Annotated in this window: 50 protein-coding genes and 2 tRNA genes (2 of these 52 only partly in view); 30 read left to right on the top strand and 22 right to left on the bottom strand. The window is 42.7% G+C overall.

What is annotated here, in order from left to right; genetic code table 11:
- The 3 genes from IPM71_06385 to IPM71_06375 form a co-directional block, all read right to left on the bottom strand.
- Positions 1-169: the beginning of a hypothetical protein gene (locus IPM71_06385; protein ID QQS52359.1), read on the bottom strand. Its footprint begins 392 nt before the window's first position; only the first 169 of its 561 coding nucleotides appear in the window; it begins with the start codon at positions 167-169; its stop codon lies off the left edge, out of view.
- Between the two features lie 87 nt (positions 170-256).
- On the bottom strand, positions 257-1,621 hold the full coding sequence (locus IPM71_06380) for a peptidoglycan synthetase (GenBank protein QQS52358.1): 1,365 nt from the start codon (positions 1,619-1,621) through the stop codon (positions 257-259).
- 210 nt (positions 1,622-1,831) lie between these two features.
- Positions 1,832-1,918, bottom strand: a tRNA-Leu gene (locus IPM71_06375).
- Positions 1,919-2,566: 648 nt separating this feature from the next.
- Between IPM71_06375 and IPM71_06370 the strand changes: the two genes are divergently transcribed.
- The 4 genes from IPM71_06370 (at position 2,567) to IPM71_06355 (ending at position 8,863) form a co-directional block, all read left to right on the top strand.
- The gene (locus IPM71_06370) at positions 2,567-5,125 is read left to right on the top strand and encodes an adenosylcobalamin-dependent ribonucleoside-diphosphate reductase (protein QQS52789.1); all 2,559 of its coding nucleotides are present in this window, start codon (positions 2,567-2,569) and stop codon (positions 5,123-5,125) included.
- 165 nt (positions 5,126-5,290) lie between these two features.
- Positions 5,291-6,370: a hypothetical protein gene (locus IPM71_06365; protein QQS52357.1), complete on the top strand. Its 1,080-nt coding sequence runs from the start codon at positions 5,291-5,293 to the stop codon at positions 6,368-6,370.
- Positions 6,371-6,440: 70 nt separating this feature from the next.
- Positions 6,441-7,019: a TIGR00730 family Rossman fold protein gene (locus IPM71_06360; GenBank protein QQS52356.1), complete on the top strand. Its 579-nt coding sequence runs from the start codon at positions 6,441-6,443 to the stop codon at positions 7,017-7,019.
- Between the two features lie 209 nt (positions 7,020-7,228).
- The gene (locus tag IPM71_06355; protein QQS52355.1) at positions 7,229-8,863 is read left to right on the top strand and encodes a hypothetical protein; all 1,635 of its coding nucleotides are present in this window, start codon (positions 7,229-7,231) and stop codon (positions 8,861-8,863) included.
- 129 nt (positions 8,864-8,992) lie between these two features.
- Here the strand turns inward: IPM71_06355 and IPM71_06350 are convergent, their stop codons facing one another.
- From IPM71_06350 to IPM71_06340, 3 genes are all read right to left on the bottom strand, one after another.
- On the bottom strand, positions 8,993-9,778 hold the full coding sequence (locus IPM71_06350; protein ID QQS52354.1) for an alpha/beta hydrolase: 786 nt from the start codon (positions 9,776-9,778) through the stop codon (positions 8,993-8,995).
- An 8-nt stretch (positions 9,779-9,786) separates the two neighbouring features.
- Positions 9,787-11,088: an aminopeptidase P N-terminal domain-containing protein gene (locus IPM71_06345; protein ID QQS52353.1), complete on the bottom strand. Its 1,302-nt coding sequence runs from the start codon at positions 11,086-11,088 to the stop codon at positions 9,787-9,789.
- A 160-nt stretch (positions 11,089-11,248) separates the two neighbouring features.
- Positions 11,249-13,258, bottom strand: a complete 2,010-nt coding sequence (locus tag IPM71_06340) for a response regulator (protein QQS52352.1) — start codon at positions 13,256-13,258, stop codon at positions 11,249-11,251.
- Positions 13,259-13,521: 263 nt separating this feature from the next.
- On the opposite strand from IPM71_06340, the gene IPM71_06335 reads away from it, so the two are divergent.
- Positions 13,522-13,704: a transcriptional regulator gene (locus IPM71_06335; GenBank protein QQS52351.1), complete on the top strand. Its 183-nt coding sequence runs from the start codon at positions 13,522-13,524 to the stop codon at positions 13,702-13,704.
- Between the two features lie 14 nt (positions 13,705-13,718).
- Here IPM71_06335 and nadB read toward each other — a convergent pair whose 3' ends face one another.
- The 4 genes from nadB to IPM71_06315 form a co-directional block, all read right to left on the bottom strand.
- Positions 13,719-15,305: an L-aspartate oxidase gene (nadB, locus tag IPM71_06330; GenBank protein QQS52350.1), complete on the bottom strand. Its 1,587-nt coding sequence runs from the start codon at positions 15,303-15,305 to the stop codon at positions 13,719-13,721.
- A 39-nt stretch (positions 15,306-15,344) separates the two neighbouring features.
- Positions 15,345-16,625 carry a phosphoribosylamine--glycine ligase gene (purD, locus tag IPM71_06325; protein QQS52349.1) on the bottom strand — a complete coding sequence of 427 codons (1,281 nt, stop codon included), beginning with the start codon at positions 16,623-16,625 and terminating at the stop codon, positions 15,345-15,347.
- A 108-nt stretch (positions 16,626-16,733) separates the two neighbouring features.
- The gene (locus tag IPM71_06320; protein ID QQS52348.1) at positions 16,734-20,558 is read right to left on the bottom strand and encodes a T9SS type A sorting domain-containing protein; all 3,825 of its coding nucleotides are present in this window, start codon (positions 20,556-20,558) and stop codon (positions 16,734-16,736) included.
- Positions 20,559-20,756: 198 nt separating this feature from the next.
- Complete coding sequence (locus IPM71_06315; protein ID QQS52347.1) at positions 20,757-21,596, bottom strand: hypothetical protein; 840 nt, start codon at positions 21,594-21,596, stop codon at positions 20,757-20,759.
- 14 nt (positions 21,597-21,610) lie between these two features.
- Between IPM71_06315 and IPM71_06310 the strand changes: the two genes are divergently transcribed.
- Genes IPM71_06310 through IPM71_06300 form a run of 3 tightly spaced genes read left to right on the top strand, consistent with a single transcriptional unit; the run spans position 21,611 to position 24,319 of the window.
- Complete coding sequence (locus tag IPM71_06310) at positions 21,611-22,501, top strand: hypothetical protein (GenBank protein QQS52346.1); 891 nt, start codon at positions 21,611-21,613, stop codon at positions 22,499-22,501.
- Complete coding sequence (locus IPM71_06305) at positions 22,498-23,430, top strand: hypothetical protein (GenBank protein ID QQS52345.1); 933 nt, start codon at positions 22,498-22,500, stop codon at positions 23,428-23,430. The genes IPM71_06310 and IPM71_06305 overlap by 4 nt, the downstream gene beginning before the upstream one ends.
- Position 23,431: 1 nt before the next feature.
- Positions 23,432-24,319 carry a hypothetical protein gene (locus IPM71_06300; protein ID QQS52344.1) on the top strand — a complete coding sequence of 296 codons (888 nt, stop codon included), beginning with the start codon at positions 23,432-23,434 and terminating at the stop codon, positions 24,317-24,319.
- On the opposite strand, the gene IPM71_06295 is transcribed toward IPM71_06300, so the two are convergent.
- Genes IPM71_06295 through IPM71_06265 form a run of 7 tightly spaced genes read right to left on the bottom strand, consistent with a single transcriptional unit; the run spans position 24,316 to position 31,126 of the window.
- On the bottom strand, positions 24,316-25,182 hold the full coding sequence (locus tag IPM71_06295) for a sulfotransferase domain-containing protein (protein QQS52343.1): 867 nt from the start codon (positions 25,180-25,182) through the stop codon (positions 24,316-24,318). The genes IPM71_06300 and IPM71_06295 overlap by 4 nt on opposite strands.
- The gene (locus IPM71_06290; GenBank protein ID QQS52342.1) at positions 25,172-26,098 is read right to left on the bottom strand and encodes a sulfotransferase; all 927 of its coding nucleotides are present in this window, start codon (positions 26,096-26,098) and stop codon (positions 25,172-25,174) included. Before IPM71_06290 ends, IPM71_06295 begins: the two co-directional genes overlap by 11 nt.
- Positions 26,095-27,216: a glycosyltransferase gene (locus IPM71_06285; GenBank protein ID QQS52341.1), complete on the bottom strand. Its 1,122-nt coding sequence runs from the start codon at positions 27,214-27,216 to the stop codon at positions 26,095-26,097. Before IPM71_06285 ends, IPM71_06290 begins: the two co-directional genes overlap by 4 nt.
- Entirely contained in the window at positions 27,192-28,376 is a 1,185-nt protein-coding gene (locus IPM71_06280) for a glycosyltransferase family 4 protein (GenBank protein QQS52340.1), read from the bottom strand. The genes IPM71_06285 and IPM71_06280 overlap by 25 nt, the downstream gene beginning before the upstream one ends.
- The gene (locus IPM71_06275) at positions 28,376-28,987 is read right to left on the bottom strand and encodes a polysaccharide deacetylase family protein (protein QQS52339.1); all 612 of its coding nucleotides are present in this window, start codon (positions 28,985-28,987) and stop codon (positions 28,376-28,378) included. Before IPM71_06275 ends, IPM71_06280 begins: the two co-directional genes overlap by 1 nt.
- 23 nt (positions 28,988-29,010) lie before the next feature.
- Positions 29,011-29,532, bottom strand: coding sequence for a DNA-3-methyladenine glycosylase (locus tag IPM71_06270; protein ID QQS52338.1), 522 nt, complete (start codon positions 29,530-29,532; stop codon positions 29,011-29,013).
- On the bottom strand, positions 29,513-31,126 hold the full coding sequence (locus IPM71_06265; protein QQS52337.1) for an O-antigen ligase family protein: 1,614 nt from the start codon (positions 31,124-31,126) through the stop codon (positions 29,513-29,515). Before IPM71_06265 ends, IPM71_06270 begins: the two co-directional genes overlap by 20 nt.
- 202 nt (positions 31,127-31,328) lie before the next feature.
- Between IPM71_06265 and rplM the strand changes: the two genes are divergently transcribed.
- The 6 genes from rplM to frr all read left to right on the top strand — a co-directional run bounded on the left by rplM (position 31,329) and on the right by frr (position 35,514).
- Positions 31,329-31,784 carry a 50S ribosomal protein L13 gene (gene rplM / locus IPM71_06260; GenBank protein QQS52336.1) on the top strand — a complete coding sequence of 152 codons (456 nt, stop codon included), beginning with the start codon at positions 31,329-31,331 and terminating at the stop codon, positions 31,782-31,784.
- A gap of 5 nt (positions 31,785-31,789) precedes the next feature.
- Positions 31,790-32,179 carry a 30S ribosomal protein S9 gene (rpsI, locus tag IPM71_06255; protein QQS52335.1) on the top strand — a complete coding sequence of 130 codons (390 nt, stop codon included), beginning with the start codon at positions 31,790-31,792 and terminating at the stop codon, positions 32,177-32,179.
- Positions 32,180-32,278: 99 nt separating this feature from the next.
- Positions 32,279-33,178: a 30S ribosomal protein S2 gene (gene rpsB / locus IPM71_06250; protein QQS52334.1), complete on the top strand. Its 900-nt coding sequence runs from the start codon at positions 32,279-32,281 to the stop codon at positions 33,176-33,178.
- A 23-nt stretch (positions 33,179-33,201) separates the two neighbouring features.
- The gene (locus IPM71_06245) at positions 33,202-34,029 is read left to right on the top strand and encodes an elongation factor Ts (GenBank protein ID QQS52333.1); all 828 of its coding nucleotides are present in this window, start codon (positions 33,202-33,204) and stop codon (positions 34,027-34,029) included.
- Positions 34,030-34,136: 107 nt separating this feature from the next.
- Positions 34,137-34,847: a UMP kinase gene (locus tag IPM71_06240; protein ID QQS52332.1), complete on the top strand. Its 711-nt coding sequence runs from the start codon at positions 34,137-34,139 to the stop codon at positions 34,845-34,847.
- Positions 34,848-34,950: 103 nt separating this feature from the next.
- Positions 34,951-35,514: a ribosome recycling factor gene (frr, locus tag IPM71_06235; GenBank protein QQS52331.1), complete on the top strand. Its 564-nt coding sequence runs from the start codon at positions 34,951-34,953 to the stop codon at positions 35,512-35,514.
- 213 nt (positions 35,515-35,727) lie between these two features.
- Here frr and IPM71_06230 read toward each other — a convergent pair whose 3' ends face one another.
- From IPM71_06230 to IPM71_06215, 4 genes are all read right to left on the bottom strand, one after another.
- Positions 35,728-37,179: an IS1182 family transposase gene (locus tag IPM71_06230; GenBank protein QQS52330.1), complete on the bottom strand. Its 1,452-nt coding sequence runs from the start codon at positions 37,177-37,179 to the stop codon at positions 35,728-35,730.
- Positions 37,180-37,359: 180 nt separating this feature from the next.
- Entirely contained in the window at positions 37,360-38,562 is a 1,203-nt protein-coding gene (gene hflX / locus IPM71_06225; GenBank protein QQS52329.1) for a GTPase HflX, read from the bottom strand.
- Between the two features lie 104 nt (positions 38,563-38,666).
- Positions 38,667-39,842 carry a hypothetical protein gene (locus tag IPM71_06220; GenBank protein ID QQS52328.1) on the bottom strand — a complete coding sequence of 392 codons (1,176 nt, stop codon included), beginning with the start codon at positions 39,840-39,842 and terminating at the stop codon, positions 38,667-38,669.
- A gap of 85 nt (positions 39,843-39,927) precedes the next feature.
- A complete protein-coding gene (locus IPM71_06215; protein QQS52327.1) occupies positions 39,928-40,605 on the bottom strand; it encodes a TonB family protein in 678 nt (225 codons plus the stop codon).
- A gap of 176 nt (positions 40,606-40,781) precedes the next feature.
- On the opposite strand from IPM71_06215, the gene IPM71_06210 reads away from it, so the two are divergent.
- From IPM71_06210 to IPM71_06150, 13 genes are all read left to right on the top strand, one after another.
- Positions 40,782-40,858 (top strand) — tRNA-Ala (locus IPM71_06210).
- Between the two features lie 194 nt (positions 40,859-41,052).
- On the top strand, positions 41,053-41,697 hold the full coding sequence (locus tag IPM71_06205; protein ID QQS52326.1) for an ATP-binding protein: 645 nt from the start codon (positions 41,053-41,055) through the stop codon (positions 41,695-41,697).
- Between the two features lie 350 nt (positions 41,698-42,047).
- Positions 42,048-42,887 carry a protein-glutamate O-methyltransferase CheR gene (locus IPM71_06200; GenBank protein QQS52325.1) on the top strand — a complete coding sequence of 280 codons (840 nt, stop codon included), beginning with the start codon at positions 42,048-42,050 and terminating at the stop codon, positions 42,885-42,887.
- Between the two features lie 101 nt (positions 42,888-42,988).
- Positions 42,989-45,079: a GAF domain-containing protein gene (locus tag IPM71_06195; protein ID QQS52324.1), complete on the top strand. Its 2,091-nt coding sequence runs from the start codon at positions 42,989-42,991 to the stop codon at positions 45,077-45,079.
- A 21-nt stretch (positions 45,080-45,100) separates the two neighbouring features.
- The gene (locus IPM71_06190) at positions 45,101-45,928 is read left to right on the top strand and encodes a hypothetical protein (GenBank protein ID QQS52323.1); all 828 of its coding nucleotides are present in this window, start codon (positions 45,101-45,103) and stop codon (positions 45,926-45,928) included.
- 52 nt (positions 45,929-45,980) lie between these two features.
- Complete coding sequence (locus tag IPM71_06185; GenBank protein ID QQS52322.1) at positions 45,981-46,544, top strand: chemotaxis protein CheB; 564 nt, start codon at positions 45,981-45,983, stop codon at positions 46,542-46,544.
- A gap of 1 nt (position 46,545) precedes the next feature.
- Positions 46,546-47,328: a GAF domain-containing protein gene (locus IPM71_06180; protein ID QQS52321.1), complete on the top strand. Its 783-nt coding sequence runs from the start codon at positions 46,546-46,548 to the stop codon at positions 47,326-47,328.
- 5 nt (positions 47,329-47,333) lie between these two features.
- Positions 47,334-49,958 (top strand): PAS domain S-box protein, encoded by a 2,625-nt coding sequence (locus tag IPM71_06175; protein ID QQS52320.1) that lies wholly within the window; start codon positions 47,334-47,336, stop codon positions 49,956-49,958.
- Positions 49,959-49,983: 25 nt separating this feature from the next.
- Complete coding sequence (locus IPM71_06170) at positions 49,984-50,562, top strand: hypothetical protein (GenBank protein ID QQS52319.1); 579 nt, start codon at positions 49,984-49,986, stop codon at positions 50,560-50,562.
- Positions 50,563-50,619: 57 nt separating this feature from the next.
- Positions 50,620-51,000, top strand: coding sequence for a DUF1987 domain-containing protein (locus IPM71_06165; protein ID QQS52318.1), 381 nt, complete (start codon positions 50,620-50,622; stop codon positions 50,998-51,000).
- A 23-nt stretch (positions 51,001-51,023) separates the two neighbouring features.
- On the top strand, positions 51,024-54,128 hold the full coding sequence (locus IPM71_06160) for an ATP-binding cassette domain-containing protein (protein ID QQS52317.1): 3,105 nt from the start codon (positions 51,024-51,026) through the stop codon (positions 54,126-54,128).
- A 70-nt stretch (positions 54,129-54,198) separates the two neighbouring features.
- A complete protein-coding gene (locus IPM71_06155; protein QQS52316.1) occupies positions 54,199-55,104 on the top strand; it encodes a hypothetical protein in 906 nt (301 codons plus the stop codon).
- Positions 55,105-55,106: 2 nt separating this feature from the next.
- A complete protein-coding gene (locus tag IPM71_06150) occupies positions 55,107-55,553 on the top strand; it encodes a hypothetical protein (protein ID QQS52315.1) in 447 nt (148 codons plus the stop codon).
- 187 nt (positions 55,554-55,740) lie between these two features.
- On the opposite strand, the gene IPM71_06145 is transcribed toward IPM71_06150, so the two are convergent.
- Complete coding sequence (locus IPM71_06145; protein QQS52314.1) at positions 55,741-56,028, bottom strand: hypothetical protein; 288 nt, start codon at positions 56,026-56,028, stop codon at positions 55,741-55,743.
- 104 nt (positions 56,029-56,132) lie between these two features.
- On the opposite strand from IPM71_06145, the gene IPM71_06140 reads away from it, so the two are divergent.
- From IPM71_06140 to IPM71_06130, 3 genes are all read left to right on the top strand, one after another.
- Positions 56,133-56,687, top strand: coding sequence for a DUF4136 domain-containing protein (locus IPM71_06140; GenBank protein ID QQS52313.1), 555 nt, complete (start codon positions 56,133-56,135; stop codon positions 56,685-56,687).
- Positions 56,688-56,817: 130 nt separating this feature from the next.
- On the top strand, positions 56,818-57,279 hold the full coding sequence (locus IPM71_06135) for a 6-carboxytetrahydropterin synthase (protein QQS52312.1): 462 nt from the start codon (positions 56,818-56,820) through the stop codon (positions 57,277-57,279).
- Positions 57,279-57,671: the 5' portion of a radical SAM protein gene (locus tag IPM71_06130; GenBank protein QQS52311.1), read on the top strand. The gene runs 354 nt beyond the window's last position; 393 of the gene's 747 nt are visible here — the first part of the coding sequence; it begins with the start codon at positions 57,279-57,281; the stop codon falls past the right edge of the window. Before IPM71_06135 ends, IPM71_06130 begins: the two co-directional genes overlap by 1 nt.

Here is a 57,671-nt window from a genome sequence, read left to right as displayed (position 1 = left end):
GATCTTTTGCACCTGATTCCACCGGATACCATTTTGTAGAGTCGATAGTGGACATGTAGATTGCTTTTGATGCAGGCTCAAGGGAATTCAGCCACTTTTCAAAATCGTTTGGGTAATTGCGCTTTACAAAATCTCTGATTGCAATAACAGCGGTACCTTTTACTTCCATAATGTTTATAGGATTGTATGATGTGTTTCAGTTTTCTTTCTCAATATAAAAAAAAAAGGTGAATTTGCTCTTAAATTGAAATGAAAATCAATTAAAAAGTGAAACAAATTCAACCGAATCAATTCCCCCGAAGTTTCCGGAGCTCATTAACAACACTATTTGCCGGTTTTTGGAGCGGTTTGTTTGAAGCCACGATTTTAAGTTTTTTGTATCCGTGATAACTTCTATTTCTTCATTGCCAAAGGCTTCCACAACTTCCTGAGGGCTGATGGGCGGGAGTTTTTTATGCTCAATTACCTGTGGGTTAAAAAACACAGCAGCTTTAGTAACCCCATCGAGGCTTCCATGGTATTCTGCTAAAAACTCCTTATTTAAACTGCTAAAGGTATGAAGTTCGTACACCGCTACAATTTCTGCTATTGGGTATTGATTTTTTACCGCTTCAATGGTGCCTGCTACTTTCGAGGGCGAATGGGCAAAGTCGAGGAAAATGGTATTTTGCTTGTCATCGAAAATCTTCTGCAAACGTTTGGCCGAGCCTTTAAAGCTACCGATGGAATCGTAAAAAGCCTCTTCGCCAATGCCCAGCGAAAGACACACCTCGCGTGCACCGGCAAGGTTTTGCAGGTTATGGGCACCAAAAACTTCCAGTGCCACAGATTTTTTATTTTCAAGATGCAGGTGTGTGATACCTTCTTCGATTTTGCTGGCCGGAGCTGAAAAGGGAATCATCTTGATGTCGGTACGGGGGCGGTTTTTTACCAATTGCTGCAAATGCGTATCGTGTTCAAAATAGAACAGTATACCCTGAGGCATAATTTTATCGATGAAAATCTTAAACTGTTCGAGGTAAACCTCAAAAGTCGGAAACACATTGATATGGTCCCATCCAATGCCGTTAATCAGGGCAATGTGGGGATAGTACAGGTGAAATTTAGGCCGTCGGTCGATGGGGGATGACAAATACTCATCACCTTCAAATACTGCGATGGTGGCTTCATCGGAAAGCGATACCATGGTTTCAAATCCTTCAATCTGGGCTCCTACCATGTAGTCAAATGCCATGCCTTGCTTTTTCAATACGTGCATAATCATGGAGGTAACGGTCGTTTTACCATGGCTTCCTCCTATCACCACTCTTTTCTTGTATTGGGTTTGCTGGTACAGAAATTCAGGGTAGGAATAGATCTTCAGGTTTAGTTCGCGGGCACGAATCAATTCGGGATTATCTTCACGGGCGTGCATGCCCAGAATAACTGCATCGAGTTGTTTGTGAATGCGTTCCGGAAACCACCCATAAGCATCAGGGAGCAGGCCGGCTTTCTCGAGGCGTGTGCGCGAGGGTTCAAATATCTCATCGTCGGACCCAGTGATGGTGTAATTTTTTTTCAGAAGGGCAAGTGCCAGGTTGTGCATGGCCGCTCCGCCAATAGCTATAAAGTGTATTTTCATCCGAGAGTAATTTTTAAATAGGGCCGGATGGAACTCGCATGATGAATTTTCTTCTGAATTTGTGATTAAGATAGCATGCTCGTTTCATACCCGTAATTTGGGGGTGAAAATAGGAAAGCTATTCAATCTTTTGCTCAAGGAAGTTGTAAAGTAATTAACAAGCGATGACATAAAATAAAAACCCCCAACGAGATTCATTGGGGGTTTGCCTGGTACCCAGAGCCGGGGTCGAACCGGCACTCCGGTGAAGGAACTGGTGTTTGAGACCAGCGCGTCTACCGATTCCGCCATCTGGGCATTCTTGAACTATAAAAACAGGCAGTAGTTTTGAACTAGCACCTTTTATTATTGTTTCAATGGGCGGTGGCTCATTCCAGTTACCTGGAATTCGTTATCGCCAATTGGTTATTTTTTGGCAAAAACCTCGAAATCCCTTAACCTATAAGGCTATTCCGATGTTTTTTTCGGTGTGCGAAGATAGGGAATAGTTTGCTTTCAAACAAAAATATTTAATTTGATTCAATAATGTTTAGAATATCAATAGCATAGTGGGTCGAATACACAAAAAACCTGTTCACGTTAGCCTTGTATATTATATTTTTCTCTTGTTTTCGCCTTTCACGATGTTAATAAGTCACTCATAAAAATTCTCTCGAAAAAGTTGCGTTTGACAATTCTATTTCTTATCATAATGAAGGCTGTAAAATCCTACTAATCAGCATTTCAGGCGGTTATAACCGAAAGTTAATAACTATCGGCAAATGTTAAAAACTACAACTCGTTTCCAATTGTTCAGGAATAATTCTGTCCATATATTGCAAGTCCAACCTCGGGGAATTTTCTCACGATTTATTATACAACAACAGAGCACCTTAAATATTTTTGCCCATGCAAGCCGAAGAGATTAAAACCAATCAGCTGTCTGTCGACAGGGAAGTGAAAGAGATGAAAAAAAATGATGACAATAGCGGACCTAAGGTGTATACCTACGACGAAGCATTGAAAAGTTCTATTGAGTATTTTAAGGGTGATGAGCTTGCTGCTACAGTATGGATAAGCAAGTATGCGCTGAAAGATTCGTATGGCAAGTTGTACGAAAAAAATCCTGACGACATGCACCGTCGTCTGGCGAGCGAGATTGCCCGTATAGAGAAAAAATATCCCAATCCGCTTACGGAGGATGAAATTTTTGATGTACTGAAAGATTTTAAATATATCGTGCCTCAAGGTGGGCCCATGACTGGCATTGGCAATAATTTTCAGATTGCGTCATTGTCGAATTGCTTTGTGATCGGAAACGATGGCCCCTCAGATTCCTACGGTGCCATTATGAAAATAGATCAGGAGCAGGTTCAGCTGATGAAGCGTCGTGGAGGTGTTGGTCACGATTTGTCGCATATTCGCCCCAAAGGAAGCCCCGTATTAAACAGTGCACTTACCTCTACAGGTGTAGTGCCTTTTATGGAACGCTATTCCAACTCAACCCGCGAAGTGGCCCAGGATGGACGGCGTGGAGCGCTAATGCTTAGTATCAGCATCAAACACCCCGATTCAGAGTCTTTTATCGATGCAAAAATGTCTGCCGGAAAAGTTACCGGAGCCAACGTATCGGTGCGTATCGACAACGAATTTATGCAGGCTGTTGTGGACGGGAAACCATACCGTCAGCAATACCCTGTCGATTCGCCCAATCCTACCTTTGTGAAAGAAATTGATGCCCGCAAGTTTTGGGAAAAAATTGTGCACAATGCCTGGAAATCTGCCGAACCCGGCATACTTTTCTGGGACACAATCGCATCAGAGGCTATACCCGATTGCTATGCCGATTTTGGCTACAAAACGGTATCGACCAACCCTTGCGGCGAAATTCCGCTATGTCCCTACGATTCTTGCAGGCTATTGGCTATCAACCTATACAGCTATGTCGAAAACCCCTTTACTGCCGAAGCCCGTTTTAATTTCGACCTGTATAAAAAGCATGTGCATGTCGCGCAGCGCATGATGGACGATATCATTGACCTGGAACTGGAAAAAATTGATGCCATTCTGGGCAAGATATCCAACGACCCTGAGGAATTGGAAGTGAAACGCGTCGAGAAGAAGCTTTGGGAAAACATTCGCTTAAAAGCTGAAGAAGGCCGTCGCACAGGTATTGGCATCACCGCCGAAGGTGACATGCTGGCCGCTCTTGGTTTGCGTTACGGCAGCGACGATGCAACCGACTTCTCGGTTGAAGTGCACAAAACCACTGCCATCGAAGCCTACCGCTCGTCGGTATACACTGCCCGCGACCGTGGAGCCTTTGCTATTTACGATACAACCCTGGAACGCAACAATCCTTTCATTCAGCGTTTGCGCAAAGAAGACGAGAGTCTTTACCACGACATGGTAAAATATGGCCGCAGGAACATTGCTCTGCTTACCATTGCCCCCACAGGCACCACCAGCTTAATGACGCAGACTACTTCCGGCATCGAACCAGTGTTTCTGCCCGTTTATAAGCGTCGCCGCAAAGTTAATCCCAACGACACCAGTGCACGCGTTGCCTTTATCGACGAAGTGGGTGATTCGTGGGAAGAATACTATGTTTTTCATCATAAGTTTTTAACCTGGCTTGAAATAAACGGCTATAACACCGACGAAGTAAAGGCTTATGACGAAGAGCAATTAAAAGAAGTAGTAGCGAAATCGCCCTATTACAAAGCTACTTCGAATGATGTCGACTGGTTGAGCAAAGTACACATGCAGGGCGAAGTACAAAAGTGGGTCGACCATTCCATCAGTGTGACCATTAACTTACCCGAAGAAGCCAAAGAAGAATTGGTGAGTGAGCTTTATGTCAGTGCCTGGAAAAGCGGTTGCAAGGGAGTTACCGTATACCGCGATGGTTCGCGCACCGGTGTACTCGTGAGTAACGACAGTAAAAAGAACGATGCCTCTGCGGACGAAGAAAGCCATTCACTGGTTCGCCCAAAAGTACTCGATGCCGAGATAATACGTTTTAACAACGACGACGAAAAGTGGATTGCTTTCGTGGGCATCAAGGATGATCGTCCGTACGAAATCTTTACCGGTTTGGCCGACGAGGAGATGTTTCCGATACCAAAGTCAATTAAAAAAGGAAAGATTATCAAGGCACAGGACGAGAATGGTGTATCGCGTTATGACTTTCAGTATACCGATAAATTTGGATATAAAAACACACTGGGCGGACTTTCGCATATGTTCGACAAAGAATACTGGAACTATGCCAAACTGATTTCAAGCGTGTTGCGCCACGGAATGCCTATACCCGACGTGGTGCGACTTGTAAGTTCGCTGCACCTCGACAGCGACAACATCAATACCTGGAAAAATGGAGTGGAACGTGCCCTGAAAAAATACATTCCGAATGGTACCAAAGTGAAAAAGGGAGTGAAATGCCAGGAATGCGGATCGGATAGCCTAATTTATCAGGAAGGCTGCTTGATTTGCACCGATTGTGGATCTTCGAAATGCGGTTAACGAAACCGCTGCTTTTCATACAATAAGGGAGCTATAAGAGAAAGCCATACAGCGGGCTTTCTCTTTTTTTTTGCCGATGGAGATAGGTTTACAAACGAAGATGAGGTATTCGTACCTGGAAAAGATTAACTTATGTGGAATCTAACCAACTTAATCTTATCAACCATGAAAAAGTATTTTGTTCTTTTTGCATTGCCCTTTCTTCTCTATACCTGCAACGAGGAAGAGGATGACAACAACGACAATGGCCAGCCGCTTTCGAATATAGTGGAGGTGGCAAACGACATTGAAACTCCTACAACCTGGTATGCCGATTCGGTTTATTTAATTACGGCTTACGATTTATGGGTAGTCAGTTCTCTAACCATACAGCCCGGTACAGTCGTAAAGTTTTCTTCGAATGTAGGACTCGTTGTAAGTGACGAAGGAGCCATTCTTGCCAATGGCACCAGTTCGAAGCCCATTGTGTTTACTTCGGTAAAAGACGATAGCCATGGAGGCGACGTCAACGGCGATGGTTCAGCTACCTCGCCATCTGTAGCCGACTGGGAGAACATCCTGGTCGAAACCAATGGTTCTGTTTTTAGCTATTGCGAATTTTATTATGGAGGTAGTGGCTCCTATCTTTCGGTTCTCGAAATCTATGGTAGTTCAGCCAGTATTACACATTGTTTGTTTGTGCATAACAAAGGAGGAAAAGATGGCGACTTTTACTACGGTGCTTTGGATGTAAGCAATGCAAGTTTAAATACAGTGGTTGCCAACAATACCTTTTACCTAAACACCCTTCCTTTGTCGATCGACTGCGCCATGAGTATTGGCAATACCAACACCTTTTTCAATCCGCAGAATCCATCCGAAGGAAATACCATGAACGGTATATTTACCTACAATTACGATGATATACCTGCAGCGACAAGCTATACTGAAACGGAGGTACCTTTTGTACTGAGCGACAATGACCTTTGGATTGAAGCCTCAGGTTCCCTAACCCTGGCCAGCAATGTCGTCATCAAGTTTACCTCCGAAAGTGCGCTTGTTGTAGGCATGGGCGGAGTGCTTAACCAGAATGCTACAAATGCATTCACCTCATTTAAAGACGACAGCCGCGGTGGCGATACCAATGGCGACGGCTCGGCAACTTCACCTTCCGATGGCGATTGGATTGGAATTTATGACGATTCGGGTGTAGTACCCTATCCGCATTATTATTTGTGGTCGAATATACATTACGATTCTTATTAAACTATTTTTTGGCTGGCAGTGTCTTTAACTATGAACTGCCAGCCATTTTTCATTTTATCCCAGAAATATTATGCCTCATCTTATCACAGTTTATTGTGCTTCGAGCCGAAAAATCCATTCAAAATATACCGATGCCACCATTGCCCTGGCCGATGAATTGCTGAAACGCAAGGCGCAAGTGCTTTACGGAGGGGGTGCAGTGGGGCTGATGGGAACCCTGGCCAACCGCTATCTGGAGAAGGGAGGCCTCATTAAAGGAATAATTCCGGAATTTATGGTGAAGGTGGAATGGGCCCACCCTGGCGTAAAAGATATGGTTGTGGTACATGATATGCACCAGCGAAAAAAAATGCTGATTGAAAACACCGATGCCGTAATTGCCCTTCCGGGTGGTACCGGCACCCTCGAAGAGCTCATTGAAGTAATAACACTTAAGCGTTTAGGTAAATTCTCGAAACCAACACTTCTGCTTAATGTCGATGGATTTTATAAGCCTTTGCATGATTTTCTTCAAAAAATGGCCGACGAGCACTTTCTAAATCCCGAGCACCTTGGCATGTGGAAACTCATTGACAAACCTGCAGATTTCTGGCCAGCCATAGACAATAGCGCCGAATGGCACAGCGATATCAGTTTGGCGCAGGTCTAGGGTAGAAGATTCATATCAGCTCAAATTATTCTTAACAGCATTTAGAATTCCTCTGTTTAAAAATATGTTCGATTAATGCTTTTTGAGTAAAATTAAGAGGCGCCAAATAATTACCTGATGTATTGTTGATGTAGCTTATTATTTGAGCAATTTTAAAACAAGCCATAACATTGCATTTGTGTAACTCACTAAAACAGGTAATGGGAATAATGAGAATTTTAGTCTTTTTGGCGCTTATCTTCTTGGCTGCTTGCCAAAATAACCAGCAAGTAATTACTAAAACCAATCATCTCGAAATCAAAGACAGGTGGTATTATATCAATGGAGAGAAAACATTTATAAGCTCCATTGGTTACGAAATTGGAGCCCGTCCCGGAGAGCACCCTTACAAGGATAAAAGGGAACTGCAATTGGCACGTATGCGAAATGACCTGAAGCTTATTAAAGAGGCAGGTTTTAATTCTATCAGAACCTGGAGCGATCTTACCGAAGAGGAAGTAAAAGTGGTTCAGGAATCGGGGCTGTACCTCATTTTTGGATTGTGGATTGAACCCCATGGCGAGTTTAAAGATCCGCAGTTTGTGGAAGATGCCAAGCAACATGTGAAGGAGACGATGGCATACACTAAAAATTACGACTGTATAATTACCTATCTCATAATGAATGAGCCTATGCCAGGCCATATCTACAATCAGGGTGCTGAAGCTACCGTTAATCTCTGGCTTGACTTGCGCGATATTATTCACAGCGAGCACCCGGATGTTCCTGTCACTTTCTCAATTAACTCGAGGGTGGGAGAGTATGTCGACCAGAATATTTTTGATGTCTACGCCTGTAATACCTACGATCATAACGAAGACCATATTTATACCCAGGGATTTGGGCCCCATTTCGAGTATTTGCGTGATTTGTATGGACAAGAGAAACCATTTCTGCTGACCGAGTTTGGCATGTCCGTTTCGCAAATTGGTTATGGTTTATATGGTGGAAATACCTATAAAAAGCAAGCCGAATGGCTTATCCGCAATTACTCTGACGCACTCGATGGTGGAATTAACGGAGCCTGCCCTTTTTACTATGCCGATGGATGGTGGAAAGCCGGTGCTCCCGATACCCACGATCCATATCCCGAGGCCTGGTTTGGCTTCTGGGGCTATAGCGATCTTAACGACACCATCGGTCATCCGCGTCCTGTGTGGTACGATATCTCCGAATATATTCAGGCAATACTTACATCGCCACGTAATCAACAGATATATACAAACAAAGTACCGGTCGAATTATTTTTAACCTCTGCCGTATCACAGGTAAGGGTTTTGTTTCACGATAAAATTGTTTTCGAGCAAAAAGATATCCAATCGAAACATTTCGAGGCTACCATTGACTTTGGCAGCGAGGCCATACGCGACCGCGAACTGGTTTTTGAGTTTTTAAATTCTGAAGGCAAGCTTATTAAACACGAAACCATTATGATTTTAACTTCCCCCGAACATGTTTCGCTGCCTGTTGTGGAAGTAGAGCTTGCTGAAAGCGATATGGCAAAATCGGATATTTGCCGGGCTAAATTTACAGTAAAAAACAATGGTGTGCTGGTGCTCGACAGCGAATTAAAATATGTGTTTACCAAGCATGTCGACTGGCAGGCTGGCGAGAATAAAAAAGCTATAATCGACCCTTTGAAACCGGTTAATGTGGTGAATGCAAGTTATGAAATACCAGCTGAAAGTAATATTTTAAATATTACAGCCGGAGTAGATGCCAGATTTGGAAAATTTGTGAAACGAATTCACGGAGGAGAAATTATTTACCGTGGCAATTGGGCCGATGCCATTGGCGTAAAATAATAATAGTTATGCAGTAGGTTGCAAGCAAGTAGTTTCATCTTAGTTTGGGTGTTATCGAGAGAGGTTTATTCCTGAAAAGCGAATTTAACCTCTCTATTTTTTGCCTAATGAGCATTGATTTTTATAGAATTAAAAACTATTTTCCAAGATTATTCGGGCTACTTCCTCAGGTTTCTCCAGCATGCTCATATGCCCGCAATCGTTTATCCAGCTGATTTTCAAACTGTTTTTATCGAGTGTATCAAACAGGTTTATTGGAATTCGCTTATCATCTCTACCCAGAATAAAGGCTGCATGGATTCGCTTTTTCAATAACACCGCAACTTTGTTGGTGCGGGCCATCATTCCGGCCAAATCGGCAAGCATTCCATTTTCTGGCTGACTCAGAGCTATGTGGGTGGCCAGGTCGATTTCATTTTTAAGGCTTAAAATGTTTTTAGGACAAAAGTTATTCTGAACAAATGAGCGCAGCAGTATCTCTTTTTTGCCCGATTGAATAATTTCCGATTCCCGGTTTCGAGCCAGAATTTTAGTGATGCTGTCTTCGAAGGGATGAGAGTTCAACAGCACCAAACGGTCGGTTAGCGTGGGGTATTTTTCTGCAAAAGACAAGGCTACATAACCTCCCATGGAATGGCCTGCAAGAGTTACACCCCTCGACCCCGACGACATAACTAGGCTAAATACTATTTCGGCCAGGAATTCCATGCTGTTGGTACTTTGAATAAGCGGTGACTCCCCATGACCTGGTAAATCGGGTATCAGCAGTGAATAATGATCCTGAAGCAAAGGGATTAGAAGTTCCCAGATGCGCGAATCGGCCTGGTAACCATGTAGCAACACTAGCGTTTCTCCCTTACCGCAGGTATAATATTTTATCCTGTGACTTTGGTAAAATTGAAAATGAGGTTCCATACGCAAATTCAAAGTGTAGCCTTCGAAAGCATGAGACTTTCAATTTCTTCTACCTCAATAGGTATACCGGCCATTAGATCCAAAGGACCTGTTTCGGTAATCAGAATATCGTTTTCTATGCGAATACCAATGCCCTCTTCTGCCACGTACAAACCGGGTTCGCAGGTGAGTACCATACCTGCCTTTATCACCGTGTCGCGGGTGCCCACATCGTGCACATCGAGCCCCAGAAAGTGTCCTGTGCCATGCATAAAGTAGTTATGCCACAAGGGGTTTTCACCTTGATGGTTTTTTGCCTGCTCGGCGGTATATAAACCCAGACCGATATGTTCTTCCTCCCACTTTTTGCATACCTCTTTGTGGTATTGGTTGATGGTAGTACCAGGCACCATCAGGTTGCGGGCAAATTTGAATACCCTCAATGTAGCTTCATACATGGCTTTTTGCCGGGCAGTAAAACGGCCGTTTACCGGAATGGTGCGCGATAGGTCAGCGGAATAGTTGCCATATTCAGCCCCAAAGTCGAGCAGGAGTAATTGGCCGTCGGCCAGGGCTTTATCGTTTTCGACATAGTGCAGGCAACAAGCGTTGCTGCCACCAGCTACAATGGGGGCATAGGCATGACCGCTTGCGCCTTGCTTCAGAAAGGAATAGCTTATTTCGGCCTCCACTTCATACTCCATCATGCCGGGCTGGGTAGAGCTTAATACCCGCAGAAAGGCTTCGCGGGTAATGGCACAGGCTTTCTTGATAAGGTCAATTTCTTGTGATGATTTCACCAGACGGAGCTCCTGGATAATTGGAGCTAATCGCTTATAGCTGTGCAAGGGGTATTCTTCCTGCATTTTCTTTAAAAAGTCGGCATCGCGCCCCAAAACATCGGACTTAAACTTTTGCCATTCCGGCAGGTTCATATATACATGCTCGCAGCTGCAGAGAGCCATGTGCAAAAACATATCAAAATCATCGATATATTTAATGGAATTAATTCCCGATTGGCTACGGGCTTCTTCGATGGTTAATTTATGCCCTTCCCAAATTTCAAGGTCCTTATTAGGTTTTAGAATAAAGAGCACTTCGTTGAATTCCTTATTCTGATTGCCGGGGTATAGCAGCAAGATGGATTTCTCCTGCTCAATACCGGTTAGATAAAAGAAATCGGAATTTTGCCGGTAGGGAAAAAATTGGTCGCCGGTGCGTGGCATTTGGTGTGCCCCAAAAATAAGTGCGATCGAATTTGGAGCCAAACGTTCAGAAAGTCGAATCCTGTTGTTGGAGAACATCAGGTTTGGAATAGGCGAATATTTCATGCGGGTAAGTTTGGCTTAAAAATAGCTTTTTTACCGACATGCACCAAAAAATCAGGTGTTTAAAGGCTCAACGTCAAATAGAAAGACTGGGATATAAAAGGCTTTTCACAGCTCTTCAGGCATAATTAAATATACTTACCGGTTACAAGTGAATTGGATGTTAGTGCGCTTTTAAATGCAATTCAATCATACGAAAAAGAACTTGTTTGTCTACTGGCTTGGTAATGTAATCGTTGCAGCCTGCCTCAAGAGCTTTCTCCTTTTCGTCGGCCATGCCATAAGCCGATTGCCCGATAATGATCAGGTCCTTGTTTTGTTGGCGTATTAGTCGGGTGGTTTCATATCCGTTTAATTCAGGCATCCGCATATCCATCAATATCACATTGGTATCCGGATTTTGTTGAAATAGTTCCAACACCTCGCGTCCATTGTTTGCTTTTAACAGGGTATGACAAATATCTTTCACGGCTATCTCTAATAAAAGTTGCGAGATAGGATCGTCTTCTGCGATAAGTACTTCTAGCTTATTATTCTTTGAAGCTGAAGAAGTGTCTGGAATCGATTCTTGATAAGGTAGGGGATTAGAGTTAACGGCTTTGAAGGGTATTGTGAAATAAAAGGTCGACCCACCTGGTGCATGGTCAGAGGCTTCGAGACTTTCTACCCAGATTGTTCCGCCAAGCATTTCTACATAGGCTTTGGATATCGATAGGCCCAGGCCGGCACCCTGAATGGCATGGCGGTCTTCGATATCGGCCTGGATAAAACGTTCGAAAATAGCTTCAATCCGGGAAGGGGCAATGCCAATGCCTGTATCTTTCACAAAAAATTCAAGAAAGTGAGCCTTTTTCTCATAGCCAAATTGTACAGATCCTTTTCGGGTGTATTTAAGGGCATTTTTTACCAGGTTAGTAAGTATGGCAAAGAGTTTCTCACGGTCGGTAAGCAACAAAGCATCTTTTTCAGTAAGACCAGATTTATATTCGAATGTTAAACCCATTTCTCTGGCTTCAGGGGCAAAAAAATCATGAATAAAGCGCAATTGATCGTTCACATTCGATTCCTTAAAATGCAACTCTACCAGTCCGGCTTCGATTTTCGAAATATCAATAATGTCGTTGATGATGTTGAGCATGCGCCTGCCGCTTCGCTCGATGATAGTAATGTAATTCTTTTGCTCCTCGCCAGACAATCCGGGTGTTTTAAGCAGGTCGGCAAACCCAAGAATACCATTCATGGGGGTACGTATCTCGTGGCTCATGTTGGCCAGAAAAGCTGTTTTAAGCCGGTCGCTTTCTTCTGCTTTTTCCTTGGCCTTTATCAATTCATGCTCTACCCTTTTCCACTCGGTAATGTCGGTATGCACCCCTACCAGCACCTTAATTTCGTTATCCTCATTCTTGGCTGCATAAGCTCTCAGGTATATATCGAGGATTCGACGGTCGGCACCGTACATTCTTACCTCTCCATTCCAGGATGCTCCTGTCATTATAGTGGTAAACACTTCATCGCCCACTTCTTTATCAACATAAAGTGTATCGGGCGGGTATTCTCCGATTTTGCCAAAAAGGGTGTCGAAGGCTTTGTTTTGATAATAGTGCCTGCCCTCGGGCGTGGACATTCCAATGGCATCGGACGAAGCATCGATCGACTCCATAAATATCTTTATCTGCTGCTGGGCACGTTTGCTTTCAGTGATGTCGAAAAACATAGCTACCATCTTTTCCGGTTCGGTCTGAAAGGCTGTGACGGAGAATGCCCCTTCTATTTTTCCTTCGTTGTATTCGATCTGTTCAGTCGACCATAATTCTCCTATGGAAGCAGCTCTTCGGTAACGATCGGGTATCTCAGTAAATTCAAGGGGAGGAAAGGCTTCTTCGATGCTTTTGCCAATAAATATGGAATTATCAACTCCCAGCAATTTGCTTGCCGCCTGGTTGGCTCCCGTAAAGATTAGCCGGCCATCTGGCATCAGTTGATAAAAGTGCATTCCTACAGGTGCCGATTCAATGGTAGAACGATACTTTTGTTCACTCAGGTTAAGTGTTTCTTTGATCTGGGTAAGGTCTGAAAGCTCTTTCTCACAATGCTGTTTCAAAAGATTATACCTCAATTCTGCTTCGTAAAGCTTCTTAATCAGTTCCTCTTTCGATTTATTTTCGTGTTCCATAAAATCGTTCTATGCAGTCATGCTCTAAACGGAAAATTTTTGCAGAAAGATCTGTTTTTTCCCAAAGTCATTAATACTAAATATAAAGAAATAAACTGAAATGTACATAAGAGTAAAAATTATCTTTTTAAAAAGATGCTTACATCCGATTTGGAGCTTGTTGTTGGAAAAGACAATAGGGGTTTGTATTTTAGAGTTTGCAAAACGTTACCAACCTAAAAATTAGGATCAATTACTATTGTTAACCCATTAAACAGTATTCAATGGACAAAAAAGAAAAAGTTTTAAAAGTTTTGAAGTCAGCAGGCAAGCCCATGAAGGCAGGTGAAATTGCTGAGCTCGCCGGAATGGACAAAAAAGAAACCGATAAAGCAATGAATCTTCTTAAGTCAGAAGGTCTGATCGAATCACCTATTCGCTGCTATTGGCAACCGTGCAGAGCCTAGATCAACCGGTTAGATTAACGGTGGCCTCCTTTTAGTCTTTTTGCAGGCGGGTAGTCGATGTTGTAGTGCAGTCCCCTGCTTTCTTCCCTGCGAGTGGCCATTTTAATGACCAGGTAGCCTACGTGAATAAGGTTACGCAATTCGCAAAGCTCTACCGAAAGGGTAGTTTTTCGAAAGAGCTCATCAGTTTCGCGATAAATAATTTCAAGCCTGTCGAGTGCTCTGCGCAAACGCAGGTTTGAACGCACTATTCCCACATAAGCACTGAGAATGTATTGCAGTTCGCGGTAATTTTGTGTGATCAGAACCATCTCTTCGGGGGCACTCACTCCGGAATCGTCCCAATCTTTTATTTGTTGGCAATAATCATACTTATCGATATTTTCGAGTGCATGCCTGGCAGCACGGTCGGCAAAAACAATGGCTTCGATCAGTGAATTGGAGGCTAAGCGGTTAGCCCCGTGCAAGCCGGTAGAGGCCGTTTCACCGGCTGCATACAATCGGTTTATCCAGCTACAACCATTTTTATCGACTTTGATGCCTCCGCAACAGTAATGTGCAGCGGGTACAACCGGAATGTAATCTTTGGTCATATCGATGCCAAGGCTCAGGCATTTTTCATGTATGGTCGGGAAATGCTCTATCAGCTTTTGGGCATCGAGGTGGGTGCAATCGAGGTACACAAAATCATCGCCACGCACCTTCATCTCGTTGTCGATGGCACGGGCCACAATGTCGCGGGGAGCCAGCGCACCACGTGCATCGTAATGCGACATAAAATCTTCGCCATCGAGGGTGCGCAATATTCCACCAAACCCACGCATGGCCTCAGTGATAAGGAAGGAGGGTGTTTCGCCAGGGTTGTAAAGCGAAGTAGGGTGAAACTGAAAGAACTCCATATTTTCGATGGTACCCTTGGCACGGTAAACCATCGCTACCCCATCGCCGGTAGCCACCGGAGGATTGGTAGTGGCAGTGTAGAGGTTTCCACATCCACCCGTTGCCATCATGGTTACTTTTGACAGGAATGTAAATACTTTCCCAGTTTTTACCTCGGTGCAATACACACCATAGCATTCAATGTCGGAATGGATGCGTTTGACCACTTTACCCAGGTGGTGCTGGGTAATGATGTCGACAGCAAAATGGTCTTCGAAAATATCGATATTAGGGTGGTTGCGCACTTGCTCCGAAAGCGCCCTTTGAATTTCGGCACCGGTATTGTCTTTATGATGTAAAATACGATGTTCGCTGTGTCCGCCCTCTTTGGCCAGATCGAACAGTCCATTTTGTGCGCGGTCGAATTCTGTTCCCCAGCGAATAAGTTCTTCAATTTGTTTGGGGGCTTCGCTAACCACCATGCGCACTATCTCTTCGTTGCATAGACCATCGCCGGCTATCAGTGTATCCTTGATGTGTTTTTCGGTATCGTCGGGAGCATACATTACGGCCGCAATGCCTCCCTGGGCATAGGAAGTATTAGTTACGCTCAGTCTGTTTTTTGTGACAATGGCCACTTTTCCCTTGCCGGCTACTTTCAGGGCAAAACTAAGACCAGCAAGCCCCGAACCTATTACCAGAAAATCGTAGTATTTTTTCATTGCCATGAAGTTAGTTACTAAATCCGGAAAAGCAGGTGATTAAATATAGGCTTTCAGGTCGAGACCAATATCCCGACGAAAGTATTTTCCCTCGAAATCGATAATATTGGCATTGTCATATGCTTTTTGCAGGGCTTCGTCGAGATTTTTTCCCAGACCACTTATGGCCAGTACTCGACCTCCATGGGTAAACACTTTTTGGTTTTCGCGACGAGTGCCGGCATGAAATACAAGGCAGTCAGAAGTTTTTTCGAAATGGCTTATTTCTTTGCCTTTCTGGTATTCGCCCGGATAGCCTCCCGAAACCAGCATTACTGTGGCACACGTTTCTGGTATTATTTCGACCCGAACATCGTTCAGTCGTTTATGTGCCACCGCTTCGAATACCTCTACAAGGTCGGTTTTCAGGCGGGGCATTATCACTTCGGTTTCCGGATCGCCCATGCGCACGTTGTATTCTATTACAAAGGGTTCACCTTTTATGTTCATAAGTCCAAAAAAGAGAAATCCGTTATAGGCAATGCCGTCTCGTTTCAAACCTTCGATGGTGGGGCGTATCACACGATCTTCCACTTTTTTCATAAATTCTTCCCCTGCAAAAGGAACTGGAGACACGCAGCCCATACCGCCGGTATTCAAGCCTGTATCGCCTTCGCCAATTCGTTTGTAGTCTTTTGCCTCGGGCAGTATTTTATAACTGATGCCATCGGTAATGGCAAAGGCCGACATTTCGATGCCATCGAGAAATTCTTCGATGACTACTTTCTCGCTTGCCATACCAAACATCCCTCCGAGCATGGCCGTTAATTCGCGTTTGGCCTCGTCTCTGTCTGAGAGTATAAGCACACCTTTTCCGGCAGCCAGACCATCGGCTTTAAGCACAAATGGCGGCTGGAGCTTATCGAGAAAAGCCAGTCCTTTTTCAATATTTTGCTTAGTTACTGATAAATAGCCGGCTGTGGGAATACGATGGCGAACCATAAATTCTTTTGCAAACTCTTTGCTTCCTTCAAGCCTGGCACCTTCTGCAGATGGACCGATTACGGGAATGAATTTCAGTGACGGACTTTCTTCGAAATAATTCCGGATACCTTTTACCAAAGGATCTTCGGGACCTACAATTACAAGGTCAACCTGATTGCTCAGCACAAATTGACCGATGGCCTCGAATTGGTTTGTCTCGAGCGCTACGTTGGTGCCAATTTCGGAGGTGCCGGCATTACCAGGAGCGATGTATAGCTTATTTAGCCTGGGGCTTTGGGCCATTTTCCAGGCCAGGGCATGTTCGCGGCCACCCGATCCGATAAGTAGGATATTCATGTACACAAAATTTTTGCAAACATATAAAATACTGCCAAGAAGCCGAAATTTTAGCAAAGAGGAAAAAAGAAAGGCAGCCATTTGTCGTGACTGCCTCTTGCGGTTTTTTTATTCCATCACCAGCTTGTTGCTGAGTGTAATATGGTTTACCTTCAACATGTAAACTCCGGGGGGTATGCCTTTTAGATTCAATTCTATTAATTTCTCTGTGCCAGATAGGCCTTCATAATTTCTTGCCCATACCCTTTTGCCGTTGACGTTGAACAATTCCACTACATACTGATTTTCGGAAAGGTTCGAAAGATTAAGGTACACCAACCCTTTTGAAGGATTGGGATAAGCATTCACATTTTCCAGGGTATGATTGTCGATACTAATGGCATTGACCACCAGGTCTGAAGAGCGCACCGGGCCGCAATTATGGGTATCGTTCACTTCTACAAAATAGGTGCCGTTGGGCAAGTCGGTGAAAGTACCTATACTCTGGGGCGCACCAGTTCCGTCAAGCCAATACTCGAGTGGTGGTGTACCCCCCGTTGCCAGCACTTCAATGGTTCGACCATCGACACTTTCGTTGCTAATAATCAATTCAGGAGCCTCGGTAATTTCGATGCCTATTTCTTCTGTGCAGCCTTGGGCATCGCGCACAAAAGCACGATAGTTAGTGGCTATGAGGTTTTCAAAAAGGGCAGCGCTTTGCCAACTGACGGAATCGATGGAGTATTCATAGGCCGACCAACCACCCGTTGCCAGCAGTTCTAAAATTCCTTCGGCATCGCCAAAACAAAGGTTGTCGGTATGGCTGGTTATCTGTTCACTTAAAGCAAGGGCAGTTGCCGGTTGATGAATGATAGCCTGCAACGAATCGTTCGTGCAACCCAGGGCATCGGTTACTACCAGGTTGTAAGTTTGGGCGGAAAGGTTTTCAATAAAGTTGGTATCGGGCAGCGAGGGTCCCCAGTTGTAGGAATAGGGTTCTGTACCACCTGACATGATTACAGACAGACTACCATCTTCACTGTCGTAGCAGCTTACATTGCTTGAGTCGGCAGAAAGAATAAATAGTACCGAAGGTTGCCCAAGTGTATAATTCCCTGTTTGAATACACCCCAGATTGTCGGTGATGCTTACAGAATAATCGCCGGCAGGAATGTAAAGAATTTGTGGTTGGTCTTGCAATCCGGGGTTCCAATCATAGGCATAGGGAGCCACCCCACCGCTTACATCGGCCTGCAGAATGCCAGTGGCGCTGCCATAGCAACTAACAGGTTCTACCTCGCTGATTGCAATAGCAATGCTGTCGCGTTGGATGATTTCTATCGAATCGATGGCCTGACAACCATTCTGGTCGGTAACCAATACCTGATGCCAGCCGGCTTTCAAATCGATGGCTGATTGAGTAATCTGTCCGTCAGACCAAAGAAATTGATAGGGCATGGTTCCACCATCGACCATAAGGTTGATAAAACCGGTGCTGTCGCCAAAACAGGCTATTGTATCGCTGCTCATGCTAAGCTCCAGGCTATCGGGTTGGGTAATGAGCAGGCTGTCGGTGGCAGTGCGCAAATCTCCTTCGGTTTCGGTGGCTGTGACATAGTACCAGCCAATAGCCAGATTGGTGATTGTGCTGTCATTGACCGGAACCAGCGGATTAAGCTGGCTGTCGGTAAAACTATAAGTTACAGCAGCGCCTTTGTTGCCACTTACAATGGTTGCCAGGGCTGAAGCATTACTTAGCCCATAGCACGAAACATTATTAATTGTTTGTAAATCGACCCTAAAAGTTTCACCAGGAAGAAGGATAGTGGTATCGGCCACACACAAGCTGGCATCGGTGAGGGTAAGGGTGTAGTACCCTTCGGAACGATTCACGAGCGAATCGGAAGTTTCGCCCGGCAACATTACTCCAAGCGAATCCCACTGGAAGGTGTAAGCCGGCGTTCCGCCTTGCGGACTTGTGAATATTTTGCCATTAAATGCCAGATAGGGCGATTCAATCACGGTGGTTACCGGACCGAAGGTGATGGCCTCGGGCTGGGTTAAGATCACAGAGTCGACAGCCACACAACTGTTTGCATCGGTAACGGTGACGAAATATTTTGCAGGCTCGAGTCCTGTTTGGCTGGGCAGGTTGCCTGCTTGAGAATTGCCCCCTGTCCAGGCATAAGTCAAAGTACCGGTTCCACCTGTAGCACTTGCACTGAGGGTGCCGGTAAGGCTGTCGTGGCAAGCGATGTTGGTGGAGTCGGTGGTGATGACAATGGCCGCAGGTTGGGTGAGGGAGGTACTGATTTGTACCGAATCGCCCAGGGCATCTTTAACTTTTACCCAATAACTGCCGGCACCCAGGTTGGTTGCCAGCGAGTCGGTATAACTGCTCACATTGGGGCTCCATTCATACTGGTAGGGTGCGGTGCCAAAATAGGTGGTAGCCACCAGCGAGCCGGTAGGTATACCATTGCAAATTGGGTTGTTGCGCTGCGAAAAGGTAGCCGAGAAAGGATTCTCGTATTTAGCCAGAAAAGCGTTGGATACAGAGTCTAATATAATGGTTCCTTTTATAAGGGTATCGGCCCCAAGGTAAAGGTTGTTCGAGCGAAACCAGCCTGCTATGTAAGTGTTGCCTGCAGGGTCAAATTCAATGTATTCGCCCCGGTCTTCAAGGGAAGTGCTTGCTGGTACATCCTGCGCAGTAATGGGGTTTCCATCCAGGTCGTATACAAAAAAACCTGCATTTCGGTTAGCTATGGACTCTGTAGTTAACGTCTTGTTGTTAAATGTAACGGTGCCCGCAAAATTGCCAGTGGTTTGCAACAGGTTTTCGCGGATTTTAGCACCATAGGCAATATCGGTACCTGCTGCACCATTGCGGGAGACCCATTGCAGGCTGCCGGAATTGTTATATTTGGCTAAAAAGATATCTGAGAAGCCAAGGGATATAATTTCTGTGCCAGAGAAATCTGCTGTATCATTAAAATAGCCTGTAATGTAAACCGATCCTTCCGCATCGGTAGTCAGTCCATTGGCCCTGTCGGCCAAACCATTGGTGCCGGCACGGCGCGCCCAGCTAAAGGTGCCGGTGCTGTCCATTTTAGCCAATACAATATCATCTGCGCTACCCGCACTGGTAAGCAGGGTGTCTCCAAAATCGAGGGTACCTTTAAAAAAACCGCTTACATATATTTCATTGAGGTTGTGGACTGCAATATCCAGCAAGTCTCCGGTTGTGGTAGACAAGGGTAGTGATTTGGCCCAAATAAAATCGCCATTGGGCTTAAACTTGGCAATAAAAATGTACTTTTCTACAGCAGTCGGCGTGGTAAGCGTATCACCCTCGAAAAAGAGGGTGTTGTAGAAAGTTCCTGTCATATACACATTGTTGGCTGCATCGAGGGCAATTTTATCTACCTCATCATCCAATGGTCCCCATGCCACGCGACGGGCAAATCCATTGCCCCCGCTGCTGGTATAGCGAGCCAGAAAGATATCATACCCTGTGTCTGTAGGGTTAGGCAGCACCTGGTCCTGAATGGTAAGTGTCGAACGCAGGTAAATACCTGCCAGGTAAGGATTATTGCTGTTGTCCAGGGCTACCTCCCTCGGGTAATCGCTCTGTGTACCGAATATGCGCCGTGTCCAGAGGGTATCGCCTTCGGGCGTAAACTTCAACAGTAAAATATCCTGGTTACCGGCAGTGGGGTAACGTTTTTCTCCATGCGGACCAACAAGGGTGGCGGAGTCGCCGGTGACAGGTCTGTAGAAAGCGGTCATGTAAAGGTTGGTGTCGCTGTCGAGCGTTAAGCCGCGGGTCTCTGCTTTGTATTCAGCAACCGACAAATGCTGGCTGTATTGCCAGCCTTGTGCCTGCAAAAAGCTTGAAAAAAGCAGAAGCGATGCGGAAAGAATACCCAGACGGAATGTCAAAGCTTTCATAATCGTGTAGATTAAAATGTGTTTTTTAAACGGTGCAAACCTATCAATGTTTATGCATTTACAGCATGATCACTTAAAGATACATCTTTCGGGCTTTATACAGCAAATATAGTGTGTGTTTTCCTGTAAATGTATTGTTTTGACAAAATGCATCCTGCCAGGGATTAAAGTGTTTTTATACACTGTGCAACACGTTGGTCAAATGAGGGTTCTGCGGGTAATCCATAACATCAGAAAGTTGAGGTAAGCAAGACGCCTAAGTGGAAGCCGCCACCACGATTTCCATTTCCAGGGTTTGTTTTTTCCTGTGAAGTGAAGTCCTGATGGTGTTTGTTCGACCAACCCTTCCATGATCAGATGCACCGGACAGTTATAATGCAGCGGCAAAGCATTTATTTTTCCTTCGAAATAGGAGTTCAGAATTGGCTCGTCGGCAAGGCAATCTTCCAGTTGGCCCAGGAAACCGGAATCGACCTTTTGAAGCAAGCCCCGGTGTGTTTCAGGCGAAAAAAGGGGATAGCGGACACAAATCAACCCTGAGTTGAAAAAAGTAGGGTAGCAATCGAGCCCGGCCATTTCTGATGGTATTTTTTGTAAGTTGCTTCTCCTACGCCTAAATCCTCTAAAATGCCAGGGGTCGGGCACCATCGAAATGTCATGGGCAAAAAGCAGCTCCGGTTCAATGGCGGCAGTAAACAGGATGTCGCTGTCGATGTAAAGGATTTCTTCATAAGAAGAGGGAAGAAATAAATCGAGCACAAAAAAGCGGGGTCTAATTGTGTGGTAGCATGGAATGGCCTGACATAGCGATTCAATTTTTTCTATCAATTCCGCCGAGGGTGCCTGAAAGCGAACAGTGTGGTTTTGAAAGCCTGTTGGTGGAAGGCTATCTTCTGTAAGAATGAGGATATCGCCCGTGAACCAGGGGTTATAATGCATAAAGCTTTTGATCATCTGCCGGGTTCCCGGCCAATAATCTTTGCTGCTGATGGTGGCAAGGCAGCGCTTTTGTTGTATTTTAGGCGCAACAAACTTCATATCTTTGGCATCGGGTGGCAAAAATCGTTGTACATATTGGTTTTCCGCGTACTGCAAGCACCTGGTTGCAGCAGGTGTATTTTCCACAGGTGAGTAATTACACCTTTCTGACTCGAAAGATACTAAACCCCTCGCTTTTTCACGAATCGCCCCTGACTTTTAAACACAACGAATTTTTATCTAAGCTTCCCCGTAATCAAAATATAATCATTTCCGAAGAAATGATTACCGGCAACATCCGGGGCGGCCAGGTGAACCATTGGTTCTATAGCGAATCCATCGACCGGCTGGTAAGCCTTTTTCCCAAAGCGGAATATGTGGTTTTTTTGCGGAAGCAGTCTCACTTTATTTTTTCGCTCTATTCGCAGTATATAAAAAAAGGGGGCACCTATTCGCTGAGGCGCTTCCTGAACCCAGCCAACAGGCTCGAAGAACTGTTTCTTTTTTCGCCCTTGTTTGCCAATTTCGAACCCTATCTTGAGTACCTTTCGAATAAAGTGGGCAAAGAAAGGATGCATGTGTATTTGTATGAATCGTTTCGTCAGAATCCGAATGAATTTCTATCTAAAATGAATACCGATTTTGGCTTCACGATCGAGGGCTCCCTGCCATCCGAAAGGCCATTAAACCGCGGTTTGTCTCCGGACCAGCTTGTACTTTACCGTGGGCTTAATCATTTTACCCGTTATGGCATTCCCTTTAAACATTATTATTTTCATTTGCCAGGGGTATATACTTCGCGCGAGGGGAAAGGCAGCAGACAGGAGATTCCCCCAAAGGCAAAGCGCTATTTAAACGACTTCTGCAGACAATACGCGAAATCGAACCAGCGGATAATGAAAGACTATAGTCTGCTTGATATGCAAGTATTTGGATATCCTTTGTCGTCAACAGAACAACCATGAAGGATACCGAAATCGTATTAATCTGCCAACCCGGTGAACTCGAAATCAAATCGCTTTTGCTTGCATTCTCTCTGCGTCAATACCATCAAAACATTGCGCATGTTTTTATTCCCGAGAGGCTTTTAAGAGGGATCAATAAACAAAGTATCCGCTTGTTCGGGAATCTGCGCATAGAAGTAAAATGTTTTTCAAATCCTTACCTCGGTTCGCGCAAGCGAATGCTGCCGGGTGACCCCATGAGCAATAAATTTTATGCCCTGCAGCAGCTCGAAACCAACCGGGCGGTTTTGTTTCTCGATAGCGATACCCTGTTGCTAAAGGAGTTGCCGGATTTTACGGGCAAGCCTGACCTGGCCATGAAACCTGCCGATGCCGCACCCGGGGTAAACTGGCAGGGGCTCTTTGCCCAGAGGGGCTTGGTATTGCCGGCAGAAAGAGTTTTTACAACAGTTACCCTGGAGTCGGTAGTACCCTATTACAATTCGGGAGTTTTGTGGATACGACCGGGTCTGCACCAGGCGCTTGCCCGGCAGTGGGAGGAGGAATTTGTATTTCTTTCGCAAGCCTCGCAGCTAAAAAATAAGTTGTTCGATGTATTTCACCGCGACCAGCTGGCCCTGTCGCTGGTGCTGGCGAAGCGGCCTTATCAAGTACAAGCCCTGGGTGAAGAAATGAATTTTCCCGTCCGCCGGAGAGCCAGGCTCGATGATGCGGCCAGAATAGCGCATTATCACGACCTGCAGACACTTCGATCAAACCCCACTCTGAATACTCTTTTCTATAAGTTCTACAACGAGAGCGACGACTTCCGGCAGGTAGTAAAAAGCCAAAGACCCTGGCGGTATTTTGGCAAAAAGCAGTATGGCCATTTGCAGATTTACCTGAAGCTTCAACGGCTGGCTTCGGCCATAAAAAAACACCTTTTATAAATTGAAGAAAATACGCATCATACTGGTTTATTTTGGCAGACTGCCGGCCCTGGCCGAATACTATTTTATTTCGTGCAGATTGAATCCACAGGTTGATTTTTTATTTTTTGCTGACCGCAGGCCATCTTTCAACCTGCCCGACAATGTTCGGTACATTCCGATGAGTCGAAAGGAATTCATCAACCTTGCCCAGGGAAAGCTCAAAATCTCCCTGCAACTTCCGTTCCCCTACAAATTATGCGATTACAAACCGTTTTACGGGCATTTGTTTGAAGACTATCTTGAAGGAGCCGGTTTTTGGGGATACACAGACCTGGATATGATCATGGGGCACATCGGCGAATGGCTCCGCCCAGAAGATTTTGATCGCTATGACATCATCACAGCACGAAAAGATTCTTTTGCCGGGAATTTTACGCTTTTTAAGAATACCCGCACAATGCGGCTTCTATATACACGCTCCGACAACTGGAAGAAGATTTTGCGGAATCCATATTATGTATTCAGTTTTCCAGAACGCTTTAAAGCACACGGGCGCCCTGCAGGAAAAGGTGTTGCTTTTAGGTTGAAATCGCTTTTTTATTCTTCGTTTTGCGAGGCTGGGAAGGTAAATGACCTGAACGATCTGGTAAATTCTGCTTTCGATCTAAAGGTGCATTATGGCGATTTTATGCTGAGCGATGAGTACTTTCTGCAAAGAGGTCAACTAAATTACAAGGTGGTGTTTAGTAACGGAGCCCTCACTGATGAAATCTCGGGCCGAAAGGTACTCTATTTTCATTTCTACAGGGCCAAGAAAAACAGTCTTTATCGTATCGAAAAATTTCGGGAAGGAACAGATATTCAGCAACTATGCATTAGCCCTCAGGGTATCTCCTTCAAGCATTAGTTTTCAAATGTATATCCCTGCAGGAAGGGATATTTTTCAATTTGCCGCATCACCTGTTCTTTTTCATCTGCAGTCCAGTTATACTTACTTCGGCTGCGGTGGGGCTGCTGATAAAGATGCCGGCAGCACGCATCGAGCCAGGCATCATCCCCATCCACTTCGAGCCAGGAGAGTATGGTCGACAATTCCGATACAGGATTTTCCAGCAGGGCCTCGTACCGAAGAGTATGCACAGAATGGATTTTTTTCTGAATCAGACTCTGAATAGTATCGAATTTCTCGAAGCAAAGCCGCATGGCCCGCTGAATACCTTCTGCTGTGAGGGGGGCCTTTTTTTCATTTCCCCCATAAGCCTGGGTTGTAATCATGTCGAAAGGGTTGCGCACCAGGTGCAGGCACTTAAGGGGTAACTGTACTTTGTCCTGAAGACGATGAAGCAAGCTATCATTTAGTCTTAGTGCCAGTGCCGTGCCACCGGCTTTTTTATCACCGAGCACTTTCAGGCAGGCCGATTTCCCATTGTGTTGACCGGGCACCAATCCCGGATAGCCCGAGCTAAAGCGACCGCTGCGAGCGTATTTTATAGAATTTTGAATAAGAAGCGTAAAGATTTGCCGCCGGCTGAACCCCCTGTTTAAATAGTTTAATGCATTTAATTCATGGGCCACGATTATCTGCGGGTGGGCATCGAGCAGGGAGCCTAGGGTGCTGCTGCCCGAGCGTGGATAACCCACAAAAAGCAGAAATTCTTTTAGATGGTGGCCATTCACAGGCTGCAGCAAACTGATAAAATTCAGCCATGCTTTGTACAAAACATTCTTGTTTCTCAGGCTAATTGCCAGTTTTGTAGTTTTAAACCCCATGTTGTATTAGGTGTTTTATATTTTGCTTCCAACTCAAAAATTTTCGATCGAATCGGCAAAAAAGGCTGTAACAAATAAGAAATACATGTCTTTCTTTGTTGGCGGGAAAATTATAAAATGAATTTTTGCTCATCTTTCTTGCCAAAAGGTTTTTCGTCGTTGTGCCAAGCTCCAGCTTCCAGTTATCGATTTTTTCAACGATGGGCTTCTTGTCTATACTTTGGTGAATGGCCATGTATTCGTACCCAAGCCATTCGCCTACTTTTCCCCGTTTGTGAAGTAAATCCGACCATTTTTCCTGAATCATAAGGACTTTGCAGAGCATGTGCATAGTTTCATCGGGCTTTTCGACCAACTCTTCATAAAGTACCAGCACATGACTTTCACTTTTGCCAGTTGAAAGCACAAATTGCAAGAGGCTGTTCCACTGATCAATCAATGCCAGTGGATTACGGCTCATCACCCTGCCAGTGGCAGGAGATATGGTTTTTGTCTGCGAGGAATAGATGGCTGCCGGGTGGCGCAAAAGGCTGAGGAATAAAATATTTTCTTGGGTTTCGAGTAACGGGAAAAGCCTGTATAGATAATTGTGTTTGAACAGAACGATGTGTGCTTTTGGCGCATGCTCCATTACAAAGGCAAGCAAAATCTGCTGAAACAAACCGAAACAGGTGCCGGAAAAACTTTCGAAATTTTGTAAGTTCATTCTCCAGACCGAAAATTTTTTATCCTTCTGCAGCTTAGATATTATTTGAGCTGATTTCTCCGGAAGAAGTATCTCATTGGGATTACATAACAATTGATCATAAAGAATATCTGCCTCTGGACAAACTATTAGCGCTGGCAATTTGCTCAACTGGTTTACCAGAAAAGTAGAACCCGAGCGGTTGAGGTACGACAGAAAAACAAACTTCATAAAGCAAGAAATTTTTGAAACAGGTCGAGGTATTCAGCTTTAGGATTCCAATTGGCTATTTTTTTCTGACCCTCCGATTTAAGGCTTCTTAAGAGTGCATCATCGCCAAATGTGCATACAATTTTGTTTAGAATATCCGAAGCATCGAGTGGATTAAAGTAAACAGCTGCATTGCCACATACTTCGCGGGCATAGGCCAGGTCCGAAACAAAATAGGTTTTTTCGGCATACCAGGTTTCGAGGCAGTTGAGACCAAAAGTTTCTACCAAACTGGGTAGAATTACTCCATCGCACTGATCAATAAGCGACATTACGCGGTTTGCAGGAATATTTCCTACGTTGATGGCTGAATTGTCGTTCAACCAGGGCTGTAGATTATTTACCAGATTTTTTCCTCCACGCACTTTTTTTTCGTTGAGGGTAAATACAATCTGCAATTTCAAGTCCTGAGCATGGGCCAGTCTAAGTACTTCGCAAAGAATTTCGAGGTTCTTGTGGCTCCAATAGTACGACACACAGGCCAGCCTGATTGCATTAGCCCTTCGTCCGGGCAATAAAATAATCTCCGTATTCTCAGTTAAATGAGAGGGTAACAAGGGTGGAAGCACTTTCGCGGGAAGATGAAAACCTGGCAAAGCAAGCAGCTTATTCAGTTCGGTTTGAGTTTGCACTACAATTAAGCGTAGAAAGCGGATTCTTTGCAAGAACATCCATTTTCTAAGGCGGTGTTTCAGGCGCTCGCCTGAATGCAGGGGTATTGAACACAGTTTTTTTTCCGTAACAAAGGCATTGTCGTTAAACATAATTTGCCTGCATTGGCTGCGGGCAGGCAGGTTACCCAGGGTGATTAGGAGGTCGGGTCTGACTTGTCCGATGGTTTTTGGTAACCAAACCCAGTCGAGCCAAATACGGAATATCCGCCGAAGTAAAAGCGATGGGGTAAATATCAACTGGCAGGAACCTTTAAATCGCCTGAATTTTTTCAAATCAGGACATACCAACACAAGTTCGTAATTGTCTGATTCAACAAGCAATTTCACTAAATCGAAGCTAACAATAAGTCCACCGGCAATTTTTACCGTGGCCGCATTGATTAAAATGACTGGTTTTTTTTGCATGCGAACTGTTCCAGAATACGAGGCACAACACTGTCAAAAGTATAGTTTTTAAGCAGAAAATCGGTGGCGTTTTGCCCAATTCTTTCCAGAGTGAGCCGATCAGTTCTGAGACGCATAAGCTGCTGAGAGAGTTCCACAGAATTTTCGAATTCGAGTACTGTTTGTTCCGGCTTGAACAGCTGAGGGTCCAGCTTGCAATTTCGCATTAAAACAGGCAGGCCTGTGGCCATGGCTTCGAGCACAGCATTGGGTAAGCCATCCTGAACAGCTCCATAAAGAAAGAGATCGGCCTGGGCAAGATGAGGTTTGATATCGGTTACTGTATTAAGAAATTCCACCTTTTTGCCTAGCATTTTTTTACCGAGCTGATAGAGTGTGCTCATCTCTTCCAACTCTTCTGCAGCGCTCCTGTGGTGTGGATCGGGAAGGTATTGGCCAATGATGCGGTACCGAAAATCGAAAGGCAGAGTAGATAAAGCTTCAAAAAGAATACGATAGCCCTTTCTTTCAACAAGAATAGCATTGCTCAGAATCAAGGGAATTTCGTTTGGCACATGCATACGTTCTTTGCGCAATTGCGGATAAAAGTAAGTAGCATCAAAACCCTGCGGGCATTGAAGCACCGGCACACGATTACCAAATACCGATTTCCAGCTTTTTTCGAATTGCGGGTTGATGGCTAAATATAAGTTGATGTGGCGAAGGATAAGTTTGTTGCCAAAACCAAGCGGGCGTTTTAGCAAAGCTGGCAAATCATCGTCGCCGGTGAGGGTGGAGCGGAAAATCACCTTTCGACCAAAAAGTTTTGCACATGCAATAATGAAAAGGTATAGAAGAAAATACCGTCCGTACACAAAAACCACTTTGTTTTTGGCTACCAGTTTGATGGCTTGGAAAAACAAGGGCGGCAGGGAAAGTAGTTTTACGAGCAGGCTTTTATTCCAATAAGTTATTCGGTGTATGGAAACCCCATCAATTAATTCCTTATTAATAAGGGTGCAGTTATAATTGAGCGAGGCAATCGTGCACCTGGCTCCACCCCTTGCCAGGTAACGGGCCAGGTAAAAAGCATGTCGTCCGCCACCGGCAAATGAGGGGTAAGTTTCGGCTGCAAAAAAAACAATACGCAGATTGTTGAGCTGTGCAGGAACTGGAGGCATCAGACTATTGATCTAAAGATAAAACCTTTGCGGGTAAAATGCTCCAGAAAGAGGGGCAGGGTATAGAGTAAGGTAGGGGCAGCCTTTTTCGAATCGTGAAAAACTACCACTGAACCATTTCGTGTGCTGCGGATTACATTTCGGAGGCACATTTTGGCAGGCAGACGTGTGTTGTAATCGTGGCTGAGCACATCCCACATGATAATTCGGTATTGTTTCGAGAGGTACTTTACCTGGTTGTTACGAATACGGCCATAAGGCGGTCGAAACAGTTTCGACTGAATCAGTTGGGCAGCCAGACTGATATCCTGAATATACGACTTAAGGGAACTTTTCCATCCTTTCAGGTGGCTGTAGGTATGGTTACCCACGGCATGCCCCTGGTTCAGGATCTGGCTGTATAAATCCGGATGGCGTTCTACGTTGCGGCCCAGGCAGAAAAAAGTAGCTTTTGCTTTGTGGGCAGCCAGCAATTCCAGCACGCGCGGTGTTATTTCGGGAGTAGGACCATCGTCGAAGGTCAGGTAGATGGTTTTTTCTGAACGGCTATAATGCCATTCGAGTCTGTTAAACAGCCTGATAACAAAGCGGGGTGTGTTCCAATAAATCATAACTACACTTTCTGCGAACGAATTTAATCAATTCCGGCTTGCCACACATAGCGCCAGGGTTTTTCTTTCCACACGCCGGCATAATCAATACCTATTCTGTTTGTATGTATAATTTCATTTTCTCTCACCTGCATGCCCGATTCAAGCCATAATCTTTCCGATAAAACTAGATATTCGGCATAAAAGCTTTTATCAATGCCCAACAAACGGCCTACCCTGCCGGGGCCGTTGCAACCCCTTACACTCCTTATTAATACAGCCTGCGGATGGCCTGACAATCCGGTAACAATGTTGAGCATCCAGTACATGCCATAGATTAAATAGACATATACGTGCCCCCCATCCAGGTACATGGCCTGATTGCGTGAAGTTTTGCCCTTGCTTGCATGGCAAGCCAGATCTTCTTCGCCACGGTAAGCTTCCACTTCGGTAATAGCAAAGGATTGAAGACCAGTCAGCCCTTTTATTATAATATTGCAACCCAACAGGTCGGGAGCCACTTCGAGTACGTCACGGGTATAGAAGTCAAGGTTTAGCCGGCCCATCTGAGAAGTTATTATCGACAAATCCCGGACCCAGCAGCAATAAGCTTAGAAAAAAAGCTGTAAAACTGGCCCCGGCCTGGGTTTCGAAGGTATCCTCGCTTACCATTGACAAAAGCACAATCAACAAAAAGCTAACAAACAAATAGCCGGCATTTTTCTTTTCGAAAAATATCGCCGCGATAAAACCCAGTAAAAGCAAAGCAAAACCAACCATTCCGAAAGCAATAAACAGTGTGATGTATTGGTTGTGAGGCCTGAACCACCATCGGGGGTCCAGCAAAGTGTTATTTTTCTGGTATTGCTTCATCACCTCCTCATTGACATCGCCTGTGCCGGTGCCAAACCAAAAATGGTTGGCAGCTACATGCAAACCGTTTTTGGCCATTTCAATCCGTTGACTGAAGGAGTGACCGCTTGGGTTATGACCTTTCAAGTAGTTCTCAGTTTCCCAAAAAAGTTCATAAAGTCGGGCATAAACCGACCACTTATTTTTAAAAATGAAATTAGTATGTCCTTCTTCAACCATTCTTATGTCTTCGGGGCTTAGCCGGCTAATGCCAAGCGAATCTTTGGGTAAGTCCATTGAAGCCATATAGCGTACCAAAGTCGCACGAAGTTGTTGGCCTTTATTATCTTTCCCACGATAGGGGAGCCTGCTCACCTTATTCCATTCTTGCTCGAGTTCAGTTTCACAAATCAATGCCCAGACTCTATTCCCATTTTCGAAACTGTTTTCCTTTGCATAATGTTGGTAAGGGTTTCCATTGATGGTCTGCTTGGGTAAAAGGTCAAACTGATTTTCCTTGCGTTCCAAATAGCGCATCAGACTAATTGCTATATAAGCAGTTACTATGGCAAAGCTGAAAACGCTCAGTAAAAGAATAATCCTTTTAAACTGCTGGCTTTGGATTTTTTTCAGCACATAAGATAAAATCACAGGAAACAGTAAAACTGCAATTACCAAACCAGTAAATGCACCAATAAAAAAAAGGTGCACTAAAAGCCAAAGAAACGCGACAAGGTAAAAATACCTCGAAACCAGACGCAGGTTAGCCAGATTGAAAAGAACTGATGCTGCAATTGAAAAAGCAAACACAGTCATCAGGGCAAAACGTATGTGTGAAATAAAGAGCGACGAATTTCTGTTATCGGCTGCTTGGTCTGAACCCAGGCCAAAATAGATACCAGCGCTCACGAAGGTTGCTAATACCATCGAGCATAAATAGAAATTAAGCACTAGTTTAAATTCCTTCAACGAAAGAGGAACTGAGGTGCCTACAATAATCGGGAATACCAGAAAAGGCAGTTTAATTTTGAGGTCGTGAAGGGCATAATTCCAATTGTTGGTTGGGATAAGCCACATTATATGGACAAGAAAAAAGGAAAGGATAAATAAAACAGAAGGTCTTGTTTTTAGGGTTTGGATTTTTCTTTTAAACTCTCCTTCGAGGAGCCAGTTGCCTGCAAGAATAAATTGGCTCAGACTTAAAAGAAAGGGAGAAAATGGCAACGAAACCGCTACCAGTGAGATGCAGAAAAGATAAATAAACCGATGAGTCTGATTCCCGAGCATGGTAATGGGGCTGTTAAACATATTTACAAGCAGCCGAAGATAATTATTTTTTAAAAGTCAGTGCACACCCTATTCAAAGGGAAATGGCAGAAATAAAACCATCCTATAAAATTCATTGTGAATCGTTTGTTTATTTCATAAAAATAATTGTATTTTTGCACTCCGTTATTTCAGGGTGGTATAGATAACAGGAAAGAAAGGTATTAATAAAAATCAAAAAACAGTGGATACACTAAGTTATAAAACGAAGTCGGCAACAAAGGCTACATCCCATAAAGAGTGGTTTGTAGTAGATGCCACAAACGAAGTGTTGGGTCGTCTTTCGACGAAAATTGCCAAGGTGTTGCGCGGAAAAATGAAAACAAGTTTTACCCCTAACGCCGATTGCGGAGACAACGTCATTATTATCAATGCCGAAAAAGTGAGGCTCACCGGCAACAAACTTACCGACAAAGTTTATGTACGTTATACAGGCTATCCTGGCGGTCAGCGCTTCGAATCACCTGAAGAATTACTACGCAAGAAACCAGAGCGTGTAATTGAAAAAGCTGTAAAAGGAATGCTTCCTAAAAACCGTTTGGGAGCTGCAGTTGGTAAAAACCTTTTTGTATATGCAGGCAATGTGCACCCGCACGAAGCTCAGCAGCCAAAAGAATTGAACTTAAACAGTATTAAATAAGTATCATGGAATTAGTAAACACCATTGGTAGAAGAAAAGCTGCTATTGCCCGTATTTACCTGAAAGAGGGTAAAGGTGATATCATCGTGAACAAAACCGATTACAAACAATATTTTCCACTGGAAATTTTACAATATGTAGTGCGTCAGCCACTCGAACTTACCAACAACCTTGGCAAGTACGACATCAACGTAAACCTCGATGGTGGCGGAATTAAAGGGCAGGCCGAAGCACTTCGTTTAGCTATTGCCCGTGCACTTGTAGAAATAGATGCCGAAAGCAACAAATCAGTCCTCAAATCGAACAAAATGCTTACTCGTGACCCCCGCGAAGTGGAACGTAAAAAGCCAGGTCGCCCGAAAGCACGGAAGAGATTCCAGTTCAGTAAACGTTAGATTTTATTTAACCAGATGTTTAGTATCCAAACCCACGGAGACTTTGCCGCAGGCAGACTACTCCGGGGTTGATTTTAGTGAATGTAAACAAATACTCATATGCCAAGAACAACTTTTGAACAGTTATTAGATGCAGGTGCACATTTTGGTCACCTAAAAAGAAAATGGAATCCACAAATGGCTCCCTATATTTTCATGGAGCGCAATGGGATTCACATCATCGACCTTCAGAAAACAATTGTCAAGCTCGACGAAGCAGCCAATGCCCTGAAGCAAATTGCCAAATCAGGACGCAAAATTCTTTTCGTTGCCACTAAAAAACAAGCCAAAGACATTGTTGCCGACCGCGTAAAGCAAATAAACATGCCTTATGTAACCGAGCGCTGGCCTGGTGGAATGTTAACCAATTTCCCCACCATCAGAAAGGCAGTGAAAAAAATGTCAACCATCGATAAAATGGCTACCGATGGCACTTTCGAAAATATGTCGAAACGCGAAAGGCTCCAAGTTACCCGTCAGCGTGCCAAGCTTGATAAAAACCTTGGCAGTATTGCCGACCTGACCCGTTTGCCAGCAGCCATGTTTGTGGTAGATATTACCAAAGAACACATTGCTATTCGCGAAGCCCATAGACTTAACATCCCCGTTTTTGCTATTGTCGACACCAATTCCGATCCTAATAAAGTTGATTTCCCGATTCCGGCCAACGACGATGCTGCCAAATCAATATTATTAATAACAGATGTGGTATGCCAGGCTATTCAGGAAGGTTTAGGTGAACGCAAATTAGAGCGTGAAAAAGAAGCTGCCGATGATGAAGCGGAAAAAGTAGCCAAAAAAGAATCAGCCCGCAAAGCACTTCTTGACGAAGAGGATGTGGCAGAGGTAGAAGCAATTGTTCCCGCTAAGCAAAAAAAGGTTTTAGCGCCAGCAGTGAAATCAGCTTTGAAAACTAAAGCCGTCGAGATCGACGAAGAAGAATTGGAAGAAGAGGCATAATAACCAAAACAGACACATTTAAAATGGCAGAAATATCAGCTTCAGAAGTAAGCAAACTCAGAAAAACGACTGGTGCCGGAATGATGGATTGTAAAAAGGCACTTACCGAATCCAATGGCGATTTCGAAAAAGCAATTGAGATTATCCGCAAAAAAGGCCAGGCTGTTGCCAACAAGCGTGCCGACCGCGAAGCCAGCGAAGGCGTAGTGTTAGCAAAAACCAATGCGGCTGCTACTATAGGGTATATGATTGCCCTTAATTGCGAAACTGACTTCGTTGCAAAAAATGCCGATTTCGTGAAATTAGCCAACAACATTATCGACACAGCCATTGCCGCAAATTGCAAGGATATTGAAACATTGAAAGCTCAGAAAATCGGTGGTAAAACTATCGACGAACTGATTGTAGAACAAATAGGAGTGATTGGTGAAAAAATAGAACTGGCTTTTTTCCATAAAATTGAATCAGCTCAGGTAATTCCTTATATTCACTATGGTAGCAAACTGGCCACACTTGTTGGTTTGTCCGTTGCCGTAAACATCGAGGTGGGCAAAGACGTGGCTATGCAAATTGCGGCCATGAGTCCTGTAGCAATCGACAAAGATGATGTCCCAGCCGAGGTAATTGCAAAAGAAAAAGAAATTGGCCGTGAATTAGCTATTAAAGAGGGCAAACCTGAAAATATGCTCGATAAAATCGCCGAAGGCAAAGTGAATAAATTCTTCAAAGAAAACACCTTGCTCAACCAGGAATTTACAAAAGACAGCAAATTAACTGTACGTCAATACCTGCAAAGCGCCAACAAAGATTTAACAGTGACAAGCTTTAAACGTTATTCGCTTGCCGGATAATCTTTCAGCACAACAATTTATAATTAGAGAGCTTCCTTGAGGCTCTCTTTTTTTTGTTGTCTCTTTTTTAAACGCTATTTTAGACAGAATATTTAATAGACCGAATTATGTACAAATACAAAAGGATATTACTCAAATTAAGTGGTGAAGCCCTGATGGGTTCTAAGCAACAAGGAATAGACGAAGAACGGCTTGAAGAATATGCAAGTCAGATTAAGCAATTGCTCGACAACGGGGTTGAAGTAGGCATTGTAATTGGGGGGGGCAACATTTTTAGGGGCATCTCAGGAATGGAAGCCGGGTTCGACCGTGTTCAAGGCGATTATATGGGTATGCTGGCCACGGTAATCAATGGCCTTGCCATACAGGGTGCAATTGAGAAACTTGGAGGTAAATCTGTTGTGTTTACAGCCATCGATATGATGCCTGTTGGTGTGCGTTATTCAAAACGTGGTGTATTGAGGGCCTTTGAGCAGGATGAAGCTGCGATTTTTACTTTTGGTACCGGCAATCCGTTTTTTACTACAGATACCACAGCAGCATTGCGGGCCGTTGAAATAGATGCTGAGGTTTTGTTAAAAGGTACACGCGTCGATGGCGTATATACTGCCGATCCCGAAAAAGATCCGAAGGCAGTTAAATACAATACTTTAACCTTCGATGAGGCCTATAGCAAAGGGCTTAAAATTATGGATCTTACAGCCTTTACTATGTGCAAAGAAAACAATTTGCCTATTCTTGTTTTCGATATGAATACCCATGGCAACCTTGAAAAGCTGATGAAAGGGGAAGACATAGGAACCATTATTTGCAATTAGAATTTTGCTTATCATAAAGAGCATAAATGTAATTGATGCAAGCTTATTTTATGCGGAATATTTTTTTTTAATTTTGCCCAACCAGTTAAAAACCATAAATACAATGGAAGAAGAAGTTCAATTATATCTTGATGATGCCTTTGAAAAAATGAACAAGGCAGTAATTCACCTCGATGAAGAGCTAGGTCGGGTAAGGGCAGGGAAAGCTTCACCCGCTGTGCTCGAAGGCATCATGGTCGATTATTACGGTTCGCTGACATCCCTTTCACAGGTATCCAACATCAATACACCCGATGCCCGTACTATTGCCATTCAGCCATGGGAAAAGTCGATGATTGAACCGATAGAGAAGGCAATCATGGCTGCTAACCTAGGCCTCAATCCCATGAATAATGGCGAGATGATCAGGATTAATGTACCAATTCTTACTGAAGAAAGACGAAAAGACCTGGTAAAACAAATAAAGCAAATGGGCGAAACCACCAAGGTAAGCATCCGTAACGCCCGGCGCGATGCGAATGAGACCTTTAAAAAAATGAAGAAAGAGGGTTTGGCAGAAGACCTTGAAAAAGATGCCGAACAGCAGGTGCAAGACGCCACGGATAAATACATTGTTAAAGTCGATAAACTACTGGAGCTTAAAGAAAAGGATATTATGACGGTATAAAGTTGCCGGCATAAAAAAGCACCACTTTTCGGGAGGGCACTGAAAAAGTATCAACTTATTTAAGTAATTCTCTAAAAGATAACTGGCAAGTGAAGACAATATCTTCATTTGCCAGTTTCTTTTTAAAGAACGAAATGCAAATTTTCTGGTAAAAAGAGCTTTTAAATTCTTTTTGTAATGAGGGTAGATGTAATTTGAGGCTGGAGTCCCCTGTTAATTCATTAATTTGAGGATTCTTTTGAGATTTACAGTAAAAATGGCCATTGCCCCTTGCATTTGCATGTTGGTAATTCCGTACGAAGTAGCTCTTCCATAGCCATGTACGTTTTTTAGTTCACTATTTTTTGCTTCAATTTTATAACGGTGTTTTGCCTTTTCTTTGAAGTATTCGGTCTGTTGAAACTCCATTTGTTCCAAATGTTTATCCGATTTAATAGAAACAGAATAGGTTTTAGTTTTTGCATCAGGTTTATAGCATCCGTTTTTTAAGGTACATGTTTTACATTTTTCAATATCGAAGTAATAAGTGTCTACTTGGTTGGAGCCATCATCTTTCTTTCCTTGACGTGCTTTTCTTATAGCCATATGCCCTGCGGGACATACAAACATTCCGGCATCTTTGTTGTAGTCAAATGTATTTTCTTGATTTCTAAAACCCTGCGTAATAGAGGGATTCAATTTTGCAACGATTTTTATTTCTTGTTCATCAGCAATTTTAAGATTCTCCATTCCTGAATAGGCTGCATCGCCAATGATTGTATCTACCTCAATTCCATTATTTTGACTAGATTCAAGCAATGCCGGTAACTCTGGGCCATCGCCCTTTTCTCCGGATGTTACCACGGCAGCCGTAATAATTCGTTCCTCTGTCATGGCGATATGGGTTTTGAATCCAAAAAATGAAGAGTCTTGCGTCTTATGGCCTGTTCTGGCATCAGGATCCTTTGAAAGTGTATAATGATCCTGTGTATCTTCAATGGTTTCTTTCAATAGATTTAGCTTTTCTTTTACTTTTGGGAATGAACGTATTACTTCGTCTGACTCTATCGCCTTTTCAAGCGTATCACAATATAATAATTCATGCTCCAAATCATTGTCTTCGTTCTTTTTAGGCATTCGCTCTATCCAGTTCTCATCTGTGGAATAAACCACCTTACGAAGTTGCCGGGCACGTTCTTTGAGCACTTCCAAGGGGGACAATGGGTTCGATCTGGATAATGAATGTGTGGCATCAACAATAATGGACTTCGATTTGATGATACCCTTTTCAATGGCAATGGAAACGGTCTTGCCTATCAAAAGATTCAACAAATCGGTATCCTTCAACCGCAGTTTCCTGAATTTGGTAAGCGAACTGGGATTTATCACATCTTCTTCAGGTGTCATCTCCAAAAAATACTTGAAAGACATGTCAAAACGGGAACGTTCTACTACATCTACATCCGAAATGTCGTATATCGTTTTGAGCAACAGATATTTGAACATACGAATAGGGCTCTCAGCATTGCGCCCATTGGTTGAGCAGTATTTGGTTACCAGTTCATCATAAATGAACGAAAAATCAATGAGCTCATTAATTTTTCGTAGTAGATTATCCTTGGGAACGATAAGGGAATATAGATCAGAGTATAAACTAAGCTGAAGTTTTTGCTGTTGTACGAGCATATAAGTGCCTTTATTTTAGGCTCTTAAGATACAAAAAAAAGCAGTAAAATGCCAAGTTTTTATCTTGTATTTTACTGCTATATTATTAATATTCTTGTACTTGGGACTTTTTCAGTGCCCTCCTTTTCGGAGGGGTGCTTTTTTTATGCCATTCAGCTTTTCTGTAAAAGCCGGTTATTCTCAATAGTCATCTTCGTATAGAAAATTATCGAAAGGATACCGTGCCGCATGTATTTCCCGTATTTTATTGTAAAGTAATTCGCGGAATTCATCTACATTTTTCTTCTCCAGGGCTGAAATAAATATGCATGGAATTTCGGTCTTTCCCATCCAACTGTTTTTAAGTTCATCGAGGGTCCAGTGTCGCTGGGTTCGGGGTGCAAGGTCGTCTTCGTCTTTGTGATCAAACCGATAGGCATCAATCTTGTTAAACACCAGAAAGGTAGTTTTATCTGCAGCTCCTATTTCCTGAAGAGTCTGGTTCACGACTTGTATTTGCTCCTCAAATCCAGGGTGGGAAATATCCACCACATGCAATAAAATATCAGATTCGCGCACCTCGTCGAGGGTAGATTTGAATGATTCTACCAGGTCATGGGGCAATTTCCGTATAAACCCCACGGTGTCCGAGAGCAAAAAAGGAAGATTTTGAATAATCACCTTGCGCACAGTGGTATCGAGCGTAGCAAAAAGCTTGTTCTCCGCAAACACATCCGATTTGCTAAGCATGTTCATGATGGTCGATTTTCCGACATTGGTATAACCTACCAGCGATACGCGCACCATGCGGCCCCTGTTTTTACGCTGGGTAGCCATTTGTTTGTCTATTTTTTCGAGTTGTTCTTTTAACCTCGAAATTTTATCACGAATAATGCGTCGGTCTGTTTCAATCTCAGTTTCGCCAGGCCCTCGGAGTCCGATACCTCCTCTTTGCCTTTCAAGGTGAGTCCACATGCGGGTAAGGCGTGGCAACAAGTATTGATATTGTGCCAGTTCAACCTGTGTTTTGGCATGTGCAGTTTTTGCCCGGCCGGCAAAAATATCGAGAATAAGGTTGGTCCTATCCAGCACTCTTATTTCCAGTTCGCGCTCAATATTTCTTAACTGGGTAGGAGTTAGCTCATCATCGAATATAACAATTTGTACTTCGTGAATTTTTATGTACTGGTTAATTTCTTCAAGTTTACCTGTTCCGACAAAGGTTTTGGAGTTGGGTGCATCAATTTTCTGGGTAAACGTTTTAACAGGTTCGGCCCCGGCAGTTTCTACCAGGAAGGCAAGTTCTTCTAAGTATTCTTTCACCTGCATAGCATCTTGTCCGGAATGGATGATTCCAACAAGAACAGCTTTTTCACGAATCTTAGCAGTGGAAATTTCGGCCATAATTAAACTCTGTTATAAGAATTGCAAAAGTAGCAATAATTCATTCGCCTGAAAGAACTCTTACAGGATCTACAATGAAGTGGTAAGACCGGCGCTTTACTATTTTAATAAATCAGCGAGCGGTTTTGATTGATGCTGTTTTCGATGGATTGTTGCAGAGCTGGAATGCAGTTGTAGAACATCGAGATATCGTCCGGGAAGGGAGCCGGATCTCTCTTTATTAGTTCTAAATCCTCGGGCTGAAGGGCTTTTGTATCGCCAAAAGCCTTGCCTGACACATGTTCAAAAACAGAGGTGGCAGCCATTTGTTCGCGTTTAATCACTTTGCGCGGAAGGGATTGGAAATACTCCATCTGCACTTCTATGGTGGCTTCTTTTTTTTGCTCCCGTTTGGTAACTGTGCATTTCAGGTCCTTGTATCTGGGCACTTTTATATCGTTTCCAAGGCTATCTTTGCGCACATTGCCGCGGCTGTCGAGCACATATTCAAAACCATCTTCTACCCTTCGTGTGCGTATGTATTCGGTTGAAGTGAAACGCTCGGGCGAAACGAAAAAGTTAATCAGGTCGATATTGATATAGAAATCGAATTGAGTGGTGCGGTCGGTTCGTCCAATGTAATAATCGACCCATGATGAGTTGAGTTGTGAGGTATTGAAACTTAAAAGTTTATCGTAAAAATCGGCAGGTAGCTGCACATTGGCTACGTTACGCACTTCTACTAACACACGGGTGGTTCCAAGGTATTGAGCCTCATCGATACGCTCCAGAATATCGGGGAACCCGTTTTCGTTATAACCTTTGGCTTTCACAAAATTATGATAGGCATTGCGGTACGATTCTTTTGTTTTGTTGGCCATTAGCCGGTTACCAAGGGCATAGAAATAATCGGCAGTTTTATTTTTCGATTCAACCAACTCAGGTGTATAATCGATTTGGGTATAGTTATAGGTTTTTCCTTTTACTTCGAAGGGGAGTACTTTTCTAACCTCTTTTTGTCTCCAATCCAATCGGTTATATGCAAAATAAATGCGCTCCCAGTTTTCGGGCCGGCCTTCGGATTTTAAAAGCCGAATCGATTCATTGTCTTGCTGGTTTGCAAGCTGATAGGCTTTATCGAGCATAAGCATGTCTTCGGCTTTGGCATTCCCCTTCAACATTTTCTTTACACAGCGATCGATTACCTTATCATAATTACCGTCGTCGAGTAGTTTCGAAGGCGATTTGCAGGAGAACATTATTATAGTTCCCAACACGAGTATGAAGAAAGAATTTTTCATAGCAATTGAGGTTTGTCTAACTAAAATATACAAAAAAAGCCTTCCGCGCTAGCAGAAGGCCTTTAAATTGAAATATTATCTAAGCTTATTGCAGTACAAATACTACTGGTAAGGTAAACTGAACTTTAACTGGGCGGCCTCTTTGTTTGCCGGGTGTCCAGTTAGGCGATGATTTAATTACGCGCTCGGCTTCTTTATCGAGGGCAGGATCTACACCCCGCACGATTACTACGTCGCACACTTCACCTTTTGCATTAACCGCAAATTGCACAAATACCCGACCACTGATGCCGTTTTCGGAGGCCACTTCCGGATACCGCATGTTTTTACCAATCCAGGCGCGGAATTCGTTCAGATCGCCACCTTTGAATTGGGGCATGTCTTCTACGATTACAAAGACTTCCTCTTCGGCAGATTCTTCCTCTTCTTCGAAAACAACGAGTTGCATCTGACTATTTTCGTCTGCATCAGAGCTTTCAAATTCAATTTCTTCGATGTCAACATCGTCTTCAACAATTTTAAGAACTTCTACTACAACAGGGGGTGGAGGGGGGGGTGGTTGCTCCAACGGTTGCTGGCGGGTAATAACCATTTCTTCTTCCATGACAACTTCATCAATACTGCCAAGCATCGTATCATCGCTGAGGGCTACTCCCCACTCGAAAGCAAGAAGCAGGATGGCAAGTACTATAACTAATCCGAGTTCTATAAAGAGAATTCTCTTTTTTTCAAGGTTAGCGGCATTACTCTTCTTTAGTTCCATTGTATGATTATTTGAGGGTCGTAAAATTAAAGAATTCTGATAGAACAACAAAATTAATTTGTATGTGCTATATTTTTTATTTTCAATCAAATTTCTTGCCATATATTTTTGGCTTCAGCACTTTTATTGTTCAGAAAAAAAGCTAATTTTGTGCCGCTGTAAACAGAATGATTTTTGGGGGATTAGCTCAGTTGGCTAGAGCGTTTGACTGGCAGTCAAAAGGTCAGCGGTTCGATTCCGCTATTCTCCACCAGATTATAAGAGGCTATCTCTAAGAATGGAGATAGCCTCTTTTTTTTGAGTTCGTGTCCTGAATATACTTGAACTAGAAGGTCTTCTAATGCGAATTTGGCTTTCAACACACTTCCTGCGGATTCTGTATTATCAAGCCAACTTCAGTAAGAAGCTTTCATTATCTTTACCCCTTCCACAAAAAAGCAATACCCGGTGAGTTTATATTTACACAACCTGATTGTGCAGGGGGAACATCAACGTCTTGACTTTAAGTACGAAATTTCTGATGCAAAAAAGATTGCCCGCACTTTTTCGGCTTTTGCCAACACTCAAGGTGGCACTTTGCTTATAGGAGTAAAGGATAATGGAAATATAGTTGGGGTGCGCACCGACGAAGAGGAATACATGGCCGAAGCAGCAGCACATATTTATTGCAAGCCCAGAGTGGAATACAAAATCCGACACCATAAAGTAAACGAAAAAACTGTGCTTGAAGTGGTGATACCTGAAAGCAAAAAAAAACCACATCGAGCTCCCTGGAAAGACGATACTTTTAAAGCCTTTGTAAGAGTGAATGACCAGAATTTTCTGGCCGATACTGTTTTACTCGAAGCATGGAAAATACGGCACCACCATAAAAAATTGCTTGTACGATACGATAATCAGGAACAGGCTCTTTTTCAACTACTCCGTGAGCATTCGCAAATCACCCTTCGCGATTACACAAATGCATGCCAGATTAAGCGCCGGGCTGCAATACATATTCTCGCCCAACTCATATTAGTGAAGGCCATCGATTACCGCATTACGGAAAAGGAAACCTATTATTACTTACCATCCGACCCGCATCAGCTTTGAGTAAACTTGGTGGCTTATTATGGACAATTCTTAAAAAGTGCAGTCCATCAATTCTGCGTAAATTCAAAAGATTCATTTTACAGCATAATGAAATCCGCAAACATTTTAGCAGATCAAATCTTATTTCAGAGTTGGGGTTAAAAAATCATTAAAAACACATATTCTGAAAACATGCACCAGTAAAGACTTACAGACATTTGATAACTTTTAAAAATGGTGTGACGAAAAAGTGTAATATTTATAAGTCGATTTTAAAATAATCTACTTTTATTTTAATTATTCGGTAAGTTTTAATAGATTTAATATCAGGAATAGGGATAGATTGACAGAATAGAATTAACCAGAGTTTTATGACTATAACCGAACAGGATTATCAGTTGTTCTTGTTTGCGCTAAAAACGTCCTCAAAATATGATTTCAGTGATTATTCTGAAAAATCATTAACACGCCGTTTAGCTAAGGTTTTAACAGACAACAAGCTGAATATTACTGCTTTGGTTAATAAAATAAAAAATGACGCTGAGTTTGTTGAAAGGATTGTTAAAGAAATTACTGTCAACACCACCGAACTTTTTCGCGACCCACAAGTGTGGCATGCCTTACGTTATGCGGTGCTTCCAAAACTTAAAAGTAACTCCACTATCAACATCTGGCATGCGGGCTGTTCAACCGGGCAGGAAGTATATTCGATGATGATAATTTTGAACGAGCTTGGAATGCTCGACAAAGCGAAGATATATGCCACCGACCTGAACACCGACGTGATGCAGCAGGCGCAGAATGGCGAATACAAATACCGCTTTAACATCGGATATCTCGATAATTTTGACAAAGTAATCAAAGAAAATCCTTATAACTACGAAGAATACTACGAGGTGCCCTATGACAAGTATTTTACCATTGATAAGGCGACTGACACCATTAAAATGAATGATTTTTTAAGGCAAAAGCCTGTTTATAAGAAGCATGACCTGGTGAAAGAAAGTAACAGTCTTTTTGTTAAATTCGATATTATATTTTGCCGAAATGTGATTATCTATTTTAATTACAACCTTCAAGGCAAGGTTTTCGATCTTTTTCACCGCAATCTTTACGATTCGGGTTGTCTGGTACTGGGCTTGCACGAAACTATTTTAGGTTCGTATTCTGTGAAATACCAGAAAAAGGGTCATATTTATTACAAGAACTAATTGCCCATCAACTTATGGTTATTAAAATAAAACATATCTCTACCAGGTTTTTACTACAAAGTATTTTTACAATACTTATAATCTCCACGCTCATTTTTATCATGTTCTATTCTGGATATCGGAAAAAAGACACCCTTCAGGCAGTATCGTATTCCACCGGAATTGAATCGAAACTTTCTGTTGCTAATGTCAATCATGATAAAGCCTTCGATCTGCAAAAGTCTGACCTTCATTTTTCCGACCGCACCTGCGATGAACTTATTGCCACACAGAATTTGCTTGTTGATGGTATAAGCGATTCGCTTCTACTGCTGGGCGATTTAAAATATCTAAGGAAACACTTTAAACATGCTACCCTCGACGACAGCGTCTCGCTTGCTTTGCAGAATTACCTTCTCAGCTATACCAAAGTCATTCTGAGTCTTAAGGAAAAAGGTAATAGCTATGGAGGCAAAGTTGAAATCGCAAACGATTTATTTCAAAGCATCAGCAATGAATTGAGCATGGCCCCCGATAATGGAATTCAGGCCGAAAAGTTCAATAGTCTTGTCAGTTTCTATTTACTCGATTATTCAGCTGCCAGATTGAATAGTTTATTGGAATTTTGCGACAATGTACTTCTGGCTTTTTATTCCCAAAGCCGATATGATATCGCTGTTTTAGAAAGAGATGTTGACGAATTAAAGGAAGTATTAGAGGGTATTGCACAAATTGACCAGCGCTTACTTAATACCTCCGATAATACTGGACAATTGTCCGATCTTACAGCAAGTTACGAGTATCTGCAACATAGCTTTGCAAGGTTAAAACAAGAAATTGAAAAACAAACAAATCATTACCACAATAGGTGGAATCTGATTTTCATTTTTCTGGCGCTTTTGCTAACGGCTGCATACATACTGATGATGTACCGGTTTTCGCGCACGGTGGTGGGGTCTGTGCATCAGTTGCATTCCATTACAAAATCTCTTGCCAGCGGAAGCATTATGCCCAATATACCGGGCTCAGGCCCCTATGAGTTTGATGCCTATTATACCGAGATCAAGGCTTTATTAAACCTTCTGAATGGCCGCAAGACCTTTATCGAAGATATGTTGAACAATAGGCTGAATACTCAGTTGCAAGCTACTACCGAAAACGATGTCATTGGAAAACTTTTAGTGAATCTTCAGGAAATGATGCGCAAAGCTCAAAACGAGCAAATGAAATACGATCTCGAGAACAATGCCAGACGTTATACCAACGAAGGATTGGCAAAATTCGGCGAAATTCTCAGGCTTAACAGCCACGATACTACTATTCTTGCCGATGAATTTATTCGTGAATTGGTAAAATACATGGGGGCACTTCAGGGAAGCGTTTTCCTTTTAGACGAACAAAACAAAAACCAGCTGCACCTGATGTCGGCTTTTGCATACGACCGCAAACGTTTTCTTCAAAAAACACTGAAATTGGGTGAGGGTCTTGTGGGCACCTGTGCCTTGGAGAAAAAGGTAATAAACCTTACCGAATTGCCCGACAACTATATTACCATCAAATCTGGTTTGGGAGATACTCCACCAAATAATCTATTGCTCTTACCATTGATGACCAACGAAGAAATGGTGGGTGTGGTGGAAATGGCTACGTTGAAAGTTTTTAGTGCCATTGAAATAGAACTTGCCACCAGCATTGCTTCAAGCCTTGCTTCGACCATTATTAGTGCACGCAACAATTCGCGCACCTCTGAGCTGCTGCGAAAATCGCAACAGCAAGCCGCCGAGATGGCAGAACAGGAAGAAGAAATGCGTCAGAACCTAGAAGAGCTCATTGCCACTCAGGAAGAATCGACCCGCCGCGAACAGGAATTGCAGTCCTTATTAGATGCAATAGGAAAAAGCTTCTTCATTCTTGAATACGATACAAGCGGAACAATAAGCCATGTGAACGAAAGATTACTGGCATTCCTGCGCATGCCTGCAGACCGTGTACTTTACCAAAAGCACCGTGATGTATTTACAGAAGAAAGCCTGATCAGTGATGAATTTATAGAAGAAGTGGTAGTGACGAAAAAGAGTATCATGCGTATGGAAACACTTCATCAGGGATCGAAAAAATACCAATATAAATACAATCTTTCGCCAGTGCTTACTTCCAATGGCGATGTAGATAGGATCCTGAATTTGTTTAGTATTGAAGAGGTAAACACCTGAAGTTAAAAAATATAACTGTTCATGGTAGAATTAGGAATTGTTGACATAAGGGAAATCATAAGGATTATTCAAAAGGTACATAATTACGACTTTTCGAATTTTGCTTTGACCTCGTTTAAATATAATCTGGAGAAAGTAATTGCAAAAAACGGACTGCTTACATCGGAGAATTTATTTCGCAGCCTTTCGGAAGATCCTGAGTTCTTTGATAAATTCTTGTACGACTTTTTTGTGCCTTCCACCGAAATGTTTCGCGATCCATCGTTGTGGAGATGGTTAAGAGAAGAATATTTCCCCAATCTGACCGACAGGCATTTCGATAATTTTAAAATCTGGATTCCTCAATGTATTTCGGGGGCAGAACTGTATACACTCTGCATCCTTTTAAAAGAAATGAACCTGCTAGAGAAGGTGAAAATATATGCCAGTGTATACAGCAAAAAAAGTATCGAATACATGCAAAGTGGCAGGTATCCCATGAAAAAACTTGAGGTTTCTATTGAGAACTACAAGCGTTTCCATGGCGAAAAGGAATTCGAATCGTACTATAAAATTGTGGACAATGAAGTATACCGCGATACATCGTTAATAAAATCTGTAGAATTTATCGTGGATGATATCTATTTTAGTAAAGCGCCACAAAACAATAAAATGATTTTGTTCCGGAATGTGATGATCTATTACACCCCTACTTTTCAGACACGGATACTGGAGCGTATGAACCAGTTGTTATCGGCTTCAGGTAGCCTTGTTGTTGGAGTGATGGAAGAGATTAAACCAGTAAATGCAGTGGGGGCATCCTTCGAGCTGGTCAATAAAAGCGAAAGTGTTTATAAACGTAAGATATAATTGCAAAGAACCCAAACAAGAGAGATTTTAGTCAACTTAAAGTTGTAAATTAGTGAAATACAAGGCAGTAATAATTGGAGGTTCGGCAGGAAGTTTTCAGGTAGTGACCCGAATTTTGAGTTCACTCGATGATAAATTTCCATTACCAGTGCTTTTGTGCCTTCACCGGCTTAAGCATGTAAGGTCAGGTTTCGTCGAAGCCTTGTCGCTAAAATCGAATATACCTATTGAGGAGCCACTTGACAAGGATTCACTTCGCCCAGGAAGGGCTTACCTCGCTCCGGCGAACTATCATATGTTTGTAGAAATGGCTAACCGTATTGCCCTTTCGACCGACGAACCGATTAATCACTCCAGACCTTCGATTGATTTATCGTTTATCACTGCCGCAAATGCATACCGCGATAAACTGGTAGGGATTATTCTGTCTGGCGCTAACCGCGATGGCGCCATGGGTTTAAAAGTAGTGGCAGAAAAAGGAGGATTGACCATTGTGCAAGATCCTCGCGAATGCGAAGTGAAAACTATGACAGAATCGGCCTTACAGCTTACAAAGGTCGACCATGTATATACGACTGAACAGATTATTAGTTTTTTATCAAAATTAAAATATTAGCATGCTCCAGGTAAAACACAGAAAAATTGCAGTGGCTGGCTTTAGTGCCGGAATTGTGCTCATTCTAGCCAGCCTGATTGCTGCATGGAATGCTTTTGTCTCAGGAAAGGAAAAACTTGGTGTTTTTCCGGCATTATTTGCTCTGCTGGCCATTGCCCTGCTTGTTTATTTGTTCTTCGTTTTTTATAAACTCACCGACTTTAAGCTATTCGAAGCACATGTCGTACAAAAGTCGGAAGAAGCACGCGCTGACCTTCTTAACCAGATTCGTTTGGAACAGGAAAAATTGAAGCAGCAGGAATTTGTTTTAGACGATACCCAGGAACAGGCAAAAACACTCATTCCTCAAGGCAACTTTAAAAACGTCGATTCGTATGCCAAAAAATTATTAATAACTCTGGCCAATTACTTTAACCTGGTGCAAGGCATAGTATACACTTCGGCCGATGGTGGCGAAAGCTTTAATTTTTGCGCATCTTATGGTCTTACAACCGAGAAATCACCAGTGGGTTTTAAGAAAGGCGAAAATTTGAACGGACAAGTTGCCGCCGAGCAGCAGATGCAAATAATAGAAGAAATTCCGGAGAATTATTTTATGGTTGAATCGGGTTTGGGAAAATCGAAACCACATTTATTGATACTCATGCCACTTGTGGTCGAGAAAAAAACAATAGCTGTTGTCGAAATGGCCTCTTTTTCTGCCATTGGTCCGAAACAACAAGCCATACTGCAAGAAGCATCTTCCCTTCTGGCTGTAAAGATGAACCAATTTGTAAAGGCATAAGGTACATGACAGGGATAAAAGAACTATATCAACGAATATTAAAAGCCGAAACAAACCCGGCTCCAATTGCTGCGATTATAGGATTGGCATTTCCTTTAATAGCCTGGATCATCGAATTTATCAGATTTAAAGTTGCCTTTGGTTTTAAAGGAATCGGTCAGATTCACCAGCTCAATCCTGTGATTTACCTGGTCGATCTGGCACCCTTCATTTTAGGATTTTTAGCCTTCCTTTTTTCGGTACAATGGAATACCGCGAAAGACAATTTTCAACGAAGACTACGTAAGCGCGATGAGCGCATGGCCCTGATGGCTGAGTTTGCCAAGAAAATTGGCGAGGGAGATTTTAATTCGGCTCTTGATCTTTCCGGCGAAACAGATACACTGGCTGAGTCGTTGCTTATTATGCGCGAAAATCTGGCTCAGAATTCAATGCGCGACTCGGAGCAAAGCTGGATAGCCGAAGGGAAAGAGATTGTTTCGGATATTTTACGAATCAATAATAAAATCGACCTGTTGGCAGGTCAGGTTATAAAAGAGTTAGTGCATTATATCAAGGTGGTTCAGGGGGCACTTTATCTGTACGACGAAGAGCGGAAACTACTTACCAATGTTGCAACCTATGCATACAACCGCAAAAAGTACATCAACCAGGAGTTTAAGTTAGGCTATGGACTCATTGGTGAGTGTGCCTATGAGAAAGATTTTATATACCGTACCGAAATACCTGAAGATTATGCCACCATTACCTCAGGCATTCTGGGAGATCAAAAGCCTGGAAGTCTCCTTCTTATTCCGTTAATTTCAGACGAAAAACTTCAGGGTGTAATTGAGTTTGCCAGCATACAGAGCGAAATACCCGAGCTGACCATCCGGTTTTTAAAAGAGCTGGGCGAAGTAATTGCGCGTACGCTTTTCAACCTTCGAATTAACCAGCGTACCGAACAGCTTCTGCAAGAAGCCCAAAAAATGACTTACGAATTGCAGGAGAACGAAGAACAACTCAGGCAAAATGCCGAGGAAATGAGGGCTACCCAGGAAGAACTTCAAAAATCGAACGAGCAGCTCGAAGCCAATATACAGAAGGTAGAAGATGCCCAAAAGCGCCTTTATTCTTTGCTCGAAAATGCTTCGGAGATAATAGCCATTTATAACCAAAACATGGAGCTCACTTACGAGAGCCCCTCGGTAACCAAAATATTAGGGTATACCCCGGAAGAGATGATGGGCGGAAAAGACATGGACCGCCTCACCCGACGAGGAGAATCGGCTATGCGCGACATGTTTAAGGAACTGTTGGAGCATCCTGACCATACTGTGTCGATACAATACACTTACATGAAGAAAAATGGTCAGAAGATATTTCTCGAGACCACAGGCCGCAACCTGCTTCACGACAAAGCTATTAGCGGCATTATTCTCAATTCAACCGATATTACCGAACGGAAACGGGCCGAAAAAGAAGAGCGCATGCGTAGTAAAATGCAGGCACTTTCAGAAAACTCACTCGATATGATTATGCGTTTGAGTACAGTCGGCCAGTTTTTCTATGCCAACCCCGTTACCGAAAGATACCTGGGAATAGAAGTGAAAGACCTTCTCAACAAGACACTCAACGAAGTTAATTTTACAGAAGTACTGTTTAATTACTTCCGCGAAACAATAGAGCAAATTAAGGCCAACCCTGTAAAAGCCAATGCCGAGATTACCCTTCCGGTAATGCTCGATGATGAACTTTCTGATCGGATTATGAGTTTTGTGGCCATACCTGAGTACAACGAAAACGAATTGGAAACTATACTCTTTGTGGGGCACGATATTACCGAAGCCAAGCGTATAGAACTCGAAATACAAGACAAGAACCGGAAAATCGAAGATTCGATAAACTATGCCCAACGTATACAAACCTCCATACTTCCCGATAACAATATTATTCGCAGGTATCTCCCGTCTTCCTTCATTTATTATACACCCCGTGATGTAGTAAGTGGCGACTTTCCATGGTTTTTCCGTAAGAACGACATTACCTACATTGCTGCAGTCGATTGCACAGGCCATGGAGTTCCAGGGGCCTTGCTCTCCTTCATTGGTTATTTTTTGCTCAACAACATCGTCGATCACGACAAAGAACACACTGCCTCGAGCATTCTCGACGACCTGCATGGACAAGTAAGGGCCACTCTTAAGCAGGAAGAAAGTGATGCCGAAGCCCGCGATGGAATGGATATAGCCTTTTGCCTGATTGACAACGACAGAAAAATTTTACAATATAGTGGTGCCCACAGACCCCTTTACCTGCTACGCAAAGATGAACTCCTCGAATTCAAAGGCGATCGCAAAGCCATTGGAGGAATACCTCATAAGAGCAAAATGGAAAAGGAGTTTACGAACCATGTAATCAATTATGAGTATGGCGATAAAATCTTTTTCTTTTCAGATGGAATGCCTGACCAGTTGGGCGGTCCGGAAATTAAGAAGTATTCGCCCAAACGAATACGCGACAACATAATTGAAAACAAAAACTTGACAATGGAAGAATTTAATGCTTTATTTGCCAAAGACTTTAAGGAGTGGATGGCCGATCATAAGCAAATTGACGATGTGCTTTTAATAGGTATTGAACTAATTTAAAACGGATTTTTAAAAACGGTTAATTATGGATAATAAGAAAGATGTAAAAGGCTTCCTGGAGTTTGTTTATGAGTTTTATAAATCCATGAAAGCCCATGAAATTACGTTGGTGTACGAAGGCGAAATTACCCACCAGATTACCAAAGCCTTTACCTCACTAACAGAGTCGAACATGGCGAAAGAAGATGAGCCGGGAACGGTTCAACGGAAAGTATTTCACGTAATGGTCGAGTGCCTGCAAAATATAAGCAAGCATGCCGATGACTTTACTTCCAGCGATTTTCTGTTTTCAGGAAGAGGAATCTTTCTTGTAAGCAAAGGCGAGAACGAGTACAGCGTTACAACGGGCAATGCCGTCGAAAACAGCCGTATCGAGGATCTTACCAAAATGCTTGAAAACATTAACCGCATGGATAAAGAAGAACTAAAACTGCTTTACAAAAAGCAAATGAAGGAAGGACGTCTCTCAGACAAAGGTGGAGCTGGTCTTGGTTTTATCGACATCAAGCGCAAAACAGGCCGCGACCTGGAGTATCACTTTTTGCCTATTTCGAACGATACTTCTTTCTTTTTATTAACTTCGACCATTGGAAGAGACGAATAGATTTTTAATACGACAAATCGATAACAAAAAATAATACATACAATAAATTGTTCTGATATGGAAACAATTAAAATACAAGGTACAGAAGATACGCCCAAAGTTATTCTCGACAAGGAAAAGGAAATGATGGAGATATCCGGACGTTCTCTTCCAGAAGATGTGGCATCATTCTACGACCCCATTCTAACCTGGCTGGATGAATATGCCGAAAGCCCTAATCCTAAAACGGTTTTCAACTTTAAATTGGTGTATTTCAATACAGCCTCTTCTAAACTTCTTCTCGATGTGCTTATGAAGCTTGAAGAAATTCATGAAGCCGGAAACGAGGTACTCATTCGTTGGCATTATCCCGAAGACGATGAAGACATGGAAGAGGCAGGCGAAGAATATGCCGACATTGTGGATGTGCCCTTTGAACAAGTACCCTATTCGGCATAGTTGGGTAAAAAACAGACGGATAGATGAGTGAAGAGATACTAAAGGCGTTGATGCAACTCTTTGCCATTGTGGCAAAGCAAGATGAAGGTGTCGAGAAAACACAGGTTGAATATGTGAAAAATTTTCTCGAGCAGCAGATTACTGCCGATAAGGTATCAGAGTATTTTTCGCTTTTCGAAGAGAATGCCGGCCTTTCTGGCGATGCCCAGGAAAAAGGCAAATTAACCTCCGTGAAGGATTCAGTTCGTACACTGGGTCTTTGTAAAAAAATCAATAAAACCTTAACCCAGAAGCAAAAGATAGTTGCCCTGGTAAGGCTTTTCGAAATTGTCAATGCCGACCGGAAATTCTCCGATCAGCGTATGGCGCTTATCAACACGGTTGCCGAGGTTTTTAATGTGAGCCAGGATGAGTTTAAGAGCATTGAGCTGTTTGTCGTAAAAAATGAAGCCCAGGAGCTTGACGACAATAACATCTGTATCATAAACGACCGTCACGAGCATTATCAACATGCTAAGTTTATTGGCACCAAACACCTCGATACCAATATATTTATCCTACGCGTAACAAGTGTCGATTTATACTTTTTAAAATATACCGGCAATCAGGATCTGTACCTCAACGGATTGCCGATCAGCAACGCACGTATCTATCTTTTCGCCAGTGGAAGTACAGTAAAGGTACCCAAGGGCTCACCAATTTATTATAGCGACATCGCCGCGCATTTTCTGGCCGATATTACTTCGAGCCGGATATCTTTTAACGTTCAGGACATCAGCTATAAATTTGCCAATGGAAACCTGGGGTTACGGAACATAACATTTTCCGAAGGCAATGGCCGGTTGATAGGCATTATGGGAGCTAGCGGCGCCGGAAAAACTACCCTGCTAAACGTTTTATCTGGCATTGATAAACCCACCTCCGGAGAGGTGCTTATCAACACCATTAACCTGCACACCGACAAAGATCAGCTCGAAGGGGTAATAGGACTTATACCTCAGGATGATCTCTTGATTGAAGAGCTTACTGTTTTTGAAAATCTGTACTTCAATGCCAAATTATGTTTTAAAAACAAATCGGAAGCAGAAATTAGCGAACTGGTAAACAAAACCTTACAAAATCTTGGCTTGTTCGACCGCCGTGACCTGAAAGTAGGCTCACCTTTAAATAAAACCATAAGCGGCGGACAACGCAAACGCCTGAATATAGCCCTGGAATTGATCCGCGAACCTTCCATTCTTTTTGTTGACGAACCCACTTCAGGTCTTTCTTCGCGTGATTCGGAAAATGTGATGGATCTTTTGCGTGAATTAACCCTCAAAGGGAAACTTATATTTGTGGTTATTCACCAACCATCGTCTGACATTTATAAAATGTTCGACAAAATGATAATTCTCGACACCGGAGGCTATCAGATCTATTACGGCAATCCAGTCGAAGGGGTGATGTATTTTAAACGTATGGATGCTCAGATTAACAGCGATGTAGGAGAATGTCCTACATGCGGCAATGTAAATCCGGAGCTTATCTTTAACATCATCGAAGCCCATGTGGTGGATGAATTCGGAAATTACACCAATGTGCGGAAAGTTTCTCCTGAAAAATGGGAAGAAAGCTACCAGAATAATTTCTTTCAGGATTCTTTCGAGGAGGTGGATGAAACTCCTCCCAAGTCATTAGATATTCCCAACTGGTTCTCCCAGCTTAAAATATATGGCGTACGCGATTTTCTATCGAAAATCGGTAACCGACAGTATGTGTATCTTAACCTGCTAGAAGCCCCGGTACTGGGCTTTATTCTTGCATACATTATCCGTTACATCGAAGATCCTAATTCGAAAATTTACATTTTCAGGCAAAACGACAATATCTCCATTTATATCTTCATGGCACTTATTGTTGCACTGTTTCTTGGTTTTATGGTAAGTGCCGAAGAAATATTTAAAGACCGTAAGATTTTAAAGCGCGAAAAATTTCTTAACCTGAGCCGATCGAGCTACCTGGTATCGAAAATAACTATCTTGTTTATTATCAGTGCTATTCAGGCTTTTCTTTTTGTTGTTATAGCCAACAATATTTTGGGCATTAAAGGTATGTTCCTGCCCTATTGGCTCGCATTGTTTTCAACAGCAGCCTTTGCCAATATGCTTGGATTAAACATTTCTGCTACTTTTAATTCTGCGGTTACCATCTACATACTTATTCCTCTGGTCATGATTCCGATGATGATTTTAAGTGGAGCCATGTTCAGTTTCGAAAAGTTAAACCGCACGGTTGGCAGGGTAGACAAAGTACCCTTCATAGCTGAGTTGATGCCTACAAAATGGTCGTATGAAGCGCTGATGGTGAACCAATTTAAAGAGAATAAATTTACTCAGCGTTTTTACTTACTCGAGAAAGAGGAAAGTCGTGCAGATTTTAAAAAGGTATACCAAATACCGCAGATGCGTGAAAGACTTAACAGGATTGATAAAGAAATACGCAACATTAACCATGTTGATGTAACCAAGCAGGATCTGGAACTGATATACAACGAAATACGGAAGGAGAATAAACTGGCCGAATTAATTATGGAGGAGAACCAGGCTATTTTCGAAAATACCGGCGAAAAATTTCCTGCACCTGTTATTTTTGAGGATTTGGAGATTTTAAAACCAGAAAACTTTGATTTGAGTGCAGGTCGAAAGGTGCATGAATACTTAAAAGAACTCGATAAATATTATGGTTTGGCTTATACCATTGCTAACCAAAAGCGGCAAAACATTATCAACTACTTTCTTGAAAGCCGACCTGATCAGTATAAAGAGGTGCGCGACCAATATTTCAACGAAAGTATTGCCGATATCATGAAGAAAATTTATGAAACCAATAAAATTCTTGAGTACGACAATCATCTGGTTCAGAATATCGATCCTATCTATTTAGATCCTATTCCCATGAGTGTCTTTAATATCCGCACACACTTTTTTGCACCCCGTAAGCCACTTTTTGGCAGGTATTTTGATACTTACTGGTACAATATTGTAGCAATCTGGATATTAGTTGGCTTCTTTTATTTTCTTTTGTACATCGATGGATTGAAAAGGCTCTTAACAATTGGCGATAAGCTCGCTAAAAAGAAAGGATAATAAAGCCCATAGTTTTTATTATTTTAAAAGTATATTAAATTTGTAATAAAGGATAAATCAACACATCGCTATGATAAAAAAGATTGGCTATTTACTCGTTAGCGTTTTATTTATATACGCTTGTAATTCGGGGGGGAACAAAAATCGGGAGGATTTTAATGACATCCCTGAGAATGTAATCAACGAAGGCGTGCTCGAGATATCAGAGCAGGATGTGCAGGAATTTGTCGACAACATGTCTTCGCCGGTAGAAATGGCTGCATTGATTAAAAGGCTTAATGTTACCTATTCGAACAAATACCTGGCCCCAACTACCAATATAGAAAATTACTCCACCAATTTTCAACAGGCTTTCAATTTGGGTGTATATGGTGTTGATTTGGGTTACCTGAATATTTATAATAAAACAAATAGTGTAATTGATTACATCAGTGCAATTAAAACCCTTGCCGATGGCATTAATGTAGGTCAGTTCTTCGATTTTAACACCCTTAAGCGTCTTGCTCAAAGCAATTCAAATCTCGATTCGCTGATGTTCATTTCGGTGCATAGCTTTAACCGAATGGACCGCTATTTGCGCAATAATAACCGGAGTAACCTAAGCGTATTAATTATTTCGGGATTATGGATCGAGGGTATGTACCTTGCCACCCAGGTTTACAAAGAATCTCCGCACCCTGAGCTTAGAGAGCGAATTGGTGAGCAAAAGATAATTCTCGACAGGTTAATGATTTTCCTGGATAATTTTAAATCTGATAAACAATTTAGTGCCCTAATTACCGATTTTAAAGTAATACAAGACGATTTAAAAGAAGTAACTATAACTATTAAAAAAGGAGAACCGGAAGCCATTGAAAAAGATGGTATGCTTACTATTATTCAGAATGATGTAAGTTATGTAGAGATTTCCGACAAGCAAATTGAGAAAATTATAGAGGATACTGAAAAGATCCGTAACAAGTTAATTAAGCAATAACCATGAAGAATATTATAAAATCCTTCTTTACCTTATTCCTCTTAGCAAGCTTATCAGCTACCCTCTATGCTCAAAGCGATATGGAGTTAGTTGGACAGTGCGCTGCCAGTGCAGGTGATGTTACTTTTTTGAAAGATTTTGTGGCTACACTTGATGCCGGTACCCCTGGGGGTAAACCACCACAAGTTAAGTTTTCATTGGTATTGAGCAAAAACACCAATTACCGTTTTTCCATTTGCAATGCACCCGATTCAGAAGGAGAAGCTGTTTTGCAGCTGTACGATTTAAATATGCTACAGGGTGCTACTTACATGGAGTCACTTGGAAAAGACTTTCCCTATTTCGATTTTAAATGTCAGAAAACGGGGGTATACCATGTTTTCATCTTTTTTAAAGATGGTAAGCCAGGGAAGGCTGCAGGCATAATGTCTTTCGTCGAGAAACTTTAAATGACAGTACGCTAAATATAAAACCTCACTTCCGGTGAGGTTTTTGTTTTTAGGGAGGTTAATTCTTTAATCTTCATTTATTCGTGAAAGCGGGTACGCGGGTAAATAACCCGCCTTGTGAGGCGAATAGAATAAAATCCTTTGCAGATACCCCGTCAGCATGCTGCGGGGAGCTTCATTCCGAAAATTACCAGGACGAAATTAGGGCATTGAGTTTATTAAATCCATCGGGGCATTTCGATTCGAGCAGCCGCTTGAGCTTCAATTGTTCCCTTTTCGAAAGGGTTTGCGCTTCTTCAGAAATACTGGCGAGTGAATCTGCAACCAACAGAAGGCTTATAGGGTTCGATTCGTCATACTGTTCCATGGCAAAACAAATCTCGTCGGTCATTTTTTTTAGATCTTTCGACTGATTTAGCTGGCAAGAGGCTAAAAAGAATGTGGAGGTGATAGAAATTAGTACTAATTTGCGCATCTGTTTTAAACTAATTATCATTGCGATAAGGTAGGTTTTTTTCTTTGAACTTGAAAATCTGCATACTTCGATTTTATTATAAATAGCATAACACCTTTCGAGACATGACAAAAATTAGAGTTAGTATTGTTTTAGTCCTATCAGCAATCTTGTTTTCTTGTTCCTCCAAACTTCAGGTTACTTCAGATTACGATGCCAAGGCTGATTTCAAATCTTTTAAGACCTTTATGTTTTTGCCCTGGGATCCGGGTAGCTCAGAATACATTGGACCTAATGCCCAAAAGCGCTTGTTTGATCAGCTCGAAAAGGAGCTAAATGCTATGGGTTATCAAAAAGTAACCACTGATGCTGATTTGGCTGTGAATGTACTGGTGCTCCTCGATGAGAAACGTGATGCTATCAATTACACACGCTATTACAGCACAGGTGGATACAGTTATTATTATCCTTTTGGATTTGGTTTAAACTCCTCGACCTATTATAAAAAAGTCGATTATCTCCAGGGCACTATGATTGTAGACATGTTTAATCAAAAGGAGCGCCTTTTAATTTGGCAGGGAGTTGTGACTCTGGAAGTTGTTGAAAACCAGAAAAAACGTCAACAATCTGTCATGGTATCGCTTAAAAAACTTTTCAAGAATTTCCCTGCTCAAAGCTAATAGTGTACACCGAAAGCTGATTATTGATTGAATTTGTGGTGAGTCTCTGATTTTCTCAAAAGAGTGGGAAGAACAATCTTTTGTTTGGAATGTTTAGTTGACTGTTAACCCGAAAAACTCAAACTGTAAGATGAGCAAGATATACATTACCAAAGAATTTACCTGGTGTATGGCCCATATGTTGGCTAATCACGCCGGAAAATGCAGAAATATTCATGGTCATACCTATTCGATGCAGGTTGAAATTGCACGTCAGGATGGTGGCGTAATCGAACATAAGGGTTTTACAGACCATAGTATGGTGCTGGAGTTTAACGATGTGAAGGAAATTATTAAGCAACTCGTTGTCGACAAACTCGATCATGCTTTTCTGTATTGGAAAGATTCTACCGATCCGATGGAGCATGAAATAGCCTCTATACTTAGAAAATACGAGCGTAAGATGGTGGAAATCGATTACAGACCTACTGCTGAAGAGATGGCCATTCATTTTAAAAGCGAAATTGATCAGGAGATTAAGAAATTAGGGGTTTATGTAAATAGCCTTATTGTGTGGGAATCTCCTACAAGTTTTGCTAAAGTAATTGCCTGATGAACAGATTACTTGCCAAATTTCACGACACCAAAATACCCATGGTGGAAATATTTCACAGTATTTCGGGAGAAGGCGTTTCGGCTGGTAATCTGACAACTTTTGTACGAGCAGCAGGTTGCGATCTGCGTTGCACCTGGTGCGATACGAAATATAGCTTTAAAGAAACCGGACACGATGTGCCAATGATGCAACCTCAAGAGATAATGAATCAGGTAGCACTCTTTGGATGTTCTGAAGTAATTTGCACAGGCGGCGAACCTTTGGAGATAGAAAAAACAAAGCGGTATTTGCCTGCCTACCTTCAACAATCTGGTTATCGTGTACGTATCGAAACAAGTGGTGGAAGCCCTTTGTATTCAAGCGAAGAGTTGTTATTTTTCAATCTCACA

The sequence above is a fragment of the Bacteroidota bacterium genome, assembly GCA_016699695.1.
Taxonomy (GTDB): Bacteria; Bacteroidota; Bacteroidia; order Bacteroidales; family UBA10428; genus UBA10428.
Note: the sequence above shows the minus strand (reverse complement) of the source record. Positions and strands in the feature narration are given on the sequence as shown.

What these genes read in the sequence shown, in the direction of transcription:
- IPM71_06380 (QQS52358.1), bottom strand. Translation starts at nt 1,621, where the DNA reads ATGAAAATACACTTTATAGCTATTGGCGGAGCGGCCATGCACAACCTG.
- IPM71_06370 (QQS52789.1), top strand. Translation starts at nt 2,567, where the DNA reads ATGAAAAAAAATGATGACAATAGCGGACCTAAGGTGTATACCTACGAC.
- IPM71_06365 (QQS52357.1), top strand. Translation starts at nt 5,291, where the DNA reads ATGAAAAAGTATTTTGTTCTTTTTGCATTGCCCTTTCTTCTCTATACC.
- IPM71_06360 (QQS52356.1), top strand. Translation starts at nt 6,441, where the DNA reads ATGCCTCATCTTATCACAGTTTATTGTGCTTCGAGCCGAAAAATCCAT.
- IPM71_06355 (QQS52355.1), top strand. Translation starts at nt 7,229, where the DNA reads ATGAGAATTTTAGTCTTTTTGGCGCTTATCTTCTTGGCTGCTTGCCAA.
- IPM71_06350 (QQS52354.1), bottom strand. Translation starts at nt 9,778, where the DNA reads ATGGAACCTCATTTTCAATTTTACCAAAGTCACAGGATAAAATATTAT.
- IPM71_06345 (QQS52353.1), bottom strand. Translation starts at nt 11,088, where the DNA reads ATGAAATATTCGCCTATTCCAAACCTGATGTTCTCCAACAACAGGATT.
- IPM71_06340 (QQS52352.1), bottom strand. Translation starts at nt 13,258, where the DNA reads ATGGAACACGAAAATAAATCGAAAGAGGAACTGATTAAGAAGCTTTAC.
- IPM71_06335 (QQS52351.1), top strand. Translation starts at nt 13,522, where the DNA reads ATGGACAAAAAAGAAAAAGTTTTAAAAGTTTTGAAGTCAGCAGGCAAG.
- nadB (QQS52350.1), bottom strand. Translation starts at nt 15,305, where the DNA reads ATGAAAAAATACTACGATTTTCTGGTAATAGGTTCGGGGCTTGCTGGT.
- purD (QQS52349.1), bottom strand. Translation starts at nt 16,625, where the DNA reads ATGAATATCCTACTTATCGGATCGGGTGGCCGCGAACATGCCCTGGCC.
- IPM71_06320 (QQS52348.1), bottom strand. Translation starts at nt 20,558, where the DNA reads ATGAAAGCTTTGACATTCCGTCTGGGTATTCTTTCCGCATCGCTTCTG.
- IPM71_06315 (QQS52347.1), bottom strand. Translation starts at nt 21,596, where the DNA reads ATGAAGTTTGTTGCGCCTAAAATACAACAAAAGCGCTGCCTTGCCACC.
- IPM71_06305 (QQS52345.1), top strand. Translation starts at nt 22,498, where the DNA reads ATGAAGGATACCGAAATCGTATTAATCTGCCAACCCGGTGAACTCGAA.
- IPM71_06295 (QQS52343.1), bottom strand. Translation starts at nt 25,182, where the DNA reads ATGGGGTTTAAAACTACAAAACTGGCAATTAGCCTGAGAAACAAGAAT.
- IPM71_06290 (QQS52342.1), bottom strand. Translation starts at nt 26,098, where the DNA reads ATGAAGTTTGTTTTTCTGTCGTACCTCAACCGCTCGGGTTCTACTTTT.
- IPM71_06285 (QQS52341.1), bottom strand. Translation starts at nt 27,216, where the DNA reads ATGCAAAAAAAACCAGTCATTTTAATCAATGCGGCCACGGTAAAAATT.
- IPM71_06280 (QQS52340.1), bottom strand. Translation starts at nt 28,376, where the DNA reads ATGCCTCCAGTTCCTGCACAGCTCAACAATCTGCGTATTGTTTTTTTT.
- IPM71_06275 (QQS52339.1), bottom strand. Translation starts at nt 28,987, where the DNA reads ATGATTTATTGGAACACACCCCGCTTTGTTATCAGGCTGTTTAACAGA.
- IPM71_06270 (QQS52338.1), bottom strand. Translation starts at nt 29,532, where the DNA reads ATGGGCCGGCTAAACCTTGACTTCTATACCCGTGACGTACTCGAAGTG.
- IPM71_06265 (QQS52337.1), bottom strand. Translation starts at nt 31,126, where the DNA reads ATGTTTAACAGCCCCATTACCATGCTCGGGAATCAGACTCATCGGTTT.
- rpsI (QQS52335.1), top strand. Translation starts at nt 31,790, where the DNA reads ATGGAATTAGTAAACACCATTGGTAGAAGAAAAGCTGCTATTGCCCGT.
- rpsB (QQS52334.1), top strand. Translation starts at nt 32,279, where the DNA reads ATGCCAAGAACAACTTTTGAACAGTTATTAGATGCAGGTGCACATTTT.
- IPM71_06245 (QQS52333.1), top strand. Translation starts at nt 33,202, where the DNA reads ATGGCAGAAATATCAGCTTCAGAAGTAAGCAAACTCAGAAAAACGACT.
- IPM71_06240 (QQS52332.1), top strand. Translation starts at nt 34,137, where the DNA reads ATGTACAAATACAAAAGGATATTACTCAAATTAAGTGGTGAAGCCCTG.
- frr (QQS52331.1), top strand. Translation starts at nt 34,951, where the DNA reads ATGGAAGAAGAAGTTCAATTATATCTTGATGATGCCTTTGAAAAAATG.
- IPM71_06230 (QQS52330.1), bottom strand. Translation starts at nt 37,179, where the DNA reads ATGCTCGTACAACAGCAAAAACTTCAGCTTAGTTTATACTCTGATCTA.
- hflX (QQS52329.1), bottom strand. Translation starts at nt 38,562, where the DNA reads ATGGCCGAAATTTCCACTGCTAAGATTCGTGAAAAAGCTGTTCTTGTT.
- IPM71_06220 (QQS52328.1), bottom strand. Translation starts at nt 39,842, where the DNA reads ATGAAAAATTCTTTCTTCATACTCGTGTTGGGAACTATAATAATGTTC.
- IPM71_06215 (QQS52327.1), bottom strand. Translation starts at nt 40,605, where the DNA reads ATGGAACTAAAGAAGAGTAATGCCGCTAACCTTGAAAAAAAGAGAATT.
- IPM71_06200 (QQS52325.1), top strand. Translation starts at nt 42,048, where the DNA reads ATGACTATAACCGAACAGGATTATCAGTTGTTCTTGTTTGCGCTAAAA.
- IPM71_06195 (QQS52324.1), top strand. Translation starts at nt 42,989, where the DNA reads ATGTTCTATTCTGGATATCGGAAAAAAGACACCCTTCAGGCAGTATCG.
- IPM71_06190 (QQS52323.1), top strand. Translation starts at nt 45,101, where the DNA reads ATGGTAGAATTAGGAATTGTTGACATAAGGGAAATCATAAGGATTATT.
- IPM71_06180 (QQS52321.1), top strand. Translation starts at nt 46,546, where the DNA reads ATGCTCCAGGTAAAACACAGAAAAATTGCAGTGGCTGGCTTTAGTGCC.
- IPM71_06175 (QQS52320.1), top strand. Translation starts at nt 47,334, where the DNA reads ATGACAGGGATAAAAGAACTATATCAACGAATATTAAAAGCCGAAACA.
- IPM71_06170 (QQS52319.1), top strand. Translation starts at nt 49,984, where the DNA reads ATGGATAATAAGAAAGATGTAAAAGGCTTCCTGGAGTTTGTTTATGAG.
- IPM71_06165 (QQS52318.1), top strand. Translation starts at nt 50,620, where the DNA reads ATGGAAACAATTAAAATACAAGGTACAGAAGATACGCCCAAAGTTATT.
- IPM71_06160 (QQS52317.1), top strand. Translation starts at nt 51,024, where the DNA reads ATGAGTGAAGAGATACTAAAGGCGTTGATGCAACTCTTTGCCATTGTG.
- IPM71_06155 (QQS52316.1), top strand. Translation starts at nt 54,199, where the DNA reads ATGATAAAAAAGATTGGCTATTTACTCGTTAGCGTTTTATTTATATAC.
- IPM71_06150 (QQS52315.1), top strand. Translation starts at nt 55,107, where the DNA reads ATGAAGAATATTATAAAATCCTTCTTTACCTTATTCCTCTTAGCAAGC.
- IPM71_06145 (QQS52314.1), bottom strand. Translation starts at nt 56,028, where the DNA reads ATGCGCAAATTAGTACTAATTTCTATCACCTCCACATTCTTTTTAGCC.
- IPM71_06140 (QQS52313.1), top strand. Translation starts at nt 56,133, where the DNA reads ATGACAAAAATTAGAGTTAGTATTGTTTTAGTCCTATCAGCAATCTTG.
- IPM71_06135 (QQS52312.1), top strand. Translation starts at nt 56,818, where the DNA reads ATGAGCAAGATATACATTACCAAAGAATTTACCTGGTGTATGGCCCAT.